The sequence below is a fragment of the Mycobacterium sp. E2989 genome (assembly GCF_001667595.1).
Taxonomy (GTDB): domain Bacteria; phylum Actinomycetota; class Actinomycetes; order Mycobacteriales; family Mycobacteriaceae; genus Mycobacterium.
The window spans coordinates 55,405-105,405 of sequence record NZ_LZJX01000072.1; the positions used below are offsets into that span (position 1 = coordinate 55,405).

Consider the following 50,001-nt stretch of genomic DNA (forward strand, 5'->3'; position numbering starts at 1 on the left):
GCCGGTCCCGGCATCCTGTACCGGTTGCACCTGGACCTGGCGTCCCTGAGCATCGCCGAGTTCTATTCCGACGGTGCGTCTTCCGTGCGCCTGGTGAACCAGACCGGATACCTCTAGGCCGGAAGGAGACGTCGATGGAGCCGTCTGATCCGACCCGTGAAGCCATTCCCGCGGACGTCCGGGAGAGGGTGATGCCGGCGGTACTCGACGAATTGTCCCGCTGGGGTGTCGAGCGGTTCAGCATCGAAGCCCTCGCCGAACGGCATCGCCTCGACGCGGCGATGGTGTACCGGTACTGGGGGGACCGGCGCCGGCTCATCGTCGACGCGGTGCTGTCCGACATCGACAGGGTGAACACGGGAACCGACACCGGGTCGTTGCGTGGCGACCTACAGGCGTTGGCCCGCAACGTGACCAATCGGATCAACACCGAGGTGGGTCGGACGCTGCTGCGCTCGCTGGTGATGGACCGCCGCAGCGGACACGACGAAGCCACCCGGTTGCGGTTCTGGTGGGCGCATTTCACCGCCGTGCGCGCGGTCGTGGACCGGGCCAGGGAGCGGGGCGAATTGCGCGAGGGCGTCAACACCCTGGCCGCGGTTCAGATCGTGCTGTCGCCGCTCAACATTCGCGTCCTGTACTCCGACGTCCCCGTCGATGACGAATACTGCGAGGCCATCGCCGACATGGCGTATCACGCCCTCGCCCGCAAGTGAGGGCGCGCGTAGCATCCCGGTATGAGAAGGACATTCGTCGCCACCCTCGCCTTCGGGTTGATCCTCGCGTTGTTCGGTTCGATCTGGGCGCTCCAGGGATTCGGGGTGCTCGGTGGTAGCCCGATGAGCAACACCACCACCTGGTCGGTCATCGGCCCCATCACGGCGGTGATCGGCGTCGTGATCGCGGTGGTCAGCTGGCGGAAGCTCTCGTCGAGATAACGCGTCATGCCCCCGCGACGGTGAAGTCCACCGTGTGCCAGCCGGTGGCGCCGTCCGGGACCGGAGGGACGCGATCCGCGGTCTGGGTGGCCCCGGTGTTGTCGGTGGCGCGCACCGTGATGGTGTGCCTCCCAGGGCTTTTCGCCTCCCAGGGAAACGTCCACAGCCGCCATGTCTCGTTGGAGTAGCTCGCGCCCTGCTCGGCGGGCTGCCACCCGCCGCCGTCGATGCGGACCTCCACGGACCGCACGCCGCGATTCTGCGCCCATGCGACGCCGCCAAACACGACCGGGCCCATCGGCACCCGCTGGCCACCTCTCGGCACGTCGATCCTCGACTGGGTCTTGACGGGTGCACGTGGCGCCCAGCCCTGCCGCGTCCAGTACGCCTCCGCCCTGTCGAAGCGGGTCAGCTCCAGGTCGACGACCCACTTGGTGGCCGACACGTACCCGTAGAGTCCCTGCACGACCAGCCGCGCCGGATAGCCGTGCTCGATCGGCAGGGGCTGGCCATTGAGGGTGACCGCCAGCAACGCGTCACGGCCGTCGGTGAGCGCATCCACCGGTGTGCCTGCGGTGAATCCGTCGATCGATGTCGAGAGCACCATGTCGGCGTCCGGATGCACCCCGGCCGCCGCCAGCAGGTCGGCAACCCGGTAACCCGTCCAGACGCCCGTCGAGATGAGTTTGCCCCCAACGGGATTCGATACGCAGGTCAGCGTCGCCACCTTTTCGACCACGTCGAAGCCGGCGAGGTCGGCGAAGCCGTACGTAACTTCGCGGTTCACCATGCCGTGGATGCGCAGCCGCCAGTCGCCGTGGCTGAGTTGGGGAACCGCGAGCGCGGTGTCCACCCGGTAGAAGTCGGCGCTGGGAGTGATGAAGCTGGGCAGCTCAACACCTTTCGGCTGCACGTCGGCGGGTATGGGTGGCGCCGCCGCGTGCGGACGGGGAAGCGCGAAGCTGTTGCGGTCCGCGGCCACCGAATGCACCAACCGCGTGATCACCGCACCGGCCACGCCGCTCACCACCCCGAACCCCAGCACCGAAAGCACGAGCAGCCTGCGCCTGCCGGCGTCCGGCTCGCCGGCATCGGAATCTTCGGGGCCGGAACCGAACCGGCGGGTGAGCAAGCGAAGGGCCGCCACGCCGCAGACCGCGCCGGCGACGGTGGGGATCGTGTCGAGCGCGCTCGCGCCCGGCCGCGACAGCACCGCGGCGCATCCGAGCGCGCCCGCCGCCGCGATCACGGCGCTGCCGAACGGCCGGCGCGGGGTCTCCAGCGTTCCGGCGATCGCGGCGATCGCCGCGATCACCACGAGCACGGCGACGGCCAGGAAGAGCTTGTCCAGGGTGCCCAGGGTTTGAATCGCCCACTCTTTGACCGGCCCCGGTGTCAGGTCGACGACGGCCGAGCCGATCGCGGCCCGGGCGTCGGCCCGCGCCCCGAACGGGATGCCCACCAGCTGGGCCACCCCCAGCGCGACGGACGCCGCCGCGACCCCGGCGATCATCCGCCCGTTCGATGTCGGCGGCGTGGTTGTCATGCCCATATCCTCGCGTAGCGGCCCGGATCCCGGCCCGCGTCAGCGAACCAGGGTGATGGCGCCCTCGGGGCAATTCTGCTCGGCGGTGACGGCCTGCGCCTCGAGGTCACCGGAGACGTCGGGGACGAGCACGACCGAGTGGCCCACCTCGTCGGCGTCGAACACATCCGGGGCCAGCGTGTAGCAGCGCCCGTGGCCGGTGCACCGGTCGGCGTCGATGAGAATGCGGGTCATCAGCGGTGCTCCTCCTGCACTCAGCCCACCAGCATGGCCAGGGCGCTGTCGTAGTTGGGCTCGTCGTCGAGTTCTGGCACCAATTCGGTGTACGCGACGTTGCCGTCGGCGTCGATCACCACGACGGCGCGGGCAAGAAGCCCCGCCATCGGGCCGTCGGTGATCGTGACGCCGTAGTCCTCGCCGAAGCTGTCCCGGAAGGCCGAGGCCGTCCTGACGTTGTCGATGCCCTCGGCGCTGCAGAATCGTTGAAACGCGAACGGCAGGTCCTTTGACACGCACACCACGGACACGCCGGTTCCCGCGGCGCGCTCGTTGAAGGTCCGCACGGTCGTCGCGCAAACCGCGATATCGACGGACGGAAAAATGTTCAGCACCAAGGGCTTGCCGAGAAACTGCTCGGCACTGATCACCCACAAGTCGGAGCCGATCAAGTTGAAGGCCGGGGCTTTGGATCCGATGGCAGGCAGCTCGCCGACGGTGTTTATCGGGTTTCCATTCAAGGTTATCTGTGCCATGCGCATAGTGTGCCAGGCCCGCCCGAGTCAGGTCCCGATGTCGCCGAATTAACCGGCACCGGGGGCCGAAAAAGGAAGCAGGCAAAATTCGAGTCCAGGGCGGCCTAATTGGGCGATAATCGCCGCATGCGCGATGCAATCAAACGCCGCTGGCGACGAGCGACTCAGCTCACGTATCTCAGCCCGTTCGAACGCACACTCAACCGATCGCTCTGGGCGCTGGCATGCATCGCCCTGGCCTATTGCCTTGCCCAGCACGTTCTCCTGGCCAACACTCCGGAAATCTTCCCGGGTGGTGAGCGACTCGGCGCCGTCGGTTTCCACCTCGCCAACGGCTACGTGGAGGCATTCATCTTCTACCTGCTGGTAGTCCGGCTGCCGCTGCGGCGCGATCGCCAAAACATCTACAAGAACCTGGAGCCGCTGATCGCTCGCGTCGTTGGCGAGGCGACCAATCTCATGGGCACCTTGCACCAAGCGGCCGGCTTCGACAGTCATCGAGAGAATTCGTTGGCGAACGTTCAGGAGACGTGCAGCAAGATCGGACCGCAAACGCCCACCAACATGCTGATTGCGTCGGCCAGCCCCGCGGCGCACACCCCGGTGTTGGATGCGATTCACTTTCACATGGACCGCGCCCGCCAAGTGAATCGGGAGATTCTCGATCTGTCGTCGTTCGTCGCCTCGGAAGTGATCTGCCTGGTGAACGACATCGAAAGCCAGGGCTATTTCCGGGCGTTCGAGTTCGTCTACCCATTGTTCAAGGCCGACCAGCTCGGCAAGTCCGACCTGTCGATTCTCAGCCGACACATTTTCGACTATTTGTTGATTGTCGACCGGCTCGACGCTTACCGCCGCGACTTCCTGCCGGAGCCGGAGCCGCGACCCGAGTACCTCATTTCGGGCTCGATGCGCGATAGCGACGAAGTTCCGCTGCGACACTTCTCGGCTTCCGGGCGGGGAAACGGAATGCCCACGATGCCGGGTCAGGAGCGCCGAGCCTCGCGGGCCGTCAAGGTCTGAGCCGCACGACCTAAGGCACCGGGAAGATCAGCGGCAGCGACTCCACCGAACGCAGCGCGGCGGTGTAGCTCAGCTGGGTGCCCGGTTTGATCTCGTAATCCGGTATGCGCCGGTGAAATTCGCGCAACGCCACCCGCAGTTCCATGCGGGCCAGATGCGAGCCGAGGCATCGGTGGGGACCGCCGCCGAACGCGCGGTGCCGGTTCGGGTTGCGGGTGAAGTCCACCAGCTCCGGATCGGGGAACTCGGCCGGGTCGGTGTTGGCCGCGCCCAGCAACGGGCTGACGCGTTCGCCCTTGCTGATGGGGCAGCCGCCCACCTCGACGTCCTGGATGGCCACCCGCGCCACGCCGGGAACCGGTGTCTCCCAACGCAACAACTCCTCGATGGCGCTGGGCAGCACGTCGGGTTGCTCGACGAGCTGGTGACGGTGCTCGGGATGGCGCGCCAGGTACACGAAGAAACAGTCGAGCGAGTCGGTCACCGTGTCCAGGCCGGCGATCAGGAACAGGAAGCAGATGTCGAGCAACTCCTCCCGCGACAGCGGTTGCCCGGCGATGTCGGCGGCGATCATGGCCGACAGCACGTCGTCGCGGGGGCTGGCGATGTGGTCGTCTATCGCGCGGTCGAAGTAGTCGTAGATCTGTTGCGCCACCCCGGCGGAGCTCTCGTGGCGGCGGTCGAAGCCCGAATCGCCCTCCGGGCGGATGACGCCGTCCTTCCATTCCAGGAACTTGTCGAGATCTTCCAGCGGCAACCCGAGCAGCTGCAGGAAGACGGTGCACGGCAGCGGCACCGCGAACTCGGCGTGGAAGTCGCATTCGCCCCGGTCGGCGAAGCGGTCGATCATCTCGTTCACCAACTCGGTGACGCGCGGCTCGCGCCGCGCCATCTCCCGCGGCGTGAACAGCGGGTCGAGGATGCGGCGGTATTTGGCGTGCTCCGGCGGGTCGATCTGTAGCGGGATCAGCGGCCGCACGTTGCCGAGATCGACGGCGTCCATGTTCGACGAGAACAGCTCGGTGTGCTTGAGCGCCATCTCGATGTCGGCCAGGCGGCTCAGCACGACCGCCTGCGGCGACCGGAACACCGGGCTCGATTCGCGCAACGCCTTGTACATCGGCTGTGGCTCCGCGAGACCCGTGACCGTTTGGTCGACGAACCCTTCGGTTTCTGTCATCTGGTCAGACTGGCACCAACGTGCGCGTTGGGCAATGGCCTAGCCTCAGGCCGCGTCGTGGAAGATCAGGCCCATCGCGTAGCGCTCGCCCGAGCGCACGACCGACACCCCGTGACGCACCGGCGCCGCGGACCAACCGCGGCGCGAGGCCACCGGCCGCTCCCGCGTGGTGAACACGAAGCCGTGCCCCTGGGGCAATTGCGTTGCCATGCCGCGGGATTGCGCGCGCAGCCGCTGTTCGACGAGCAGGAATTCGCCGCCGGTGTAGTCGGTTTCGGGCTCGCTCAGGTTGATCACCACCTGTAGCGGAAACACCAAGTCGCCGTACAGGTCTCGATGCAGGGCGTTCCAGTCGCCCGGGCCGTACCTGAGCATGAGTGCGGTGGACCTGCGCTGGCCGGCCGCGTGGCAGGTCGCCAGCCAATCGTCGAGGCTATCCGGCCAGGGTGGGTCGCGGCGCAGCTTGCCCCACCAGTCGCGGGCAATCGGCAACAGCCGGGGATACAGCGCCTGCTTGAGTTCCTCGATCGGGTCGGGGTAGGGGGCGTGGAAGTAGCGATACTGCCCCGCGCCGTACCGCTTGGGCGCCATGTCGACGGTCGAGCGGAACAGGCTGTCGTCGCTATATAGGCCGCGCAGCCGGGCCGCCTCACTGTTGGTGATCAGCCGCGGCAGCAGAGCCCCGCCGTATTCGTCGAGCGCGCCGGTGACGGTGTCCCAGTCGGCGGAGTCGACGCGCTTTTGCCATCGGTCCATCAGGTTCACGATAGGGCCGCGCCGAGCCGCCGGCCGATAGTTGCTGGCCCCGGCCTCGCGCAAGTAGTAGCGTGAATCCTCGCGGACGAGTTGGCCGGGCGGCCGCGGACCGCCGCAAGGCGGTTCGAGGAAAGTCCGGACTTCACAGAGCAGGGTGATTGCTAACGGCAATCCGAGGTGACTCGCGGGACAGTGCCACAGAAAACAGACCGCCACCCTCGCGGTGGTAAGGGTGAAACGGTGCGGTAAGAGCGCACCAGCACCCCGGGTGACCGGGGTGGCTAGGCAAACCCCACCCGAAGCAAGGCCAAGAAGGCCGCACCGAAAGGTGTGGCCGCGCAGGCGCTCGAGGGTTGCTCGCCCGAGCCTGCGGGTAGGCCGCTTGAGGCACCCGGCGACGGTGTGTCCAGATGGATGGTCGCCACCCCGCCGCCGTTGCTCATGCCGCGGCAGCGGGGAACAGAATCCGGCTTACAGGCCGACTCGTCCGCCCCGCTCAGCGCCGGGCCTTGCGCACCGCCTTGGCGAGTTTGCGCAACGCGTCGTCGAGCTGCTGAGCGCACCGCTCGGCCAGGTCGGCCTCCTGTTGGTACAGCAGGCCGTAGGTGAAGGTGTCCTCGCCGTCGGCGTGCGCGGCCTCGGACTCGTGGCGCAGGTGCTCGCGGCTGACCACGCTGTCCTGGTGGTCACCGAGCAGCGACTGGACGGCCTTCGACTGCTCGGCGACCCTGTCGGCGCCGGTGGCCGCCGCGGTGTAGCGAAGCCGCTTGGCCCGCTTGCGGATTCGGTGGAGCGCCTCGTCGCGGTGGTGTTGGTCGTCCGGCTGCTCCGGGTCCACCTCGGCGACCGCCCTGGCGGCCTTGGCCGCCTTGCGGACCTTCTTGTAGGCGGCGTCGATGGTGACCGGCGCGTGTTCCTCGCCCGAGGCGGCGCCGGGGGGTTGCGCGGCGATCGCCTCGAGGGCGTCGAGCAGCCGGAAGTAGCGCTGCGTTCGCATCGCCATCAGCGACCGGCGCAGCCCGGTCTGATACCGGCGCTGCGCGCCCCCGACCAGCCGCTCGCGCACCGGTCCGCGCACCAAATCCGGTGCCAGCCCGTCCAATTCACGCTCGTAACGCTCCGCAAGCACCTCGGCGTCGCGGGCGATGCCGAGGATGCCGGCCAGTTCGCGGAGTTCGTCGAGGACCCAGGTGTCGGGCAGTCCGAACGTTTCCTCGTAGTCGCGTAGCAGGCTGCGCAGCTTGCGAGTGGTGACCCGCATCTGGTGAATGGAATCGAACGCGTCGGCTCGCACGGCGCGATCCCACACCAACAGTTCGCGGATCTGCTCGGCCACCGCGCGCTGCAGCGGGTGCTCGGCGGTCTGATCGCCGTTGGGCCGTGGCGGGGTGCCGAGCACCCGCGCGAGCTTGGAGGCGTGACCGGCGGGTGCGGCGCCGGCGTCGAGCAGCCGGTTACCCAGGCGGTTCAACAGGTCGGTGTCGGGGGCGCCGTTGGACGCCCCGCTTGACTCGATGAGCTCCAATTCCCATTCGCGCCACTCCTGCTGGGTGGGCTCCAGGTCGGCGTCATCGGAGGTCTGGGCCGACCACGCGGTGACGTGGTCGTTGCAGAACTCCGCCAGCGGGGTGCCGTCCGCGGCGTACAACACCTGGCTTTCGCGTCGTGTGGTGATGCGCGCGACCGGCTCCAGCGGGCGGTCGCGGACGATCGCCAGCACGACGTCCACCAGTTCTTCCGGCACGGTGTCGGGGTTGTCCGGGCCGGAGGCGTCCAGCGGTGCCCGCACTTCGGTGCGGACCTCGGGTCCGGCGGGCAGCTTCAGGTGCCACCCCGCGTCGGCACCACCGGTGCGGCGGCGCAGGGTGATCTTGTTGCGGGCCAGGTCCTGTGCCGGGGTGTCGAAGTACGTCGCGTCCAACGTCTGAGTCGGCGACTTGTCGACATGCGCCACCGCTGCGATGCCTTCGAACGAAGGCGACACGGTGGACTCGCCGACGTCGAACTTGCGCTCCACCTCTAAATGGCGCGAGGTTTGCGGCGCTTTAGCAGGCATTTTCGGCTCCGTTGCGGGCGCGTCGCCGCGGCCTTGAACGTCGGGAACGGTGGTGATGGGCTCCCATAGCCTGCCACATCCCGGTTACCGCACTCCGACCTGGAGGGCATTCGCCAGCCGTTGATCGATTTCGGAGAATCGGTGCCAGTAGCTCAGCCGGGGGGCGGCGCGTCGTGCAGATGCATTGCCAGCCCGCTCAGCTCGCGAATCGTCTGAGTCTCGGGCTCGCGGAACGGCCGCCCGTCGGGGGCGAGCAGGTCGTGGAACCACTCGTCGGGCAAGGCGGGATATGGGTGCTCCCATGAGTCCCACGGGAAGAAGGTCTGGGTTTTCCCGGCGACCAGCCCCCAGTTGAACGCACCGACGTTGTAGCGCTTCGCGATGGGCAGCACGCCCTGGACGGTGCTGCCCAACGGACGGGCCATGTATTCGGTGCACAGGATGGGGCGCCCGAGGGGTGCGAGCTCGGCGATGCGCCCCTCGAACTCCGGCGGCGCGGCGTAGGAGTGGAACGTGATCACGTCGGAGTTGTCCAGCTGGATGCCGCTGATCGCGCTGCGACGACCGGGGTCGGCCCACTCGCCGTCCCAGACCGCGCTCGTCAACGGCTGGGACGGATCGACCGTGCGGGCCCAGCCGAACACCTGGGGAAGCAGGTCGACGACCAGGTCGAGCTTGTCGCCCCGCTCGACGGAGCGGTAGTACTTCGACGGATTGTCCGGCTCGTTCCACAGGTCCCAGCCCAAAACGCGGTCGTCGGTGCGGAATTGGGTCAGCACCCCGGTGACGTAGGCCCGCAGCGTGTTCAGGTAGCCGCGGTCGTCGAGGCGCTGCGCGCCCGGGCTCTGGACCCAACCGGAGTTGTGCACGCCCGGGGTGGGGGCGCGCTGCGGGCCGGCCTCGGGACTGGGATCCCAGCAGGAGTCGAACAACACGAACAGCGGCTTGATGTCGTGGCGCGCCGCGATGTCGACGAACTGGGCGAGGCGGACCTGAAACCCCCGTTGGTCCTGCGCCCACAACAGGTCGTGCAGGAAGACCCGCACCGCGTTGAGCCCGTTGGCGCGCGCCCAGCCCAGTTCGGTGTCGATGCGTCGCGGGTCGAAAGTGTCGGGCTGAAACATCTCCAGCTGGTTGATCGCGTTCGACGTGATGTAGTTCGCCCCGACCGGCCAGCCCTGAGCCTGATACCACCGGTTGGCGCGCTCGGGTGACCAGCGGCTTGCCTGCGGCGAGGTGCCAGGCGCGGGCTGCGCGGCCGCGCGAGGTGCTCGGGCCAGTGCCGTGCCTCCTGCCAGCAATAGCGGTAACTTCAGCACGCTTCGGCGGTGCACGAAGTCACCACAAATCCCCCGGTCGATGTGTTCACCTTCGCTCTTGAGAAGCTATCCAAGAGCAATCGTACGCGCCTGCCACACAACGGGTTTGGCGGTTTGGGGGATTACGTCAGAAGCAGTGCTCGTCGGCGGGGAAGGTGCCCTCGGCCACCTCTTGCGCGTATTGGGTGGCGGCCCGGCGCAGTTGGTCGCCGACGTCGGCGAACCGCTTGACGAAGCGCGCGGCCTTGCCGCTGCTGACGCCGGCCATGTCCTGCCAGACCAGGACCTGGCCGTCGCAGTTGGGGCCGGCGCCGATGCCGATGGTCGGGATGGTCAGCTTGCCGGTGATCTGCGTGGCCAGTTCGGCCGGCACCATCTCCATGACGACGGAGAACGCCCCGGCCTCGGCGACCGCGATCGCGTCGTGCACGGTCTGTTCCGCGGCGTCACCGCGCCCCTGCACCCGGAACCCGCCGAGGCTGTTGACGCTCTGCGGCGTGAAGCCGATGTGCGCCATCACCGGGATGCCGGCCGCGGTCAGGCAGGCGATCTGCTCCGCGACCCGCTCGCCGCCCTCGAGCTTGACGGCGTGTGCCCCGCCCTCCTTCATGAACCGGGTGGCCGACGCCAGGGCCGCGGCGGGTCCGGCCTCGTAGCTGCCGAACGGCAGGTCCGCGACGACCAGGGCGTGCCGGGCGCCCCGCACCACGCCGCGCACCAACGGGATCATCTCGTCGATCGAGACGGGCACCGTGGTGTCGTAGCCGTAGACGACGTTGGCGGCCGAGTCGCCGACCAGCAGGACCGGAATGCCCGCCTCGTCGAAGATGCGGGCGGTGGAGAAGTCGTAGGCCGTGAGCATGGCCCACTTGTGGCCTTCGGCCTTCATCTTCTGCAGGTGATGGGTGCGGATTTTGGGGAGCGGCTGCTCCGACGTGCCTGCACCATAAACGTTCTGCTCAGACATCATTGTCCCTAGTGGTGGTCGGGTCGATCCTCGTGGCCTCGCTGGGTCCCCGGGTTCGTCTGACGGTGCCATTCTGCCATCTCTGCTGTGCGGTTGCACCGTCGCTGTGATGTGTGCCATACATGCGGGCCCGACCGCCGTCGCCCGCCGGCGGGCCGGTGGTGCCGCTCATGAGAATCTCAGCTTGGCTCTGGCAGCATATGTGGGCATGGGTCTGTCTTCCCGCGACAAGGTTGCGCGCACGCTGCTGGTTGGGACGGCGTTTGCTGCCGTGGCGCTGCTGCTCGCGGGCTGCGTTCGCGTCGTCGGCGGGCGCGCCCTACTGGCCGAACCCAAGCTGGGGCAGGCCGTCGAATGGACACCGTGCAAGTCGTCGAACCCGAAGGCCAAGATTCCCCCCGGGGCGCTGTGCGGCAAGCTGGCGGTGCCGGTGGACTACGACCACCGCGACGGCGACGTCGCGACGCTGGCGATGATCCGGTTCCCGGCCACCGGCGACAAGATCGGCTCGCTGGTGATCAACCCGGGCGGTCCCGGGGAGTCGGGCATCGAGGCCGCGCTGGGGGTGGTGCAGTCGCTGCCCAAGCGGGTCCGCGAGCGGTTCGATCTGGTGGGCTTCGATCCACGCGGCGTGGGGTCGTCGCGGCCTGCGGTCTGGTGCAACTCCGACGCCGACAACGACCGGCTGCGCACCGAGCCCAACGTCGACTACACCCCGGCGGGCGTGGCGCACATCGAGGACGAGACCAAGCAGTTCGTCGGCCGCTGCGTCGACAAGATGGGCAAGAACTTTCTGGCCAACGTCGGCACGGTCAACGTCGCCAAGGATCTGGACTCGATCCGTGCGGCGCTGGGCGACGACAAGCTGACCTACCTCGGCTACTCCTACGGCACCCGGATCGGCTCCGCCTACGCGGAGGCCTACCCGGACAAGGTGCGGGCGATGATCCTCGACGGCGCCGTCGACCCCAACGCCGATCCGATCGAGGCAGACCTGCGCCAGGCCAAGGGTTTCCAGGACGCGTTCAACGACTTCGCCACCGACTGCGCGAAGAAACCGACCTGCCCGCTGGGCACCGACCCGGCCAAGGCCGTCGACGTCTACCACAGCCTGGTCGACCCGCTGGTCGATCCCAACAACCCGATGCTCGGCAGGCCGGCCCCCACGAACGACCCACGGGGACTGAGCTATAGCGACGCCATCGTCGGCACGATCATGGCGCTGTACTCGCCGACGTTGTGGCATCACCTGAGCGACGGGCTGGGCGAGCTGGCCGACCACCGGGGCGACACCCTGCTGGCGCTGGCCGACATGTACATGCGCCGCGACGCGCACGGCCACTACACCAACGCCACCGACGCGCGGGTCGCCATCAACTGCGTCGACCAGCCGCCGATCACCGACCGCGCCAAGGTGATTGACGAAGACCGGCGCTCGCGGGAGATCGCGCCGTTCATGAGCTACGGCCAGTTCACCGGCGACGCGCCGCTGGGCACCTGCGCCTTCTGGCCGGTGCCGCCGACGAGCAAGCCGCACCCCATCTCCGCGCCCGGCCTGGCGCCGACCGTGGTGGTCTCGACCACCCACGACCCGGCGACCCCGTACAAGGCCGGGGTGGATCTGGCCAACCAGCTGCGCAGCTCGTTGCTCACCTACGACGGGACCCAGCACACGGTCGTGTTCCAGGGCGACGGCTGCATCGACAACTACGTCACGGCATACCTGGTCGGCGGCGCCACACCGCCAAGCGGCGCAAAGTGCTAGTGCGGGTACACCTCTGACGCCGAGCGCAACGCAACGCGCCGGTGCTCCGCAGACGAGACCAAGGCGTAATCGTTTCGCGCCGCTTCGGGTACCCGCGGCTGACACGATGACAGCCATGTCGCGCCTGGGGTCCTTGAGCTCGGCGCTGCTGTCATTCGCGTTGGTGGTGGGGCAATCGGCGGTGGCCGGCGCCACCCCCGAACCCGACGCCGGGCAGACCCCGGCGCCGAAGGCGTCGGTGGCCACGCCGCAGCCATGGGGAAGCTGCGGTCAATTCGTCACGGACACAAGCGATGTCCCCACCGCGCAGTGCACCACGGTGTCCGTTCCGGTCGACTACGACAATCCCGGCGCAGGGCAGGCCAAGCTGGCGGTGATCCGCGTGCCGGCGACCGGCCAGCGAATCGGCTCGCTGTTGGTCAATCCGGGCGGCCCGGGCGGGTCCGCGGTCGACATGGTGGCCGGGATGGCGTCGGATCTGGAGAACACGCCCATCCGGCGCAACTTCGACCTCGTCGGCTTCGACCCGCGAGGGGTGGGGCATTCCACCCCGGCGCTGCGCTGCCGCACCGACGCCGAGTTCGACGCCTACCGTCGCGAGCCGATGGTCGACTACAGCCCGGCCGGCGTGGCGCACATCGAACAGCTTTATGAGCAGCTGGCCCAGCAGTGCGTGACCCGGATGGGCACCGGGTTCCTGGCCAACGTCGGCACCGCGTCGGTGGCCCGCGACATGGACATGGTCCGCCAGGCGCTGGGCGACGATCAGATCAACTACCTCGGCTACAGCTACGGCACCGAGCTGGGGACCGCCTACCTGGAGAAGTTCGGCGCCCACGTCCGGACGATGGTGCTCGACGGCGCGATCGACCCGACCGTCGGCCCGGTCGACGAGAACGTGCAGCAGATGGCGGGATTCCAAACCGCTTTCAACGACTACGCCACCGACTGCGCCCGCTCACCGGGCTGCCCGCTGGGCACCGACCCGGCCCAGTTCGTCAACCGCTATCACGCCCTCGTCGACCCGTTGGTCGCCAAGCCGGGCCACACGTCGGACTCCCGCGGCCTGAGTTACGCCGACGCGACCACCGGCACCATCAACGCGCTGTACACCCCGGCGCACTGGAAGTACCTGACCAGCGGCCTGCTCGGGCTGCAGCGCGGCACCGACGCGGGTGACCTGTTGCTGCTCGCCGACGACTATGAGGGCCGCGACCGCGGCGGGCACTACACCAACGATCAGGATGCGTTCAACGCGATCCGGTGCGTCGACGCGCCCACGCCGAAGGATTCGGCGAGCTGGGTGTCGGCGGATCGGCGCATCCGCCAGGCGGCCCCGTTCCTCAGCTACGGGCAGTTCACCGGGGACGCCCCCCGCGACCTGTGCGCGCTGTGGCCGGTGCCGGCGACGTCGACGCCGCACGCGGCCTCGCCGGCGGCGCCGGGCAAGGTCGTCGTCGTCTCCACCACGCACGATCCGGCCACCCCATATCAGGCCGGCGTCAACCTGGCCCGCCAACTGGGCGGCCCGCTGATCACCTACGACGGGACCCAACACACCGCGGTGTTCAACGGCGACCAGTGTGTGGACGGCGCTGTGACGCGTTATCTCGTCGCGGGGACGTTGCCGCCGCCGTCCTACCGGTGCCAGTCCTGACGGTACTGAGCAGCCTGTTTGCAATGTTCGCAATTGTTCCGAGCGCGCATCGGTAACACAGAATTAACAGCCGTTGCCTACTGTTTCGGTTATGGATCGCCAGAAGGAATTCGTCCTCCGCACCCTGGAGGAACGGGATATCCGTTTCGTTCGGCTGTGGTTCACCGACGTGCTCGGCACGCTCAAATCGGTGGCCATCGCCCCGGCCGAACTCGAGGGCGCCTTCGAGGAAGGCATCGGCTTCGACGGATCATCGATCGAGGGCTTCGCCCGCGTCTCGGAATCCGACACCGTGGCCAACCCCGACCCGTCGACCTTCCAGGTGTTGCCGTGGGCGTCCGCCGGCCACCACCACTCGGCGCGGATGTTCTGCGACATCACCATGCCGGACGGCTCGCCGTCATGGGCGGACCCGCGCCACGTGTTGCGGCGCCAGCTGCAGAAGGCCAACGACCTCGGCTTCTCCTGCTACGTGCACCCCGAGATTGAGTTCTTCCTGCTCAAGCCCGGCCCCGACGACGGGTCGAGGCCGATTCCCGTCGATACCGCCGGCTATTTCGATCAGGCAGTGCACGACTCGGCCTCCAACTTCCGTCGGCACGCGATCGAGGCGCTGGAGTTCATGGGCATCTCGGTGGAATTCAGCCACCACGAGGGCGCGCCCGGCCAGCAGGAGATCGATTTGCGGTTCGCCGACGCGCTGTCGATGGCCGACAACGTGATGACCTTCCGCTACGTCATCAAGGAAGTCGCGATCGAGAACGGGGCGCGGGCGTCGTTCATGCCCAAACCCTTCGCCGAGCATCCGGGCTCGGCCATGCACACCCACATGAGCCTGTTCGAGGGCGACGTCAACGCGTTCCACAGCCCGGACGACCCGCTGCAGCTCTCCGACGTGGGCAAGTCGTTCATCGCCGGGATACTCGAGCACGCCTCCGAGATCAGCGCGGTCACCAATCAATGGGTCAACTCCTACAAGCGGCTAGTGCATGGCGGCGAGGCGCCCACGGCGGCGTCGTGGGGCGCGGCGAACCGCTCGGCGCTGGTGCGGGTGCCGATGTACACCCCGCACAAAACGTCGTCGCGGCGGATCGAGGTGCGCAGCCCCGACTCGGCCTGCAACCCCTACCTGGCGTACGCCGTGCTGCTTGCCGCCGGACTGCGCGGGGTGGAGAAGGGCTACGTGCTGGGACCCCAGGCCGAGGACAACGTGTGGGACCTGACCGTCGAGGAGCGGATCGCGATGGGCTACCGCGAGCTGCCGACGAGCCTGGATGCCGCGCTGCGCGCCATGGAGTCCTCCGAGCTCGTCGCGGAAACCTTGGGGGAGCACGTCTTTGACTTCTTCCTGCGCAACAAGCGCACCGAGTGGGCCAACTACCGCAGCCACGTCACCCCCTACGAGCTGAGCACCTACCTGTCGCTGTAGGGCCCGGCGCCCGCCTTTCCCCTGCGCGCCAGGCGGGTTGCGATACCGTCGTGAGCGTGACCAAACCCGCGACGCAGCGCCCCCGGCTGCCCAGCGTGGGCCGGCTCGGCTTGGTCGATCCCCCGGCGAGCGACCGCCTGACGCAGCTGGGTTGGTACGACCACGACGACCAGGCCCACGTGGACCTGCTGTGGTCGCTGTCGCGCGCCCCCGACCCCGACGCCGCGCTGCGCGCCCTGATGCGGCTGGCGGAGAACCCCGAGGCCGACTGGGACGAGCTCAACGCGGCGCTGCTCACCGAACGCCCCCTGCGCGGGCGGCTGTTCGCCGTGCTCGGGTCGTCGCTGGCGCTGGGCGACCACCTGGCCGTGCACCCGCAGTCGTGGAAACTGTTGCGCGGCAAGGCCAAACTGCCCAGCCACGACGAGCTGTGCGCGGCGTTCACCCAGTGCGTCGACGAGGCATCGGACGCGCCGGGTTCCGTGGTGCCGCGCCTGCAGACCCTGTACCGCGATCAGCTGCTGTTGCTGGCCGCGCTCGATCTGGCCGCGACGGTCGAAGACGAACCGGTGCTGCCGTTCACGGTGGTGGGCGCCCAGCTGTCGGACCTGGCCGACGCCGCGCTGGCCGCCGCGTTGCGGGTGGCCGAGCTGAGCGCGTGCGGCGACCGGACGCCACCGCGGCTGGCGGTCATCGCGATGGGCAAATGCGGTGCCCGCGAACTGAACTACGTCAGCGACGTGGACGTCATCTTCGTCGGCGAACGCGCCGACCCGCTCACCACCCGGGTGGCAAGCGAGATGATGCGGGTCGCGTCAGAGGCCTTCTTTCAGGTCGACGCCGGGCTGCGGCCGGAGGGCCGCAGCGGTGAACTGGTCCGCACCGTCGAGTCGCACATCGCCTACTACCAGCGCTGGGCGAAAACGTGGGAGTTTCAGGCGTTGCTGAAAGCCCGCGCCGCCGTGGGCGATCGGGAGCTCGCCGAGCGCTACCTGTCCGCGTTGATGCCGATGGTGTGGGTGGCCTGCGAGCGGGAGGACTTCGTCGTCGAGGTGCAGGCGATGCGCCGCCGGGTCGAGCAGCTGGTGCCCGCCGACGTGCGCGGCCGCGAGATCAAACTCGGCAGCGGCGGGCTGCGCGACGTTGAGTTCGCGGTGCAGCTGCTGCAGCTGGTGCACGGCCGCAGCGACGAGTCGCTGCACGTGGCGTCCACGGTGGACGCGCTGGATGCGTTGGGGCAGGGCGGCTACATCGGCCGCGAGGACGCGGCGAACCTGACCGCTTCCTACGAGTTCCTCCGGCTGCTCGAGCACCGGCTGCAACTGCAGCGGCTCAAGCGCACCCACCTGTTGCCCGAAGCCGAGGACGAGGAGGCGGTGCGCTGGCTGGCCCGCGCCGCGCACATCCGCCCCGACGGGCGGCACGACGCCGCGGGCGTGCTGCGCGAGGAGCTGCGGCACCAGAACCTGCGGGTGTCGCAGCTGCACGCCAAGCTCTTCTACCAGCCGCTGCTGGAATCGATCGGCCCGGCCGGCCTGGAGATCGGGCACGGCATGACCCCGGAGGCCGCCGAACGTCAGCTGGCCGCGCTCGGCTACGAGGGCCCGCAGAGCGCGTTGAAACACATGTCGGCGCTGGTCAATCAGAGCGGCCGGCGCGGTCGCGTGCAGTCGGTGCTGTTGCCCAGGCTGCTGAACTGGATGTCGTACGCGCCGGATCCCGACGGCGGGCTGCTGGCCTACCGCCGGCTGTCCGAGGCGCTGGCCGCCGAGAACTGGTATCTGTCGACGCTGCGCGACAAGCCGGCGGTGGCCAGGCGACTGATGCACGTGCTGGGCACCTCCGCGTTCGTGCCGGACCTCTTGATGCGCGCGCCGCGAGTGATTCAGGACTACAGCGACGGTGCGGCCGGCCCCAAGCTGCTCGAGACGGACCCGGCCGCGGTGGCCCGCGCGCTGATCACCTCGGCCGGGCGCCACCCGGACGCGCCGCGCGCAATCGCGGCCGCCCGCACGCTGCGCCGCCGCGAACTGGCCCGCATCGGCTCGGCCGACCTGCTGGGCTTCCTCGAGGTCACCGACGTGTGCGGGGCGCTCACCTCGGTGTGGGTGGCCGTGCTGCAGGCCGCGCTGGACGCGATGATCCGCGCCAACCTGCCCAAGGACGGCACGGCGCCGGCCGCCATCGCGGTGATCGGCATGGGCAGGCTGGGCGGCGCCGAACTGGGCTACGGATCCGACGCGGACGTCATGTTCGTGTGCGAGCCCGCCCACGGGGCCGAGGACTCGGTGGCGATCCGGTGGTCGACGACGGTCGCCGAACAGGTGCGCACGCTGCTGGGCACGCCCAGCGTCGACCCGCCGCTGGAGGTCGACGCCAACCTGCGGCCCGAAGGCCGGCAGGGCCCGCTGGTGCGCACGCTGGGTGCCTACGCCGCCTATTACGAGCAGTGGGCGCAGCCGTGGGAGATTCAGGCGCTGCTGCGCGCGCACGCGGTCGCCGGCGACGCGGACCTGGGGCAGCGGTTCCTGTTGATGGCCGACCGGACGCGCTACCCGGCCGACGGGGTGTCCGCCGAGGCGGTGCGGGAGATCCGCCGCATCAAGGCCCGCGTCGACGCCGAGCGGCTGCCGCGCGGCGCCGACCCGAACACGCACACCAAGCTGGGCCGCGGCGGGCTGGCCGACGTCGAATGGACCGTGCAGCTGATGCAGCTGCGGCACGCGCACCGAATTCCCGCCCTGCACAACACCTCCACGCTGCAGTGCCTGGACGCGATCGCCGCGGCCGACCTGGTGCCCGCCGATGAGGTCGACCTGCTCCGGCAGGCGTGGCTGACCGCGACCCGGGCGCGCAACGCGCTGGTGCTGGTCCGCGGCAAGCCGACCGACCAGCTACCCGGGCCGGGCCGCCAGCTCAACGCGGTCGCGGTGGCCGCGGGCTGGCCGACCGATGACGGCGGGGAGTTCTTGGACAACTATCTGCGGGTCACGCGGCGGGCAAAAGCCGTGGTACGAAAGGTGTTTGGAAGTTGACTCAGGAGACCGGCGCGTTGGACGCCATATTCGAGGTGCTCGACGCGGCGGAGGCTCAGCGCGTGACCGCCCTGTATGCCCCGTTGGCCGACGCCGTGCGCGAGCTTGTCGACGCGACCATCCGGACCGAGGTCGACGACGACGTCGTCACCCAGGCGCGCGCCGCGATCGAGGCGGTCACCCGGTCGCTGCGGCAACGGACCCGGCCGATGGGCGTGAGCTACCGCGTCAACGGCCGACCGCTGCCGCTGGGCAACGCCGCGATCGGCGTGTGCAACCCGATCGCGCCGCCGATCGTCGTCCACCACGACGGCGGCGGCCGCTGCTGGAGCGAGTTCGTCCTCGGCTCGGCGTACGAAGGCCCGCCGAAACTGGTGCACGGCGGCGTCAGCGCGCTGGTGCTCGACCACATGCTCGGCGAGGCGGCCAGCGAGGGGCTGTCCAAGGCGCGCTTCACCGGCACCATCACCGTCAAGTACCGGCGCGGCACCCCGTTGGGCCCGCTGCGGTCCGAGGCGTGGGTGGACGGCAGGGAAGGCGTCAAAGTGTTTGCGCGCGGCACGATTTCAGACGCGAACGGGGTCACCGTCGAGGCCGAAGGCGTCTTCATCGAGCCGGCGTGGGCGCGGGAAGCCGAATGAAGTTCTACATCAGCAGCGCGTTTTTGAACACCCGGGAGATCATCGAGCTGGCCAAGGCCGCCGACGAACTCGGCTACGACGGCATCGGGATCCCCGACCACGTCGTCAACCTGGAGACCCTGGACACGCCGTACCCGTACACCAAGGACGGGGAGCGCCGTTGGCAGCCGTTCACCGACTGGCCCGATCCGTGGGTGCTGGTCGGCGCGCTGGCTCAGGTCACCACGCGCCTGCGGTTCGTCACGACCGTCTACATTCCCGCGATGCGCAACCCCTATTCGGCCGCGAAAGCCATTGGCACCGCGGCGGTTCTGGCGTCGGGTCGGGTGGAGCTCGGCATCGGCGTCGGCTGGTGCCGGGAAGAATTCGCGTTGATGGGGGAGCGGTTCGAGGCCCGCGGGAAACGGACCGACGAAATCATCGACCTGATGCGGGCGCTGTGGCGGCCGGGCTGGGCGGAGTTCGAGGGCGAGTTCTACCGCGCACCGCGGCTGGAGATGGAGCCGACGCCGCCGCCGATACCGGTGTATGTCGGCGGGCTCAGCGACATCGCGCTGCGCCGCGCCGCCCGCAACGACGGCTGGATCGGCGACCTGATCAAGATCGAGCGCGCCATCGAGGCCGTGGGCAAGCTGCGGGAGTTGCGCGCCGAAAACGGTTTGTCTTTCCACGATTTCACCGTTTTGACGCCGCTGACCGACGCCTTCACCACCGCCGACTACCAGCGCGCCGCCGACGCGGGCATCACCGGCATCATCACCATGCCCTGGATGTTCTACACCGGACCTGATGCGTCGCTGGAGGACAAGATCGACGGCATGCAGCGCTTCCGCAAGGACTTGGCGCTCGACGGTTAGCTCGGGCTGGTTTGCCGCGACACTGAATCCTTGGCGGCGACACGCCGTTGAAGTTCGCCGTAGTTTCAGTCTCGCGAGAGGATGACGGGCATGCCAATCGGTCGGGTTCGCCCGGCGTCCACATCGGATGCCGAGGCGTGCCTTGCGATCTATCGGCCCTATGTCACCGACACCACCATCAGCTGGGAGCTCGAAGTCCCCAGCGTTGCGGAGATGGCCGGCAGGATCGCCGACGCCCACGAATGGCTGGTGCTCGAACGGGAGGGTCGCGTAGTCGGCTTCGCGTACGGCCATGTGCTCTGGCGCCTGCCCAGCTTTCAGTGGTCGGTCGAGACGGGCATCTACGTCGACCCCGACCGTCACCGCACGGGCTGCGGCCGCCAGCTCTACACGGAACTACTGCGCCGGCTCGCCGAGCGCGGGTACCGGCAAGCGCTCGCCGGCATCACCCAGCCGAACGAGGCCAGCAACGCGTTCCACCGGTCGTTCGGATTCCGCGACGCCGGCCTATATCGGCGCGTCGCATGGAAACACGGCCGCTGGCACGACGTCGCGTGGATGCAAGTCGACCTGGCGGGGACGGCCGAGCCCGACGAGCCGCCCCGCCCGATTGCGTGAAGGGTTAGCGGCCGCCGCCGGCGCCGCCGCCGACGAAGCCCCCGCCGGCCCCGCCGCCGACAAAGCCTCCGCCAGCTCCGCCACCGACGAAGCCTCCGCCCGCTCCGCCACCGAAGAAGCGGCCTCCACCGGCTCCGCCGCCAACGCGGTCCAGGGTCATTGTCTGTGCGGTGCTGATAGTCATGGCCGTGAAGCTAACGCCGGATCCGATGCCGCCGCAAGAGTTTTAATCTGAATTTTCGGCGACGTGATTGCCAGAGCAACTACTTGCCCTGCGTGTCGATGCCGACCTCCGGGCATTCCCAGTCCGCGTCGGTATTCTTCGCTGCGGCGCTGTCGGCGATGTGCTCAATGCGCTTCAGCGAAATGACATGAGAGGCATCGGCATTGACGATGACGGCAAATCCCGCGGCCGGAGCCCATCGGGCCGGCACCAATACCCACCGGTCATTGTGGACGGCCAGCGAGCGGAAACACTCGTAGCGCAGAAAGGCCGACTTCGCCGACGGGTCAGCGCCCTGCGGGGCCCAGCTCACCTTGATCTGATTGCCCAGCAGCAGCGGCACATCCTGCTTGGCGTCCACATCCAGGACGACGACGTTCTCCCGCGACCACAAACCCGCATTGGTGTTGATAGCGAGGTCGTGACCGCGGAAGGTGGCGAAGATGTCGGCGACCCAAAACAACGCCACCACGATCGCCCCGGCCGCCACCACGAGGCTGCCCCGTTCGGCGGCCGCGAACGGTCGCGGCGCATCGCTGGTGCGGGTTCCGCCGAGCAGCCACAGCCCGACCATCAGGAGGGCGGCGCCCAGGCCGAGTGCCACCGGCGTCGCGACGTCGGCCTGAATCGGGGCCCAATCGGGCTTGGTCAGCCCGACGATCGCGATGGCCACGCCGACCACTCCGAGGGAGATGGACACCCACGCGACCCCGCGCAGCAACCGGGGCCGGCGACCGGATTGCACCAGGCGACGCAGGTAATCGGCGACCCAGAGCATGGCCACCCACGCGAACAGGCCGACCACCAGCGGCACGTACAGCGCCGGCAGGCTCTTGACGACATAGTCGGTGGTGGTGAATCCGATTGCGTCCGTGTCGATTCCGAAATACGAGAAGTAGGTTCGGGTGGCGACATAGCCGTAGAAGTAGCACAGCGAGGTGATGATGGTGGTCGGCGCGATGAACAACCCCACGACGCCGATCCACTTGGGCATGGCGGGCGAACCCTCTTCCTCGCTCACGGCGACGGAACCGGAGATGCGGTGGTCGGGCTCGGCGGAATGCCGGTTGTCACGGAGGGTGGCAGCGTGGTCGTTGGGGTGGATGGCAGCGGTGTCGTACGGTCCGTCGTCGGCGGCGTTCCCGTCGTCACCGTGGGCGGCGTGTAGACGGAAATGCTAGAGCTGGACGGCACCTTGGTGCGCGTGGTGGACGTCACCGACGACGAGGTCGTCGGGGGCGTCTTGTTGTCCGATCCGCAGGAGGCCAACGAGAGCGCCGCGGCAGCGGCGAGCGTTGCGACTATCGCCTTGCGCGCGGTCGACGGGACTGGACCGGTCTGCGTCATCGCAACCTCCACACGCGGCATCCCCGAGATGGGATACTCCCATCCCGCGGACCAGATGTGGCGACTATCGCCGAATCTCCGGCCCGGCAAAACGAAACCACCCGCGCGGCGGTCGCCACGCGGGTGGTTTCGGTTGACGGATCTAGACGTCGTAGTACAGCGCGAACTCGTACGGGTGCGGCCGGATCTGCACGGGCAGGATCTCGTTCTCCCGCTTGAAGCTGATCCACGTCTCGATCAGGTCGGGCGTGAAAACCCCACCCTCGGTGAGGTATTCGTGATCCTCTTCCAGCCGGTCGATCACCGCGGACAGCTGGGTGGGCGCCTGCGGGATGTTGGCGGCCTCCTCCGGCGGCAACTCGTAGAGGTCCTTGTCGACCGGGGCCTGCGGCTCGATCTTGTTCTTGATGCCGTCCAGCCCGGCCATCAGCATTGCCGAGAACGCCAGGTACGGGTTGCCCGACGAGTCGGGGCAACGGAACTCGAGCCGCTTGGCCTTCGGGTTGCTGCCGGTGATCGGGATGCGGACACAGGCCGATCGGTTGCGCTGGCTGTAGACCAGGTTGATCGGGGCCTCGTAGCCCGGGACCAGTCGCTTGTAGGAGTTGACGGTCGGGTTGGTGAAGGCCAGCAGCGACGGGGCGTGGTGCAGCAGGCCGCCGATGTAGTGGCGGGCCGTGTCCGACAGGCCGGCGTAGCCGGTCTCGTCGTACATCAACGGGCTGCCGTCTTTCCACAGCGACTGGTGGGTGTGCATGCCGGAGCCGTTGTCACCGAACAGTGGCTTGGGCATGAAGGTGACGGTCTTGCCGGCCTGCCAGGCGGTGTTCTTGACGATGTACTTGTACAGCTGCATGTCGTCGGCGGCGTGCAGCAGCGTGTTGAACTTGTAGTTGATCTCGGCCTGTCCGCCGCTGCCCACCTCGTGGTGGCCCTTCTCCAGGCTGAAGCCGGCCTTGATCAGGTTCGCCAGCATGTCGGCACGCAGGTCGACGTAGTGGTCGACGGGAGCGACGGGGAAGTACCCGCCCTTGGGGCGGACCTTGTAGCCGCGGTTGGGGCTGCCGTCGTTCTCGGTCGGCTCGCCGGTGTTCCACCAGCCCGAGATCGCGTCGACCTCGTAGAAGGAGCCGTTGGTGCGCGAGTCGAAGCTCACCGAGTCGAAGATGTAGAACTCCGCCTCGGCGCCGAAGTAGGCGGTGTCGGCGACCCCGGTGCTGATCAAGTAGTTCTCCGCCTTGCGGGCGATGTTGCGCGGGTCGCGCGAGTAGGGCTCGAGGGTGAACGGGTCGTGCACGAAGAAGTTCAGGTTCAGCGTCTTGTGCTCGGTGAACAGGTCGATCTGCGCCGTCGCGGGGTCCGGCAGGAGCAGCATGTCGGATTCGTGAATGGACTGGAAGCCTCGAATCGAGGAACCGTCGAATGCCAGGCCGTCCTCGAAGACGCTCTCGTCGAAGAACGAAACCGGAATCGTGAAGTGCTGCATGATGCCTGGCAAGTCACAGAACCGGACGTCGACAAACTCGACGTTCTCGTCCTTGACGAGTTTGAAGACGTCGTCGGGCGTCGTTTCCGTCACAGAAATGCTCCTTTACTTGGTGAGATCCGCGGCCTGACGCTATGGAGCAGATGTTGCCCGCCAGTCAACCCCGTGTTGCGCGCACGTTACGCGACCCATGTTGTTCACAAAAGAGGCGCCGTCACCGGCGGGTTCTATTGTGGGGCCATGGACCGCTGGATCGTATCTCTTCCGGTGCCCGGGCGCAGCGTTCAGCCGGGGTTGCGACGATGACGCCGAACTCGCCGTCCACCTATCCCGGCGAGCGGCTGGGACTGCCGCAAAGCGGGCCGGGGTCGCTGGCCCCGATGGGACGTCGGCTCGGTGCCCTGATGATCGACTGGCTGATCTCCTACGGCCTGGCCGCGCTGGCGCTGCGCTTCGGCGTCTTCTCCGAACACGCGTTGTCGACGGCGGTGCTGGGCATCTGGTTCGTGCTCGGTGTGATCTCGGTGCGGCTGTTCGGCTTCACGCCCGGGCAGTTGGTGCTGGGCCTGCAGGTCGTGACGGTCGACGACCGGGGCGCGGTCGGCATCGGCCGGGCGGTGGTGCGCGGTGTGCTGGTTGGGACCGTGGTCCCGGCGTTGTTCACCGACTGGGACGGCCGCGGCATGCAGGATCGGCTGACCGCGACGGCGGTCGTCCGGCGCTGATGGGCTACTTGCGGCGCACCGTGCGCTGCACGCCGCGCATCTTGCCGGCGTTGGGAAGCGGCCCCTTCGGCAGGACGGCGGCGCCCGCCCGCGTACCCAGCGCGGCGAGCCGGGACTCCAGCGTGTCCATCTGCTTGACGGTGATGTTGGCCGGCAGACGGTTGAGGTGGCGCTCCAGCTTGGACAGCGGCACCTCGTCGTCGCCGTTGCCGACGACGAGGTCGTAGATCGGCACCTCGCCGATCAACCGCGCGGTGCGCTTCTTCTCCTGGGCCAGCAGCGGCCGGACCCGGGCCGACGACCCTTCCGCGACCAAGATGACGCCCGGCCGGCCGATGACCCGGTGCACGGCGTCGAGGTGGCCGGTCGCGGCGACGCCCGGCGTCACCCGCCACTTGCCGCGCAGGTTGTCCAACGCCCAAGCCGCCGCGCCGGTTTGTCCCTCGGCCTTGCTGTAGACGCTCTTCTGCGCGCGGCGACCGAACACGATGAAGGCCGCCAGCGCGCCCAGCACCACGCCCAGCGGGATCAAGGTGAACGTGGTCAGGCCGCCGGCCCACACGCCGACGGCCACCGAGGCGGCCACGATCAGCACGAAGACGCCGATCATGTAGGGCAACAGCCGTTTGTCCTCGCGCCGCTGAAGGTTGAATGCCTGCCACAACTGGGCGCGACGCTCCTTCGCGGCGGCCTTACGCGCGGCCTGCGCCTGCGCCCGGGCGGCCTTGTTCTCAGCGGCGGTGCGGGGTTTAGCCATAGTCAAAGGATACGTACCGGCAAATCGGGCCGACGGCCGTCAGGCGCGGGTGCGCGCGGCTTGCTCGTAGAGCCGGCCCGCCCGGTAGGACGACCGCACCAGCGGCCCCGCCAGCACCCCGGAGAAGCCCAGCCCCTCGGCGTGCCGGGAGAATTCGACGAACTCCTCGGGCCGCACCCAGCGCTCGACCGGGTGGTGACGCGTCGAGGGACGCAGGTACTGGGTGATGGTGACGATGTCGCAGCCGGCGGCCCGCAGGTCGGCCAGCGCGGTGCGCACCTCGTCGGGGGTTTCGCCGAGCCCGAGGATGAGGTTGCTCTTGGTGACCAGCCCGAAGTCGCGCGCCGCGGTGATGACGTCCAGGCTGCGCTGGTAGCTGAAGGCCGGCCGGATCCGCTTGAAGATGCGGGGCACGGTTTCGACGTTGTGCGCCAACACTTCCGGGCGGGACTGGAAAACCTCGGCAAGCCGGGCGGGTTCGCCGTTGAAGTCGGGTATCAACAGCTCGACGCCGGTCGACGGGTTGAGCTCCTTGATCGCCCGCACCGTCTCGGCGTACAGCCAGGCCCCGCCATCGGGCAGGTCATCGCGGGCCACCCCGGTGATGGTGGCGTAGCGCAGTCCCATCGTCCGCACGCTGTCGGCGACGCGTCTCGGCTCGTCGCGGTCCAGGGCGGCGGGCTTGCCGGTGTCGATCTGGCAGAAGTCGCAGCGCCGCGTGCACTGGTCGCCGCCGATCAGGAAGGTGGCCTCCCGGTCCTCCCAGCACTCGAAGATGTTGGGGCAGCCGGCTTCTTCGCAGACCGTGTGCAGCCCCTCGCGGCGGACCAGGCCCTTCAACTGGGTGTATTCGGGTCCCATCCGGGCGCGGACCTTGATCCACGGCGGCTTGCGCTCGATCGGGGTTTGCGCGTTGCGGACCTCGAGGCGCAGCAGCTTGCGGCCTTCGGGTGCGACAGTCACGCCCTCGATGCTACGCGGGGGGTGGGCAGGTGTTCCCGCACTGGCAGGGCGCCGTCGAGGGCGTCGCAGACGGCGTCGGCGACGGCGACGCGGACGTGGTCGACCGTCACCGGGCGCCGTAGCTCGGCCGACAACGACGTCACCCCGGCGTCGCTGATGCCGCACGGGACGATGGTGCCGAACGCGCCGAGGTCGCAGTCGCAGTTGAGCGCGAACCCGTGCAGGGTGGTCGCGCGCGAGATCCGCACGCCGATGGCGCCCACCTTGCGGTCGGGCCGGTCGCCGCCCGGCACCCACACCCCGGACCGGCCCTCCACCCGGCAGGTGTCCAGGCCGAGTTCGGCGCACACCTTGATCAGGGCCTCCTCGAGGCGGCGAACGTAATTCAGCACGTCCAGCGGTTCGCGCAGGCCGATGATCGGATAGCCGACGAGTTGGCCGGGGCCGTGCCAGGTGATCTTGCCGCCCCGGTCGGTGTCGACGACCGGGGTGCCGTCCATCGGTCGTTCGTGCGGCTCGGTGCGCCGGCCCGCCGTGTAGACCGCCGGGTGCTCCAGCAGCAGCAGCGTGTCGCTGCCGCCGGCGACCCTGGCGTCGGCCAGCTCGCGCTGCAGCTGCCAGGCGGTGCGGTACTCGACGCTTCCGAGCTGTCGGACGTCGATCGCGGCCAGGCTGGACCGGATGGAATCGATCACCTTCGCGACGCTACCCCTGCGGCGGGTGCGATGCGCGTCACGCACCGGCGAAGAGCCAGGCTGCGGCGCTAGTCGTGGTCGCGGCCGGCGGTGGCGTAGGCCAGGGCCTCGCCAATTGTGTTGTGGTGGAACTGGAATCCGGCCCGCTCCAGGGCGGACGGGATGGCGCGCTGGCCGATGAGCAAGCCCTCGTCGGCGAACTCGCCGAGCGCGGCCCGCACCGCGAACCCGGGGAGCATAAACGGCGTCGGGCGGTTGACCGCCCGGCCGAACGCGGTGGTGAATTCGGCGTTGGTGACCGGCGCTGGCCCGGTCATGTTCACCGGGCCGGACAGCGTGGGATGGGAGATCGCGAACAGCAGCGCCCGCACCTCGTCCTCCAGCGTGATCCAGGACATGTACTGACGGCCACTGCCCAGCCGGGCCCCCAGGCCCGTCTTGAACAGCGGCCGCAGCCGCCCCAACGCGCCGCCCCCGGGGGCGAACACCAGGCCGGTGCGGGCCAGCACCACCCGGGCGCCGCCGTATTGCGCCGGTAGCGTGGCGGCTTCCCAGTCTTCGCACAGCTGCGCCAGGAAACCCTTTCCCGCCCGGTCGTTTTCGTCCACCACGCGGTCCTTGGTGTCCCCGTAGTAGCCCACCGCGCTGGCGTTGACCAGGGTCGCCACCCCGGCGTCGGCGACGGCGTGCGCCAGCACCTCGGTGGGGGCGATGCGGCTGTCGCGCAGGCCCTGCTTGAAGGCGCCCGACCATCGACGCTGGCCGACGTTGACACCGCACAGGTTGACGACGGCGTCGACGTCGCTCACCGCGTCGACGTCGAATTCGCCGCTCTCGGGGTTCCAGTGCAGTTCGTCGGAGTTCGACGGTGCCCGGCGCACGATGCGCAACACCCGGTGGTCGGCCGCGCGCAGCGCCGCGGTCAAGGCGGATCCGATCAGGCCGGATGAACCCGCGATGGCGATGACGGGCTTGGCCACGGTTCGGCAGTCCTCCTAAAGACCCAGGTCCGCCTCGAACGCTCCCTCTTCGAGCCGGTGCTTGATCGTGGTGAGGAAGCGTCCGGCGTCGGCGCCGTCGATGAGCCGGTGGTCATAGGTCAGCGGGAGGTAGCAGATCGAGCGGACACCGATGGACTCGTTGCCGAATTCGTCGACGATCACCCGGGGCCGCTTCACGATGGCGCCGGTGCCCAACATGGCCGCCTGCGGCGGCACCAGAATCGGGGTGTCGAACAGCGCGCCCTGGCTGCCGATGTTGGTGATGGTGAAGGTGCCGCCCGACAGCTCGTCGGGTTTGAGGTCGCCCGACCGGGCGCGTGCGGCGATGTCGGCGATGGCCCGGGCCAGGCCGGCCAGCGACAGGTCGCCGGCATTGTGGATGACCGGGGAGAGCAGGCCCTGCTCGGTGTCGACGGCGAAGCCGAGATGTTCGGCGTCGTAATAGGTGATTTCCTTGGTCTCTTCGTTGTAGCTGGCGTTGATGTTCGGGTGGATCTTCAACGCGTCGATCACCGCCCGGGCGATGAACGGCAGGAAGGTCAGGTTGACCCCCTCGCGTTCGGCGAACGCGTTCTTCGCCCGGGCCCGCAACCCGACGATCCGGGTCATGTCGACCTCGTGCGTCTGGGTGAGCTGGGCGGTGGCCTGCAGCGATTCCCGCGTCTTGTTCGCGGTGATCTGGCGGATCCGGCTGGCCTTCTGCGTGGTCCCGCGCAGGTGCGCCAGCGCCTGCGCCGGGCTCGGCGCCGGGGCCGGAGCCGCCTTGCCGTCCACGGCCGGTGCGGCGGCCGGTGCCTGCGCCGGGGCGGGCGCCTGCTGGGTCTGTTGTTTCTTCTCCGCGGCGGCGAGCACGTCCTGCTTGCGAATGCGGCCGCCGACCCCGGTGCCGGCGATCTGGGCCAGATCGATGCCGTGCTCGGTGGCCAGCTTGCGCACCAGCGGGGTCACGTAGGGGGCGCCGTCCGGGCCGGAGCCGCTGGGCTCGGCGGCCGGTTGCGCTTGCGCGGGTTGGGGTTTCGGCGGCGGCGCCGGCTCGGGCTGCGAGACCGGCTGGGGTTCGGGCTTCGCCTCCGCCTTGGGGGGTTCGGGCGCCGGCTGGGGCTTGGGTTCCGGTTTCGGAGCGGGCGGGGGAGTCGGGGCCGCCGCCGCCTGGGAACCGCTGCCGAATCCGCGCCAGTTCGCCGCCGACGGGCACGGTGGCATCCTCCTCGGCGGTGATGCTGATCAGGACGCCGGCCACCGGCGACGGGATCTCGGTGTCGACCTTGTCGGTCGACACCTCGACCAGCGCATCGTCAACCTGGACCGAGTCGCCGACCTTCTTCAGCCAGCGGGTCACCGTGCCCTCCGCGACCGACTCGCCGAGCTCGGGCATCAAGACCGGGGTCGCGTCGCCGGAGGAACCCTGCTGGGCGGGCTGCGGCTCCGGCTGGGCCGGCGCCGCGGCCTGGGGCTCGGGTTCGGGTTCGGGCTCGGGCTGGGACGGTGGCGCGGATTCGGCCTGCGGTTCGGGCTGGCTGGGCTCCTGCGGGGGCGCCGACGAACCGCCGCCCTCGGCGGAGTCGCCGATGACGGCCAGTTCGCCGCCCACCTCGACGGTGTCGTCCTCCTGGGCGATGATCTTGGTCAGCACCCCGGCCGCCGGCGACGGGATTTCGGTGTCGACCTTGTCGGTGGAGACCTCGACGAGGGGTTCGTCGAGTTCGACCGTGTCGCCTTCCTGCTTGAGCCAGCGGGTCACCGTCCCCTCGGTGACGCTCTCACCGAGTGCCGGCATCTGGACGGAGAAGGCCATCGTTTCTGACTCCTCGATCGCTCGTGGGTCGGGGCGGGTCGAACATCTCGCTAGCCGCTGAAGTAGCTACTCAAAACTATCCTGTCACTGCGTCCGCGCCGCCACACATCCAGGGCGACCGCGCGCGATTGCCGGGACGGCCCGAATGGCCTTGCTACGGTGTGGCCACTGCAGTTGAAGCGGGGAGGTCCGATGCCGGCAACACAACATTTCGTCGACAGCGCCGACGGCGCGCGAATCGCGGTCTTCGAAGAGGGCAACCCCGACGGCCCCACCGTCGTGCTGGTGCACGGCTTCCCCGACTCGCACGTGCTGTGGGACGGCGTGGTGCCGCTGCTGGCCGACCGGTTCCGCATCATTCGGTACGACAACCGCGGCGTCGGTGAGTCCTCGGCACCCAAGCCGGTCTCGGCCTACACCATGGAGCGGTTCGCCGACGACTTCGCCGCGGTGACCGGGGAGCTGAGCCCCGGCCGGCCCGTCCACGTGCTGGCCCACGACTGGGGCTCCGTCGGCATTTGGGAGTACCTGACCCGCCCCGGCGCCGGTGACCGGGTGGCGTCGTTCACGTCGGTATCGGGCCCCAGCCAGGACCAACTGGTCGACTACATCTTCAGCGGACTGCGCCAACCGTGGCGACCCCGCAGGTTCGCGCGGTCGATCACCCAGGCGCTGCGGCTCACCTACATGGTGTTCTTCTCGATCCCGGTCCTCGCGCCGCTGCTTCTTCGGCTGACGCTGTCGATCCCGGCGCTTCGGCGCAACGCGGTGGACAACATCCCCGACGAGAAGATCCACCACTCGCCGCACCTGCCCCGCGATGCCGCCCAATCGGTAAAGACCTACCCCGCCAACTACTTTCGGTCCTTCGCCCGGAAACGACCGGATCCCGTCGTCGACGTGCCGGTGCAGCTGATCGTCAACACCGAAGACAAGTACGTGCGGCCATACGGCTACGACCACACGCCGCGCTTCGTGCCGCGGCTGTGGCGGCGCGACATCAAGGCCGGTCACTTCTCCCCGATGTCCCACCCGCAGGTGATGGCCGCCGCGGTGCGCGAGTTCGCCGACCTGACCGACGGCCAGCCGGCCAGCCGGGCGCTGCTGCGCGCGCAGGTCGGACGGCCCCGCGGGTCGTTCGGCGACACCCTGGTGTCGGTCACCGGCGCGGGCAGCGGGATCGGCCGCGAAACGGCGTTCGCGTTCGCGCGGGAGGGCGCCGAGCTGGTCATCAGTGACATCGACGAGGCGGCCGTCAAGGCCACGGCCGCCGAGATCGCCACCCGCGGCGGCGTCGCGCACGCCTACGTCCTCGACGTGTCCGACGCCCAGGCGGTGGAGGCGTTCGCCGAGCGGGTCAGCGCCGAACACGGCGTGCCCGACATCGTGGTCAACAACGCCGGCATCGGGCACGCCGGCGGATTCCTGGACACCCCGGCCGAGCAGTTCGACCGGGTGCTCGACGTCAACCTGGGCGGCGTGGTGAACGGGTGCCGGTCGTTCGCGCGCCGAATGGTGGACCGCGGCACCGGTGGCTACATCGTCAACGTGTCGTCGATGGCCGCCTACGCGCCGCTGCAGTCGCTGAGCGCGTACTGCACGTCGAAGGCGGCGACCTACATGTTCTCCGATTGCCTGCGCGCCGAACTGGACGCCGCCGGGGTGGGCCTGACCACGATCTGCCCGGGCGTCATCGACACCAACATCATCAACACCACCCGCTTCGACGCGCCGGCGGGAAAGGGCGACCGGGTCGACGGGCGCCGGGGTCAGCTGGAGAAGATGTTCGCGCTGCGGCACTACGGCCCGGACAAGGTCGCCAACGCGATCCTGTCGTCGGTCCAGAAGAAGAAGCCGATTCGCCCCGTCGCGCCGGAAGCCTATGCGCTGTACGGTCTTTCGCGCGTGGCACCGCCCGGCCTGCGTAACGCCGCGCGGCTGCGGGTGATCTGACTCCTAGGGCCCCGCGCGCGTCGCGCCCTGGCGTCCCGTCAGCAGCGCGCCGCCGATCGCGAGCAGCCCGATGATCGCCAGCGGGATCGACCACGTACGCCGGCTGCCCACCGACGATTGGCATTGCGCCACATAGTCGGTGTGGGGAACGACCTGGTTGAGGATTGGGATGTTCGCCACACTGTTGTTGTTGGCGCTTCTGGCCGCGGACAGGTCCGTGGCTACGGCGTTGCCGCACCCGATCGAATGGCCGTTGCCGTCCGAAATCGACACCGGCGCCAAGAGCCCGATCACACCGGCCAGCAACAGCACGGCGCCCACAGCGAGGATCAACCGTCGCAGCGTCACGATCTCGCCTTTCTTCGTACGAGTTTTCGATCGGTGGGAGATTAGCCGCTGCACCGGACCGGTAAACCCCGATGGGGTTCGTCACCCGGTTCGTGGGTATTCCGCCGCGGTAGCCGAGAAGGGGGACTAACGGGTGGTATTGATTGCGACGCGGGACGTGGCCGCGCCCTGTGAGCGGGTGTGGGAAGTGCTGGCCCAAGGGTGGACCTACACCCAGTGGGTGGTGGGCAACAGCCGCATGCGGGCCGTCGATCCGAACTGGCCGGAGCCCGGGTCTTCGATCAGGCACTCGATCGGCATCTGGCCGCTGGTGATCGACGACGCGACGGTGGTGGAGGAGAGCGAGCCGCCGCACAAGCTGGTGCTGTGCGCCCGCCTGGGGCCGCTGGGCGCCGCGCGGATCACGATGCTGCTGCACGAGACGCCACAGGGCTGCCGGGTGGAGATGATCGAGGTGCCCGTCGAAGGCCCGATGGGGGCGGTTCCCAATTCGCTCGCGTTGGCCGCGGCCTACCCGCGCAACAAAGAATGCCTCTGGCGGCTGGCGGCTCTGGCGGAGCGCAAGGTGCCCAGCCAGGTGAAATGAGCGCACGCGACACCGCCGACGCCGTCGTCATCGGGGCGGGACACCACGGACTGGTCGCCGCCTCGATGCTCGCCGACGCGGGCTGGGACGTGCTCGTGCTCGAGGCCCAGCCCGAACCGGGCGGCGCGGTGCGCAGCGCCGAGCTGACGCCGGGCTACATCACCGACCTGTTCAGCTCCTACTATCCGATGACCGTGGCCTCGCCCGCGATTTCGGCGCTGGGGCTAGAGGACCACGGCCTGCGGTGGTCGCATGCGCCGGCGGTGGTCGGGCATCCGCGCAACGCGGCCGACGACGACCCGCCGATCGTCTATCCCGACCCGGCGCGCACGGCAACGGAATTCGCGCGGAGGGAGCCGGCGGACGGCGACAACTGGTGGCGCCTGGTGGAGTTGTGGCAGCGAATCAAGGCGCCGCTGCTGGACGGGATGCTGGCGCCCTTCCCGCCCGTGCGCCCGCTGATGCGGCTGCTGGCCAAACTCGGTACGTCGGAGGCGCTTCGGGTGGCGCGCCTGCTGGTGCAGCCCGCCACCACCATGGCCAGCGAGCTGTTCGCCGGCGAGGCGCCGCGAGTTCTGTTGCTGGGCAACGCAATGCACGCCGACGTCCCGCCGGACGCACCCATCAGCGGCGCCATGGGCTTCCTGATGACGATGTTGGCCCAGGACTGCGGCTGGCCGGTGCCCGTCGGGGGTTCGGGGCAGCTGACCGCCGCCCTGGTCAGCCGCGCCCGCTCGGCGGGCGCGCGAATCGAATGCGACCAGAACGTGTCCCGCATCCAGGTCAAGGGCGGCCGCGCGGTCGGGGTGACCACCGCCGGCGGGCGGACGGTCGAGGCGCGGCGCGCGATCGTCGCCGACGTCACCGCCCCGCGGCTGTTCTGCGACATGCTGCCCAGCGATGCGTTGCCGCCCAAGCTGTTACGCGACCTCGAGCACTTCATGTGGGACCCGCCCGTGGTGAAGGTCAACTACGCGTTGGGGAGTCCCATCCCGTGGCGGGCAAAGGGCCTGGGCGAGGTGGGCACCGTGCACCTGGGGGCCGACGGTGACGGGCTGGTCCGTTGGATGGCCGACCTGAACACCCGGGTGGTGCCCGAACACCCCTTCATGCTGCTGGGGCAGACCACCACGGCTGACCCGAGCAGGTCGCCGGTGGGTACCGAAAGTGTTTGGGCCTACACGCATTTGCCGCGCAACGTGGCCGACGACGCCTCGGCCGACCGGCTGGCCGACGGGGTGGACCGGGTCATCGAGGAGCACGCCCCGGGCTTCGGGTCGGCGGTGATCGACCGCACAGTGCAGCGGCCGTCGGACCTGGAGGCCAGCGACGCCAACCTGCACATGGGTGCGCTCAACGGCGGCACCGCGCAATTGCAGCAGATGCTGATCTTTCGCCCGGCGCCCGGCATGGGCCGTGCCGAAACCCCGGTCCAGGGACTGTATCTGGGCAGCGCGTCGGCGACCCCGGGCGGCTCGGTGCACGGCGCCTGCGGTCGCAACGCGGCCAACGCCGCGTTGGCCGCCCAGGGGATGACCGGCTGGCCGCGCCGCAATCTGCGCCGCGCCGTGTTCTCGCTGACGACCGGTAAGCGCTAGCCCTTTTCGGCGATGTCCTCGAGCACCGCGAACATGGTGCGAGTCGGCACACCGGTGCCGCCCTTCGGGGTGTACCCCCACGGGCCGCCGGTGTTGTAGGCCGGGCCGGCCACGTCGATGTGCGCCCAGCCCACGCCGTCGGCGACGAACTCGCGCAGGAACACGCCGGCCACCAGCATGCCGGCGAAGCGCTGGCCGCTGATGTTGGACAGGTCGGCAACGGTGGATTTCAGGTCGTCCTTGAGTTCGTCGGGCAGCGGCATCGGCCAGCCGTTCTCGCCCACCCGCTGCGAGATCGCGGCGACCCGGTCGCGGAACTCGTCGCTGCCCATCACCCCGGGGATCCGGGCGCCCAGCGCCACGGTCTGCGCGCCGGTCAGCGTCGACGTCTCGATCAGGTAGTCCGGGTTGTCCTCGCACGCGCGCACTATGGCGTCGGCCAGGATGAGCCGGCCCTCGGCGTCGGTGTTCTGCACCTCGACGGTGATTCCGCCGTACTGGGTCAGCACGTCGCCGGGGCGCTGCGCCGTGCCCGACGGCATGTTCTCGGCCATCGGCACCGTCGCGATCACGTCGATGGGCAACCGCAACTGCGCGGCCAGCGCCACCGTGGCGATGACCGCGGCCGCACCGCCCATGTCCGACGTCATGTGGTGCATGGATGCCGCCGGCTTGATCGAGATGCCGCCGGTGTCGAACGTGATGCCCTTGCCGACCAGGGCCACCTTCTTCGCCTGTTTGGGTTTCTTGGCCAGCTTCGAACCGCGGTGCGTCAGCCGCACCAGCCGGGGCGGGCGCGACGAGCCCTGGCCGACGCCGATCACCCCGCCGTAACCGGCCTTCTGCAGCGCCTTCTCGTCGAGCACCTCCACCTCGAGGCCCACCGATTCACCCAAAGACCTTGCCCGCCTGGCAAATTCGGCGGGGAAGAGGTGACTGGGCGGCGTGTTGACGAAGTCACGGGCGGTGGCCACCGCGGTCGCCACGGCCGCGCCGTGCGCGCTGGCCGCTTTGGCGTCCTTCGAGGCGGACAACACGGTGATCTTGCGCAGACCTTTGTCTTTCGGCGCCGTCTTGTCGCTGCGGAACTCGGTGAACCGGTAGCTGCCCAGGATCAGCCCTTCGACGGTCGCCGAGCACACGTCGGCGCTGAAGTCACCGGGCAGCGTCACGATCGCCGCCTCGGCGGTGCCCAGCGACCGCGCGGCCACCCCGGCGGCGCGGCGGATCGTGTCGGCGGCCCATTCGGGCCGCGGCTTGCCCAGCCCGATCGTCAGCACGCTGGACACCGGCAGCGACGGCACCACCAGGCGGTGCACCTGCTCGCTGCCGCCCGTGGCGTCCAGGGCCCGCAGGCCCGATTCGATCTCGGCGACCGCGTCCGCGGGCAGGAGCGACTCGCCCGGGGCAACCGCCGCGCCGGGTGAGTCCTCGTCGCCGGAGGAGACGACCGGGACGATCAATACCGAAGAGCCCGCCCCGCGTTTGGGCAGCGACGTGGCGACGTTTACGGAGGGGCTTTGATAGCTCAATTCGGTGGTCACGGGCATTTACCCTAATCGCTCCGAGCCCGCCCCGGGATCGGCGGCGCCCCCACGCTGCAGCTCGTAGGCGGTGACGGGGACGTCGAACCCCTTGAGCTGCAAGGGGCCACGGGCCGTCGCCGGCCAATCCGGCAACCGCTCGTGCAGGGCGGAATCGGCCAAGATCTGGCACGGGGCCGCGGCCCCGACCAGACGCGCCGCCAGGTTGACCGGGCTGCCGAAGTAGTCCCCGTTGATCGCCAGGACGGCGCCGTACGCGAGGCCCGCGCGGACCTGCAGCCCCTCCTCGCGGGCTCGCGGATGGTCGACGAGATCGACCGCCGCCCTGGCCAGGCGTTCGGGGGAGCCGCTCACCCACATCACCTCGTCGCCGATGAACTTCACCACCCGGCCGCCGTCGCGATGCACCACGTCGGCGACGGTTCCGGCGAACTCGTTGAGCAACGCGGAAAGCTGCGCGGGGGCCAGCGCGCGGGTGAGCACGGTGAAGCCGGACAGATCGGCAAAACCGATGCCGCACACCACGCTTGCCGACGTGTCGCGGAGCACGCCCTCGAAGTGCGTGCGGGCCCCGGTCAGGTGATGGCGGTGAACGACGTCGATCAACGCGCCGATCCGCGGGACGAACTCCGCGACCGCGCGGTACGCCTGCGCCGTGGCGAGCTCGTCGTTGGTGTAGGTCATCTGGATGTCCGGTGTCCCGGCGCGAATCGCGGTCGACTCCGCCTCCGCGAGCCGGGCCATCGCGGCGCCGAGCACCCGCAGCAGCCCGAACGCGCCCTCCTCACCCACGACCGTTCTCAACGCGACCCAGGTGGCCAGGGCGTCCACGTCGGCCTGGCTGAGCACCGGAACGTCGGGGCCGGCGACGGTAAGCCCGAGCAAGCCCCAGGCGTGGGCGACCTCCTCGGGCGACAGGCCGAGTTGTTCGGCGGCGGTCGCGATGGTGTGGGTCGGGCGTCCCGACCATTGCAGGACGTCCCCGGCGAGGCCGAACAGCCGGCCGCGCTGCTCGGCCTCCACCATCTCGTCGACGGTGAACCCGAGCTCGTCGAGGTACTTGATCAGGTCGGCCCGCTCGCGCGGGTTGGCGATTCCGGCAGCCTCAAGGGCTTCGAAGTCCCAGGAATCGACCACCCAGCCAAGTGTGCCAGCTCCCGGGATTAGGGTGAACCGTCGTGACCGATGACCTACAGCACGGCCCGCTGGAAGACCGCCACCGCGAACTGGGGGCCAGCTTCGCCGAGTTCAGCGGCTGGCTGATGCCGGTGTCGTATGCCGGCACCGTCAGCGAACACAACGCCACCCGCAACGCGGTCGGCCTGTTCGACGTCAGCCACCTCGGCAAGGCGTTGATCCGGGGGCCGGGCGCGGCCGAATTCGTCAACTCGACGCTCACCAACGACCTGAGCCGCATCGGGCCCGGCAAGGCGCAATACACGTTGTGCTGCAACGAATCCGGCGGCGTCATCGACGACCTGATCGCCTACTACGTCGCCGACGACGAGATCTTTCTGGTGCCCAACGCCGCCAACACCGCGGCGGTGGTCGAGGCGCTGCAGGCGGCCGCCGGGGCCGGCCTGACGATCACCAACGAGCATCGCTCCTATGCGGTGCTGGCGGTGCAGGGCCCGCGATCGGCCGACGTGCTCGGCGAGCTGGGCCTGCCGACCGACATGGACTACATGGGCTACGCCGACGCCTCGTATTCCGGGGTGCCGGTGCGCGTCTGCCGCACCGGATACACCGGCGAGCACGGCTACGAGTTGCTGCCGCCGTGGGACTCCGCGGGGGTGGTGTTCGACGGGCTTAGTGCGGCGGTGACGGCCGCCGGGGGCGAGCCCGCCGGCCTGGGCGCCCGCGACACGCTGCGCACCGAAATGGGCTACCCGCTGCACGGGCACGAACTGGCGCTGGACATCTCGCCGCTGCAGGCCCGCTGCGGGTGGGCGATCGGCTGGAAGAAGGACGCGTTCTTCGGCCGGGACGCGCTGCTGGCGGAGAAGGCGGCGGGACCGCGGCGCCTGCTGCGGGGCCTGCGGATGGTGGGCCGCGGCGTGCTGCGTCCCGGTTTGGCCGTGCTCGCCGGAGAGGCGCCGGTGGGGGTCACCACCTCCGGGACCTTCTCCCCGACGCTGCAAGTCGGCATCGCGCTGGCGCTGATCGACGCCCACGCCGGCGTCGAGGACGGCCAGCGCGTCATGGTCGACATCCGCGGCCGCGCCGCCGAATGCGAGGTCGTGCGGCCGCCCTTCGTCGAGGCGAAAACCCGTTAGCGCCGCAGGTTCGGGTGAAAAGCCCGATCGCAGGCGGATATACAATCAGCGCCATGGCCAGCGACTCCCCTGAGTTCACGGTTTCACGGTCGGCCAACCCCGTCTCCGACGCCGAGCGTGAATCCATCCTGGCCGAGCCCGGATTCGGTAAGTACTTCACTGACCACATGGTGTCCATCGACTACGACGACGACCAGGGCTGGCACAACGCGCGCGTCATCCCGTACGGCCCGATAGAGCTCGACCCCTCGGCGATCGTGCTGCACTACGCGCAGGAGATCTTCGAGGGGCTCAAGGCGTACCGCTGGGCCGACGGCTCGGTGGTGTCGTTTCGGGCCGAGGCCAACGCCGCGCGGATGCGGTCGTCGGCGCGGCGGCTCGCCATGCCCGAACTGCCCGACGAGCTGTTCATGGGCTCGCTGTGCCAGCTGATCGCCGTCGACAACGCCTGGGTCCCCGCCGCCGGGGGCGAAGAGGCGCTGTATCTGCGCCCGTTCATCATCGCGACCGAGCCGGGGTTGGGCGTGCGGCCGTCCAAGCGGTACCGCTACCTGCTGATCGCCTCGCCCGCCGGGGCGTACTTCAAGGGCGGCATCAACCCCGTCACCGTGTGGGTGTCGACGGACTACGTGCGGGCCAGCCCGGGCGGCACCGGCGCCGCCAAGTTCGGCGGCAACTACGCCGCCTCGCTGCTGGCGCAGGCCGAGGCCGCCGCGCACGAGTGCGACCAGGTGGTTTGGCTGGACGCCGTCGAACGCCGCTTCGTCGAGGAGATGGGGGGGATGAACATCTTCTTCGTGTTCGGCAGCGGCGGGTCGGCGCGCTTGGTCACCCCGGAACTGTCCGGGTCGCTATTGCCGGGCATCACCCGAGATTCGTTGCTGCAGTTGGCGATTGACGCCGGGTTCTCCGTCGAGGAGCGCAAGATCGACATCGACGAGTGGCAGAAGAAGGCCGCCGCCGGGGAGATAACCGAGGTGTTCGCGTGCGGCACCGCCGCCGTCATCACCCCGGTCTCGCACGTCAAGTACGGCGATACGGAGTTCACCGTCGCCGACGGTAAGCCCGGCGAAGTGACGATGGCGCTGCGGGACACGCTGACCGGCATTCAGCGGGGCACCTTCGCCGACACCCACGGCTGGATGGCCCAACTGGGTTAGGTCGCCCGCCCGGCTAGAAGCGCACGAGCCCGGCGAGCGCCACGGCGCTCACCGTCGCGGTCAGCTCGATGACGGCGCCCAGCACGTCACCCGTGATGCCGCCGAACCGGCGCACGCAGTGCCGCACCAGCACCGCGCCGCAGGCCACACCGGCCAGCACCGCCACCGGTCCCTGCCACCACCGCGGCCCGGCCGCCAGCGCGACGACGAGCAACACCGCGACCCACGCCGCCACCACGGCCACCGGCTGGCTGCCGGCGACCCGCGCCCCCAGGGAGCTGCCCGCGGCCGCCGGCACCGATCGGCGGCCGGCCAGCACCGCGGCCACCCGGCCCGCGAACACCGTCACGGCGATGCCGGCGATCCCCGGCCTGCCCGCCGCCCCGAGCGCCGCGAAGGCCAGCCCCTGCAGCGCGACCACCAACACGATCGCCGCGGCGCCGAACGGCCCGGTCGACCCGTCGCGCATCACCGCCAGGGCGCGCTCGGGCGGCCCGTAGCAACCCAGCCCGTCGGCCGTGTCGGCGACGCCGTCGAGGTGCAGGCCGCGGGTGGCCAGCAGCAGCGCCGCGACCGCGAGCAGCCCCGACAGCGGGCTGGACGCCCCGAACGCGTGGGCCCCGCCCCACGTCACTGCGGCGGCGAGCACACCAAGGACGGCGCCCACCACCGGCAGCGCCGTCAGGGCGCCGCGGCCCATCGGCCCATGCCGCGAACCCGGCACGGGCAACACCGTGCCGAACGCGAAAGCCGTTGCCAGCGAACGGATCACAGTGGGGGAGCGGCCCGCTCGGACACGCCGGCCTGGCTGAATGTGGCCATCGACGACAGCGCGCCCACCGCGGCGCGCAGCACGGGCAGCGCCGCCGCGGCGCCGCTGCCCTCGCCCAGCCGCATCCGCAGGTCCAGGATGGGCTCCAGGCCGAGCTCGGTCAGCGCCAGGGCGTGGCCGGGCTCGGTGGACCGATGACCGGCCTGCCACCACAGCCGGGCGCCGGGGGCCAGCCGTTCGGCGACCAGCGCGGCGGCGGTCACGGCCATCCCGTCGAGCAGCAGCGGGGTGCGCCGCACCGCGGCCTGCGCGCAGAAGCCCGCCAGCGCGGCCAGGTCGGCGCCGCCGGCGCAGCGCAGCAGCGCCACCGGATCGGGCAGCACGAGGCGCGCGCGGAACAGGGCGTCGCGCACCGCGGCCGTCTTGCGCGACCAGCCGGCGTCGTCGATGCCGGTGCCGAAGCCCACCACCGCGACCGGTTCGGCGTTGGTCAGCGCCGCCACCAAAACGGCGGCGGGGGTGGTGTTTCCGATCCCCATGTCCCCGGCGATCAGCAGGTCGGCGCCGGCGTCGACCTCCTCGTCGGCGATGGCTCGTCCCGCGGCGATCGCGGCGACGGTCTCCTCGGCGCTGAGCGCGTCCTCGACGGTGATGTCGCCGCTGCCGCGCCGCACCTTGTGGGCGCCGATCCGGTCGGTCAGCGCCTCGCCCGCCACCGCCAGGTCCGCGACGCGCACCGTCGCCCCGGCGATGTCGGCCAGCACGTTGATCGCCGCCCCGCCGGCGTCGATGTTGGCGACCATCTGCGCGGTCACCTCCGGCGGGTAGGCCGAGACCCCGGACCGGGCGACACGATGGTCGCCGGCGAACACCACCACCCGGGCGCGCTCGAATTGCCTTGGCGGGCAATGCCCTTGACACGACGCGGCCCACACCGAAAGGTCCTCGAGGCGGCCCAGCGCGCCCCGGGGCTTGGTCAGCGTGTTCTGGCGGGCGCGGGCGGCCGCGGCGACGCCCGCGTCTGGCGGCGATACCGGGGCGAATTCCATCAGGCCCCCGACGGCTTGATCGGGACCGCCTGCCCGGCCACCACGAGCACCACCCGGTCGCACAGGTCGGCGACGCGCTGGTTGAGGCTGCCCAGTTCGTCGGCGAACCGGCGCCCGGACGCGGTGGCGGGGACGACGGCCAACCCGACCTCCGGGCTGACCAGCACGAGCGTGGAGTTGAAGTCGCTGACCGCGGCGAGCACCTCGCCGACCGGCGCCGCCACCGACCCGCCGTCCCAGCCGTGGCGGTCCAGCGCGCCGGTCAGCCAGGCGCCCAGGTCGTCGACCAGCGTCGGGGTGTCCGGCGAGGCGCGCAATTGGCTTGCGATGTCATCGGTTTCGACCGTCGACCAATGCCCGGGCCGGCGACCGCGGTGCTCGGCAACCCTGTCCGCCCAGGCCGCATCGCCCGCGCCGGCCGGGCCGGGCGCCAGGTAACAAACCGGCTGGCCGGCCGGCAGCGCCCCGGCGATCGCGTCCTCGGCCCACCGCGACTTGCCCGACCGGATCCCGCCGAGCACCAGCGTGCGCACCGCGCTCAGGCGGCTTTCCGGCTAATCGACACGGCTGCCGCGCTGCACTTGGGGCCGCGGCGTCCGCAACCGCCGCATCTGCGACGCCCGGCTGGCGGCGTACAACCCCAGCTTCCACCGGCTTTCGGTGTTGTCCGGGAACTTGGCGTCCACCAGCTTGCTCACCTTGCGGCCCAGCAGCAGCCCGTCGGCCATCATCACGGCCATCAGCAGCAGCATCGCCGGGGAGACGTAGAGCTGCAGCTGCGGCGTGGTGAACATGGCGAACATCAAAAACAGCGTCGCCGGCATGAACAGGCCCAGCAGGTTGCGCCGGGAGTCCACCACGTCGCGCGCGTAACGCCGCACCGGGCCCTGGTCGCGCGGCAGCAGGTACGCCTCCTCGCCGGCCATCATGCGCTCCCGGCGCTCCGACATCCGGGCGCGGTTGGCCGCCCGCTCGGCCTTCTGCTCCTCGCGGCTGAGCTTGGGGCCCGACAGCGACTTGCGGCGCGCCCGCGCCTCGGCCGCGGTCATCGGTGCCGGGGCAACCGGGCCCTTGCGCCGCGTCTGGTCGCGCTTGGGGGTGGGCCGGCCCTTGGGGCTCGTCCCGCGCGACCCGCGCGCCGTCGTCTCGGGGGCACCTTCGGCGTCGAGCGCCGCCGCGCCCCCGCCGAGGTCCTCGTCTTGGCCTTTCTTACGGCCCATCAACTTCACAGGAGCCAGGTTACTTCGCTGCTGGGCCGCCCCGGAATTGGCTTGGAGTGCCTTGCTATTAGACCTGCGTCAGCACGTCTTTTGGCCCTACTCTTACACGTGATGAACGGCTGCCGCTGATGGACGACGGGTCGATGGCCTCGGATGACGGTGCCTTGGGCCTCGCTCCCGGCCGTCTGCAGCTGCCGGCCATGCTCGTCTTGGTCGCCCCCGATTGCTACGGCGACAGCATGACGGCGGTGGAGGCCTCGGCGGCCATCGCGACCGGGTGGACCCGGTCCCGCCCGGGCGACCGGTTCATCGTCGCCCCGCAGTCCGACGGCGGCCCGGGGTTCGTCGAGGTGCTCGCCAGCCGGCTGGGCAAGGCGCGCCGGCTGCGGGTGTCCGGCCCGCTGTCCACGATGGTCGAGGCCAAGTGGGTGTTCGACCCCGCCACGACGACGGCCTACCTGGAGTGCGCACAGGCGTGCGGCCTGACCCTGCTGGGCGGTCCGCCCACCCCCGAGACCGCGATGGCGGCCCACAGCAGGGGAGTGGGACAGCTGATCGCCGAGGCGCTGCGGGCGGGGGCGACGCGGATCGTGGTCGGGCTGGGCGGCAGCGCGTGCACCGACGGCGGGCAAGGCATGATCGCCGAGCTCGGCGGGCTGGATTCGGCCCGCCGCCAGCTGGCCAACGTGGAGCTCATCGCCGCCTCCGACACCGAATATCCGCTGCTGGGGCCGTGGGGGGCGGCCCGGGTGTTCGGTCCGCAGAAGGGCGCGGACACCGTCACGGTCGCGGCCCTGGAGGTCCGGCTCCAGGCGTGGGCGCTGATCCTGGAAGCGGTGGCCGGCCGCGACGTGAGTTCCGAACCGGGCGCGGCGGCGGCCGGCGGCATCGGCGCCGGGCTGCTGGCACTCGGCGGCCGGTGCGAGTCGGGCGCGGCGATCATCGCCCATCACACCCGGTTGGCCGACGACCTGGACGTCGCGGAGCTCATCGTGACCGGCGAGGGCCGGTTCGACGAGCAGTCGCTGCACGGCAAGGTGGTGGGCTATCTCGCCGACGCGGCCCGGCCGCGGGGGGTGCCGGTCATCGTGCTGGCCGGACAGGTCGGCCTGGACAACGCCACGGTGCGCTCGGCGGGCATCATGTCCGCCCTGTCCATCGCCGATCACGCCGGATCGGTGCGGCTGGCCCAGGCCGACGCGGCCAATCAGCTCATGGGTTTGGCCTCGGTGGTTGCGGCGCGACTCGGGAATAGCGGTCCTGCAAGGTACCGTTGAGCTAGTGGACTTTCTCGGGCCCAGCCTGAAGACCCAGCCAACGAGAGGCATGTAGGAGAAGCAATGACGGTGCAAAACGAGTCGAACGCCAAGACGCACGGCGTGATCCTGACCGAGGCCGCCGCCACCAAGGCCAAGTCCCTGCTCGACCAGGAGGGGCGGGACGACCTGGCGTTGCGTATCGCGGTCCAGCCGGGCGGGTGCGCGGGCCTGCGCTACAACCTCTTCTTCGACGACCGGACGCTGGACGGCGACCTGACCGCCGACTTCGGCGGGGTGAAGTTGACGGTGGACCGGATGAGCGCGCCCTACGTGGAGGGCGCGTCCATCGACTTCGTCGACACCATCGAGAAGCAGGGCTTCACGATCGACAACCCCAACGCCACCGGTTCGTGCGCCTGCGGCGACTCGTTCAACTGACCGGCTAGCGGCTCGTACTCAGTACGAGCCGCCGGTGCGCAGCACGTACGAGCACACCATGATCTGGCCCCGCTGAAACAGCAGCTGGGCGATGCCCTGCAACTCACCGCGCAGCGGGCCCCCGGTCGCGGGCGCCGCCCGCATCGTGAACAGCGCCTGGGCCTGGTACTGCGACAGGTAGACGATCTTGTCGATCGAGGTCACCTCGACCTGGGAGAACTGCTTGCGGAAGGCGTCGCTGCTCAGCTTGGCCAACGCCTGGTCGGACCGCTTGTCGCGGACGGCGTCGTACATGCCGCACAGCGCGTTGCGCTCGATCTCCTCGATGTCGCGGTGGTCGAGCGCGTCGAGGTAACCCTGGATCGCGGTCTTGGCCGCGCCCTCGGAGAACGACGTGCCGGTGTTGGCCCCGTTGGTGCGCACGCCGTAGACGATCGCCACGGTCAGGGCGGCCGCGAGCGCGATGGCCAGCAGCAGGCCGATGATCAGCCGCCGCTTGGACCGTCGCGGCGGGTAGGGCATCGGCGGCGGTGGCTGCCCGGCATAATTGGCGGGCGGCGGACCGCCGGGGCGGGGGTCATCGGGGAATTCGAGCGGCTGTGATTCGGCCGGGGATTCAGGCCCGCTGGGTCCGCTTCCGCCGACGCTGTGGTTCGGCGAGTGCGGACCTGCCATCGTGGTCTCCTACGGTGGTAGTCGGGACTTGTCAGCGGGGCTGGGTGCGGGATACCCCGACCGGGCATCGTTTCCCGCGACGCGAGCGAGTTCCCTAGGGAGGCTAGCGCACCGCTTCGCGCCGACCGTGGACACAGCGACGGTCCGAACGCGTGCGTAAGCTAGATAACCTTGCTAACGAAGGGCGGAGATATTCGTGACGATCGCGGTGACAGGTTCGATTGCGACCGACAACTTGATGCGGTTCCCCGGCAAATTTTCCGAGCACCTGCTGGCCGAGCATCTGCAGAAGGTATCCCTCAGTTTCCTCGTCGACGACCTGGTGATCCACCGCGGCGGCGTGGCGGGCAACATCGCGTACGCCATCGGCGTGCTGGGCGGTGAGGTGGCGCTGGTCGGCGCGGCCGGCGACGACTTCGACGACTACCGGCAGTGGCTGCAGTCGCACAACGTCAACTGCGACAACGTGCTCATCTCGAAGACGGCGCACACCGCGCGTTTCACCTGCACCACCGACGAGGACATGGCCCAGATCGCGTCGTTCTACCCCGGCGCCATGTCGGAGGCCCGCAACATCAAGCTCGCCGACGTGGTGTCCTCCATCGGCGAGCCGGACCTGGTGATCATCGGCGCCAACGACCCGGACGCGATGGTGGTGCACACCGAGGAGTGCCGCAAGCTCGGGCTGCCCTTCGCGGCCGACCCCTCCCAGCAGCTGCCCCGGCTGTCCGGCGACGAGATCGACAAGCTCGTCGACGGCGCCGCCTACCTGTTCACCAACGACTACGAGTGGGAACTGCTGCTCAACAAGACCGGCTGGTCGGAGGCCGACGTGCAGGGCAAGGTCGGCCTGCGGGTGACCACGCTGGGCCCCAAGGGCGTCGACATCGTCGAACCCGACGGCACGACGACGCACGTCGACGTGGTGCCCGAAACGAGCCAGACCGACCCCACCGGCGTCGGCGACGCCTTCCGCGCCGGGTTCCTCACCGGCCGCAGCGCCGGCCTGAGCCTGGAGCGCTCGGCGCAGCTGGGCTCGCTGGTCGCGGTGCTGGTGCTGGAATCCACCGGAACGCAGAACTGGGACTGGAACCGCGAGACCGCGGTGAGCCGGCTGGCCGGCGCATACGGCGACGACGCGGCCAACGAGATCGCCGCCGTACTCGCCTGACGGCGCCGCGGGTCGAGTGTGCGCCCGCGGCTTCGCGCGTGCGCTGAGGGCGCGAAATTTGAGAAATCTCCGCCCAGCGCACGCGCGAAGCCCTCATCGCACACTCGGCTTGAAGCCGACGGCGTCAGAGCTGGACGGGGTAGACCGGCTCGCTGATCTGCGGCACCACGCTGTGCTCGACGAAGATCGCGTGCCAGAGCATGAAGATCAGCAGCGTCCACAGCCGGCGGCTGTGGTCGCTGACGCCGTTGCGGTGCTCGTCGAGCATCCGCCGCACCGCGGCCAGGTCGACGAGGTGACCGGCCTGTGACGACGCCACCATCCCGTTGGCCCAGTCCAGCAGTTCGCCGGCGCGCAACCAGTGCCGGATCGGCACCGGGAACCCCAGCTTGGGCCGGTGCAGCACGTGCGCGGGAACGATCGGCTCCAGCGCCCGCCGCAGCGCGTACTTGGTGGTGGTGCGGGTGATCTTGGCCTCGACCGGCAGCCGCGAGGCGACGGCGAACACCTCGGGGTCCAGGAACGGCACCCGCAGCTCCAGCGAGTTGGCCATCGTCATCTTGTCGGCCTTGACCAGGATGTCGCCGCGCAGCCAGGTGAACAGGTCGACGTGTTGCATCCGGGCCACCGGGTCCCAGCCGACCGACTCGGCGTACACCGAGGCGGTGACGTCGGTGTGGGTCCAGTCCTCCCGGAAGCCGGGCAGCGCTTCCCGCAGCTGGGCGTCGGAGAAGCTGCGGGCGTTGCCGTAGTAGCGCTCCTCGAGCGTGAGCGAGCCGCGGTGCAGCAGGCTCTTGCCCCGCATCCCCTCGGGCAGCGGCCTGGACACCTTGCCCATCGACCGTCGCAACGGCCGCGGCAGGTAGTCGAATGGCTTGAGCGACAACGGTTCCCGATAGATTGTGTAGCCGCCGAACAACTCGTCGGCGCCCTCCCCGGACAGCACCACCTTGACGTGCTTGCGGGCCTCGCGGGCGACGAAGAACAGCGGCACCAGCGCGGGGTCGGCCACCGGTTCGTCGAGGTACCACACGATCTCGGGCAGGGCGGCCACGAACTCGTCCGGGTGCACCACCTTGGCGATATGGCGGGCGCCGATCGCCTCGGCCGAGGCCACCGCTACGTCGATCTCGGAGAACCCCTCGCGCTCGAAACCGGTGGTGAATGTGATCAGCTTGGGGTTGTGCCGGATGGCCAGCGCCGCGATGGCGGTGGAGTCGATGCCCCCGGACAGGAACGCCCCGACCGTGACGTCGGCGCGCATGTGTTTGGCCACCGAATCCTCGAGCACCGCGGTGATCTCGTCGTAGCGGGCCTGCTCGGTGTCGCGGGTGATCGGTGTGGCGGCGAAGCGGGGCACGAAGTAGCGGGTGATCTCGGGCGGCCGCCCGGGCCGGATCCGCGCGTAACAGCCCGATTCCAGCCGGCGCACCCCGCGGTGCAAGGTCTCGGGCTCGGGCACGTATTGCAGCACGGTGTAATGCTGGACGGCCCGCTCGTCGATGCGGGTGTCGAATCCGCCCAACTCGGCCAGGTCCAGCAGGCATTTCTTCTCGCTGGCCACCGCCGTGCCGCCGGCGCCGGTCGCCATGAAGAGCGGCTTGATGCCGAAAGGGTCTCGCGCACAGAACAATTCGAGCGTCGCGGTGTCCCACAGGGCGAAGGCGAACATGCCGCGCAACCGGGTGAGCACCCCGGCACCCCAATAGTGGTAGCCGGCGACGATGGCCTCGCCGTCGCCGTCGGTGGCGAAAACCGCGCCGTGCGCGTCGGAAAGCTCGGCGCGCAGCTCAAGGTAGTTGTAGATCTCCCCGTTGAACACCAGCACGTAGCGGTCGGGCGCCTCCGGCGGGCCCCAGCGCAGCGGCTGGTGCGAATGCGCGATGTCGATGATGGACAGCCGGTTGAAGCCGAAAACGACAGAGCCGTCCGCGCCGGGGTCGGTCCACGTGCCCGGCTCGTCGGGGCCGCGGTGGCGCATCAGGTGCGACGCGCGCGCGATCGCGTCGTCGGCCCGGGCGGCAGAGTCGGCACCGGCACTGTCCGGGGCAGCGACAAACGCCAGCAGACCACACACGGCGCCCCAGTATGCCGCACTTTGGACGCGCCCGTGGCGGACGCACCCGCGCCCCGCTCGGCGGCGTGGTCTACGCTGCGTAGTATTCGATATCCGAGCAGGAGGCGCCAACGTGACACCTCGCGAGCAGGCCCGTTCGCAACGTGCGTCGCAGGGCAGTTTTCGGGGCCTTTTTCGCAGCCGTTCCGGGGGCGTTGGTAAGGGCCTGCCCCGCCGCCTGCGGCCGCTGGCGCTGGCCGGCACCTTCGCCGTATTGGCGGTGACCCTGAGCGGATGCAGCTGGTCGGATGTGCTGGGCCTGGGCTGGCCGAAGGGCATCACCCCGCAGGCCCAGATCAACCGCGAGCTGTGGGTCGGAGCGACGATCGCCTCGCTGGTCGTGGGCGTGATCGTGTGGGGCCTGATCTTCTGGGCGTCCGCGTTCCACCGCAAGAAGGCCACCGACACCGAGCTGCCGCGCCAGTTCGGCTACAACATGCCGCTGGAGCTGGTGCTGACGGTGACGCCGTTCCTGATCATCTCGGTGCTGTTCTACTTCACCGTGGTCGTGCAGGAGAAGATGCTGCACGTCGACAAGGACCCCGAGGTCGTGGTCGACGTCACGGCCTTCCAATGGAACTGGAAGTTCGGCTACCAGCGGGTCGACTTCAAGGACGGCACACTGACCTACGACGGTGTCGATCAGGCGCGCAAAAACGCGATGGTGTCCAAGCCCGAGGGCAAGGACGCCCACGGCGAGGAGCTCGTCGGCCCGGTGCGCGGGCTGAACACCTCGGACCGGACCTACCTGAACTTCGACAAGGTCGAGATCCTGGGCACCAGCGACGAAATCCCGGTGCTGGTGCTGCCCACGGGCAAGCGCATCCAGTTCCGGTTGGCCTCCGCGGACGTGATCCACACCTTCTGGGTGCCGGAGTTCCTGTTCAAGCGCGACGTGATTCCCAACGCCGAGGCGAACAACTCCGTCAACGTCTTCCAGGTCGACGACATCCAGAAGCCGGGCGCCTTCGTCGGCCACTGCGCGGAGTTCTGTGGCACCTACCACTCGATGATGAACTTCGAGGTGCGGGTGGTGCCGCCCAACGACTTCAAGGCTTACCTGCAGCAGCGGATGGACGGGAAGAGCAACGCCCAGGCGTTGCAGGCGATCGGCCAGGCGCCGCTCGCGGTGACCACCCACCCGTTCGACACCCGTCGTGGCCAGTTGGCCGGAAGCCAGCAGTAGGTTAGGACACCAAATGCATATTGAAGCCAGGCTTTTCGAATTCGTCGCCGGGTTTTTCATTTTGGTTGCGGTGCTTTATGGCGTGCTGACCGCGCTTTTCGCCACCGGCGGCGAGGAGTGGGCGGGCACCACCGCGCTGGCGTTGACCGGCGGGCTCGCGTTGATCGTCGCCACCTTCTTCCGGTTCGTGGCGCGCCGCATCGACACGCGGCCCGAGGATTACGAGGGCGCCGAAATCAGCGACGGAGCAGGTGAATTGGGCTTCTTCAGCCCGCACAGCTGGTGGCCGATCCTGATCGCGCTGTCCGGCTCGGTGACCGCGGTGGGCATCGCGTTGTGGCTGCCGTGGCTGATCACCGCGGGGGTGATGTTCATCCTCGCTTCGGTCGCCGGATTGGTCTTCGAGTATTACGTCGGCCCCGAGAAGCACTGATTCGCCGGCATTAAGGTCACAATCAGATCACGTGCTCTGTGGCGGGTTCGCCAGGACTTCTTTGCCCCTGTCCGTTCGGTAATGTTTTGCCCAGGCAAATGAGAATTTCCCATGCGCGCGCAACCAGATAGCCGTGGTGCCTTGCGCGCTGGTGAGGCAGTTGGACAGGGCAGGAAACGATGAGCGGGCCGAAACCCCCGGAATGGGAACCTGAGGAACCCGATTCCGTGAACGAGGCTCCCCACGAACCGGATCCGGGTGCCGAGCCGGCGGACGTCGCCGAACCCGGTCCCGACGACGAGCTCGAACCCTTGGACGAAGCGGCCGAGCCCGCGGCCGACCAGACGGGCCAGACCGACGCCTATTCGCGGGCCTATTCGGCCCCGGAGTCGGAGCATTTCATCAGCGGCCCGTACCTGCCGGCGGATCTGCGGCTCTACGACTACGACGCCTTCGACGAGTCGGTCGACGACGAGGACACCCACGGCGCACCCCGCTGGCCGTGGGTGGTCGGGGTCGCCGCCATCGTGGCCGCCATCGCGCTCGTGGTGTCGGTGTCGCTGCTGTTCGCGCCCACCTACACCACCAAGCTGGCCAACCCCAACACCACGACCACCGTCCCGTCGACCCCGCCGCTGCAGGACGAGATAACGACCACCAAACCACCAGCGCCGCCCCCATGGCCC

46 protein-coding genes, 1 other RNA gene and 2 pseudogenes (1 of these 49 only partly in view) are annotated in these 50,001 nt (G+C 69.5%); 24 read left to right on the plus strand and 25 right to left on the minus strand.

What is annotated here, in order from left to right; genetic code table 11:
• The 3 genes in view from A5680_RS13175 to A5680_RS13185 are tightly spaced (at most 21 nt apart) and all read left to right on the plus strand, a layout consistent with a single transcriptional unit that may run on beyond the window.
• On the plus strand, positions 1-117 hold the 3' portion of the coding sequence (locus A5680_RS13175) for a bifunctional RNase H/acid phosphatase (protein WP_067819964.1). Its footprint begins 996 nt before the window's first position; 117 of the gene's 1,113 nt are visible here — the last part of the coding sequence; the start codon falls outside the window, past its left edge; its stop codon occupies positions 115-117.
• A gap of 17 nt (positions 118-134) precedes the next feature.
• The gene (locus A5680_RS13180; RefSeq protein ID WP_055404382.1) at positions 135-716 is read left to right on the plus strand and encodes a TetR-like C-terminal domain-containing protein; all 582 of its coding nucleotides are present in this window, start codon (positions 135-137) and stop codon (positions 714-716) included.
• A gap of 21 nt (positions 717-737) precedes the next feature.
• On the plus strand, positions 738-938 hold the full coding sequence (locus A5680_RS13185; RefSeq protein ID WP_055404384.1) for a hypothetical protein: 201 nt from the start codon (positions 738-740) through the stop codon (positions 936-938).
• Positions 939-942: 4 nt separating this feature from the next.
• Here A5680_RS13185 and A5680_RS13190 read toward each other — a convergent pair whose 3' ends face one another.
• From A5680_RS13190 to tpx, 3 genes are all read right to left on the minus strand, one after another.
• The gene (locus A5680_RS13190) at positions 943-2,451 is read right to left on the minus strand and encodes a molybdopterin-dependent oxidoreductase (RefSeq protein ID WP_156675100.1); all 1,509 of its coding nucleotides are present in this window, start codon (positions 2,449-2,451) and stop codon (positions 943-945) included.
• A gap of 72 nt (positions 2,452-2,523) precedes the next feature.
• Positions 2,524-2,718, minus strand: coding sequence for a ferredoxin (locus tag A5680_RS13195; RefSeq protein WP_067819966.1), 195 nt, complete (start codon positions 2,716-2,718; stop codon positions 2,524-2,526).
• Positions 2,719-2,738: 20 nt separating this feature from the next.
• A complete protein-coding gene (tpx, locus tag A5680_RS13200; protein ID WP_067820047.1) occupies positions 2,739-3,236 on the minus strand; it encodes a thiol peroxidase in 498 nt (165 codons plus the stop codon).
• Positions 3,237-3,362: 126 nt separating this feature from the next.
• On the opposite strand from tpx, the gene A5680_RS13205 reads away from it, so the two are divergent.
• Positions 3,363-4,259 carry a hypothetical protein gene (locus A5680_RS13205; protein ID WP_067819969.1) on the plus strand — a complete coding sequence of 299 codons (897 nt, stop codon included), beginning with the start codon at positions 3,363-3,365 and terminating at the stop codon, positions 4,257-4,259.
• 10 nt (positions 4,260-4,269) lie between these two features.
• On the opposite strand, the gene A5680_RS13210 is transcribed toward A5680_RS13205, so the two are convergent.
• Both A5680_RS13210 and A5680_RS13215 read right to left on the minus strand, forming a co-directional pair.
• A complete protein-coding gene (locus tag A5680_RS13210) occupies positions 4,270-5,439 on the minus strand; it encodes a cytochrome P450 (protein ID WP_067819973.1) in 1,170 nt (389 codons plus the stop codon).
• A 45-nt stretch (positions 5,440-5,484) separates the two neighbouring features.
• Complete coding sequence (locus A5680_RS13215; RefSeq protein WP_067820051.1) at positions 5,485-6,195, minus strand: 2OG-Fe(II) oxygenase; 711 nt, start codon at positions 6,193-6,195, stop codon at positions 5,485-5,487.
• Between the two features lie 86 nt (positions 6,196-6,281).
• On the opposite strand from A5680_RS13215, the gene rnpB reads away from it, so the two are divergent.
• An RNA gene (gene rnpB, locus A5680_RS13220) (RNase P RNA component class A) lies at positions 6,282-6,685 on the plus strand.
• 6 nt (positions 6,686-6,691) lie between these two features.
• On the opposite strand, the gene A5680_RS13225 is transcribed toward rnpB, so the two are convergent.
• The 3 genes from A5680_RS13225 to panB form a co-directional block, all read right to left on the minus strand.
• Positions 6,692-8,251 carry a CYTH and CHAD domain-containing protein gene (locus A5680_RS13225; protein WP_067819976.1) on the minus strand — a complete coding sequence of 520 codons (1,560 nt, stop codon included), beginning with the start codon at positions 8,249-8,251 and terminating at the stop codon, positions 6,692-6,694.
• A 152-nt stretch (positions 8,252-8,403) separates the two neighbouring features.
• Positions 8,404-9,585, minus strand: coding sequence for a 1,4-beta-xylanase (locus A5680_RS13230; protein ID WP_067819979.1), 1,182 nt, complete (start codon positions 9,583-9,585; stop codon positions 8,404-8,406).
• Positions 9,586-9,697: 112 nt separating this feature from the next.
• Entirely contained in the window at positions 9,698-10,537 is an 840-nt protein-coding gene (gene panB / locus A5680_RS13235; protein ID WP_055404019.1) for a 3-methyl-2-oxobutanoate hydroxymethyltransferase, read from the minus strand.
• A gap of 202 nt (positions 10,538-10,739) precedes the next feature.
• Between panB and A5680_RS13240 the strand changes: the two genes are divergently transcribed.
• From A5680_RS13240 to A5680_RS13270, 7 genes are all read left to right on the plus strand, one after another.
• Complete coding sequence (locus A5680_RS13240; protein WP_156349609.1) at positions 10,740-12,302, plus strand: alpha/beta hydrolase; 1,563 nt, start codon at positions 10,740-10,742, stop codon at positions 12,300-12,302.
• A 106-nt stretch (positions 12,303-12,408) separates the two neighbouring features.
• Positions 12,409-13,959, plus strand: a complete 1,551-nt coding sequence (locus A5680_RS13245; RefSeq protein ID WP_156675095.1) for an alpha/beta hydrolase — start codon at positions 12,409-12,411, stop codon at positions 13,957-13,959.
• Between the two features lie 91 nt (positions 13,960-14,050).
• Entirely contained in the window at positions 14,051-15,388 is a 1,338-nt protein-coding gene (locus tag A5680_RS13250) for a glutamine synthetase family protein (RefSeq protein ID WP_055404002.1), read from the plus strand.
• Between the two features lie 50 nt (positions 15,389-15,438).
• Positions 15,439-18,423 carry a bifunctional [glutamine synthetase] adenylyltransferase/[glutamine synthetase]-adenylyl-L-tyrosine phosphorylase gene (locus A5680_RS13255; protein ID WP_067819985.1) on the plus strand — a complete coding sequence of 995 codons (2,985 nt, stop codon included), beginning with the start codon at positions 15,439-15,441 and terminating at the stop codon, positions 18,421-18,423.
• Positions 18,420-19,064: a PaaI family thioesterase gene (locus tag A5680_RS13260; protein WP_067819988.1), complete on the plus strand. Its 645-nt coding sequence runs from the start codon at positions 18,420-18,422 to the stop codon at positions 19,062-19,064. The genes A5680_RS13255 and A5680_RS13260 overlap by 4 nt, the downstream gene beginning before the upstream one ends.
• Positions 19,061-19,921 (plus strand): TIGR03619 family F420-dependent LLM class oxidoreductase, encoded by an 861-nt coding sequence (locus A5680_RS13265; protein ID WP_067819991.1) that lies wholly within the window; start codon positions 19,061-19,063, stop codon positions 19,919-19,921. The genes A5680_RS13260 and A5680_RS13265 overlap by 4 nt, the downstream gene beginning before the upstream one ends.
• A gap of 90 nt (positions 19,922-20,011) precedes the next feature.
• Entirely contained in the window at positions 20,012-20,539 is a 528-nt protein-coding gene (locus A5680_RS13270) for a GNAT family N-acetyltransferase (protein WP_156675096.1), read from the plus strand.
• 263 nt (positions 20,540-20,802) lie between these two features.
• Here the strand turns inward: A5680_RS13270 and A5680_RS13275 are convergent, their stop codons facing one another.
• The 3 genes from A5680_RS13275 to glnA all read right to left on the minus strand — a co-directional run bounded on the left by A5680_RS13275 (position 20,803) and on the right by glnA (position 23,688).
• A complete protein-coding gene (locus A5680_RS13275; protein ID WP_067819997.1) occupies positions 20,803-21,783 on the minus strand; it encodes a hypothetical protein in 981 nt (326 codons plus the stop codon).
• Positions 21,780-22,109: a hypothetical protein gene (locus A5680_RS25745; RefSeq protein WP_156349606.1), complete on the minus strand. Its 330-nt coding sequence runs from the start codon at positions 22,107-22,109 to the stop codon at positions 21,780-21,782. The genes A5680_RS13275 and A5680_RS25745 overlap by 4 nt, the downstream gene beginning before the upstream one ends.
• 142 nt (positions 22,110-22,251) lie before the next feature.
• Positions 22,252-23,688 (minus strand): type I glutamate--ammonia ligase, encoded by a 1,437-nt coding sequence (gene glnA, locus A5680_RS13280; RefSeq protein WP_067819999.1) that lies wholly within the window; start codon positions 23,686-23,688, stop codon positions 22,252-22,254.
• A gap of 209 nt (positions 23,689-23,897) precedes the next feature.
• On the opposite strand from glnA, the gene A5680_RS13285 reads away from it, so the two are divergent.
• On the plus strand, positions 23,898-24,320 hold the full coding sequence (locus tag A5680_RS13285; RefSeq protein WP_055404010.1) for an RDD family protein: 423 nt from the start codon (positions 23,898-23,900) through the stop codon (positions 24,318-24,320).
• 4 nt (positions 24,321-24,324) lie between these two features.
• Here the strand turns inward: A5680_RS13285 and A5680_RS13290 are convergent, their stop codons facing one another.
• The 5 genes and pseudogenes from A5680_RS13290 to sucB all read right to left on the minus strand — a co-directional run bounded on the left by A5680_RS13290 (position 24,325) and on the right by sucB (position 29,531).
• Positions 24,325-25,077, minus strand: coding sequence for a DUF4191 domain-containing protein (locus tag A5680_RS13290; RefSeq protein ID WP_055404011.1), 753 nt, complete (start codon positions 25,075-25,077; stop codon positions 24,325-24,327).
• A 39-nt stretch (positions 25,078-25,116) separates the two neighbouring features.
• Positions 25,117-26,040 carry a lipoyl synthase gene (gene lipA / locus A5680_RS13295; protein ID WP_067820003.1) on the minus strand — a complete coding sequence of 308 codons (924 nt, stop codon included), beginning with the start codon at positions 26,038-26,040 and terminating at the stop codon, positions 25,117-25,119.
• Positions 26,037-26,735, minus strand: coding sequence for a lipoyl(octanoyl) transferase LipB (gene lipB, locus A5680_RS13300; protein ID WP_067820005.1), 699 nt, complete (start codon positions 26,733-26,735; stop codon positions 26,037-26,039). The genes lipA and lipB overlap by 4 nt, the downstream gene beginning before the upstream one ends.
• Before the next feature lie 68 nt (positions 26,736-26,803).
• Entirely contained in the window at positions 26,804-27,715 is a 912-nt protein-coding gene (locus A5680_RS13305; RefSeq protein WP_067820008.1) for a TIGR01777 family oxidoreductase, read from the minus strand.
• Between the two features lie 15 nt (positions 27,716-27,730).
• Positions 27,731-29,531 (minus strand): annotated as a pseudogene (gene sucB, locus A5680_RS13310) (2-oxoglutarate dehydrogenase, E2 component, dihydrolipoamide succinyltransferase).
• Positions 29,532-29,723: 192 nt separating this feature from the next.
• Here sucB and A5680_RS13315 point away from each other — a divergent pair.
• On the plus strand, positions 29,724-31,484 hold the full coding sequence (locus A5680_RS13315) for an SDR family oxidoreductase (protein WP_067820009.1): 1,761 nt from the start codon (positions 29,724-29,726) through the stop codon (positions 31,482-31,484).
• Between the two features lie 3 nt (positions 31,485-31,487).
• On the opposite strand, the gene A5680_RS13320 is transcribed toward A5680_RS13315, so the two are convergent.
• Complete coding sequence (locus tag A5680_RS13320; protein ID WP_055404017.1) at positions 31,488-31,832, minus strand: hypothetical protein; 345 nt, start codon at positions 31,830-31,832, stop codon at positions 31,488-31,490.
• A 133-nt stretch (positions 31,833-31,965) separates the two neighbouring features.
• On the opposite strand from A5680_RS13320, the gene A5680_RS13325 reads away from it, so the two are divergent.
• Both A5680_RS13325 and A5680_RS13330 read left to right on the plus strand, forming a co-directional pair.
• Entirely contained in the window at positions 31,966-32,418 is a 453-nt protein-coding gene (locus A5680_RS13325) for an SRPBCC domain-containing protein (protein ID WP_156669578.1), read from the plus strand.
• A complete protein-coding gene (locus A5680_RS13330) occupies positions 32,415-34,016 on the plus strand; it encodes an NAD(P)/FAD-dependent oxidoreductase (RefSeq protein ID WP_067820016.1) in 1,602 nt (533 codons plus the stop codon). The genes A5680_RS13325 and A5680_RS13330 overlap by 4 nt, the downstream gene beginning before the upstream one ends.
• On the opposite strand, the gene A5680_RS13335 is transcribed toward A5680_RS13330, so the two are convergent.
• The gene (locus A5680_RS13335) at positions 34,013-35,560 is read right to left on the minus strand and encodes a leucyl aminopeptidase (protein WP_156675097.1); all 1,548 of its coding nucleotides are present in this window, start codon (positions 35,558-35,560) and stop codon (positions 34,013-34,015) included. The two genes, A5680_RS13330 and A5680_RS13335, sit on opposite strands and share 4 nt — an antisense overlap.
• 6 nt (positions 35,561-35,566) lie before the next feature.
• Positions 35,567-36,697 carry an adenylate/guanylate cyclase domain-containing protein gene (locus A5680_RS13340; protein WP_055401050.1) on the minus strand — a complete coding sequence of 377 codons (1,131 nt, stop codon included), beginning with the start codon at positions 36,695-36,697 and terminating at the stop codon, positions 35,567-35,569.
• 41 nt (positions 36,698-36,738) lie between these two features.
• On the opposite strand from A5680_RS13340, the gene gcvT reads away from it, so the two are divergent.
• Both gcvT and A5680_RS13350 read left to right on the plus strand, forming a co-directional pair.
• Positions 36,739-37,836 carry a glycine cleavage system aminomethyltransferase GcvT gene (gcvT, locus tag A5680_RS13345; RefSeq protein ID WP_067820024.1) on the plus strand — a complete coding sequence of 366 codons (1,098 nt, stop codon included), beginning with the start codon at positions 36,739-36,741 and terminating at the stop codon, positions 37,834-37,836.
• Between the two features lie 53 nt (positions 37,837-37,889).
• Positions 37,890-38,996, plus strand: a complete 1,107-nt coding sequence (locus tag A5680_RS13350) for a branched-chain amino acid aminotransferase (protein WP_055401045.1) — start codon at positions 37,890-37,892, stop codon at positions 38,994-38,996.
• Between the two features lie 13 nt (positions 38,997-39,009).
• On the opposite strand, the gene A5680_RS13355 is transcribed toward A5680_RS13350, so the two are convergent.
• Genes A5680_RS13355 through A5680_RS13370 form a run of 4 tightly spaced genes read right to left on the minus strand, consistent with a single transcriptional unit; the run spans position 39,010 to position 42,046 of the window.
• Positions 39,010-39,768 (minus strand): adenosylcobinamide-GDP ribazoletransferase, encoded by a 759-nt coding sequence (locus tag A5680_RS13355; protein ID WP_067820026.1) that lies wholly within the window; start codon positions 39,766-39,768, stop codon positions 39,010-39,012.
• On the minus strand, positions 39,765-40,820 hold the full coding sequence (gene cobT, locus A5680_RS13360; RefSeq protein ID WP_156675101.1) for a nicotinate-nucleotide--dimethylbenzimidazole phosphoribosyltransferase: 1,056 nt from the start codon (positions 40,818-40,820) through the stop codon (positions 39,765-39,767). The genes A5680_RS13355 and cobT overlap by 4 nt, the downstream gene beginning before the upstream one ends.
• Positions 40,817-41,350 carry a bifunctional adenosylcobinamide kinase/adenosylcobinamide-phosphate guanylyltransferase gene (locus tag A5680_RS13365; RefSeq protein ID WP_055401039.1) on the minus strand — a complete coding sequence of 178 codons (534 nt, stop codon included), beginning with the start codon at positions 41,348-41,350 and terminating at the stop codon, positions 40,817-40,819. The genes cobT and A5680_RS13365 overlap by 4 nt, the downstream gene beginning before the upstream one ends.
• Positions 41,351-41,371: 21 nt before the next feature.
• Positions 41,372-42,046: a DUF3043 domain-containing protein gene (locus A5680_RS13370; RefSeq protein ID WP_055401037.1), complete on the minus strand. Its 675-nt coding sequence runs from the start codon at positions 42,044-42,046 to the stop codon at positions 41,372-41,374.
• Positions 42,047-42,237: 191 nt separating this feature from the next.
• Between A5680_RS13370 and A5680_RS13375 the strand changes: the two genes are divergently transcribed.
• Both A5680_RS13375 and A5680_RS13380 read left to right on the plus strand, forming a co-directional pair.
• Positions 42,238-43,314 carry a glycerate kinase gene (locus tag A5680_RS13375; protein WP_067820054.1) on the plus strand — a complete coding sequence of 359 codons (1,077 nt, stop codon included), beginning with the start codon at positions 42,238-42,240 and terminating at the stop codon, positions 43,312-43,314.
• A gap of 63 nt (positions 43,315-43,377) precedes the next feature.
• On the plus strand, positions 43,378-43,734 hold the full coding sequence (locus tag A5680_RS13380) for an iron-sulfur cluster assembly accessory protein (RefSeq protein ID WP_055401035.1): 357 nt from the start codon (positions 43,378-43,380) through the stop codon (positions 43,732-43,734).
• 18 nt (positions 43,735-43,752) lie between these two features.
• Here A5680_RS13380 and A5680_RS13385 read toward each other — a convergent pair whose 3' ends face one another.
• Positions 43,753-44,409 (minus strand): hypothetical protein, encoded by a 657-nt coding sequence (locus A5680_RS13385; RefSeq protein ID WP_055401033.1) that lies wholly within the window; start codon positions 44,407-44,409, stop codon positions 43,753-43,755.
• Positions 44,410-44,605: 196 nt separating this feature from the next.
• Between A5680_RS13385 and A5680_RS13390 the strand changes: the two genes are divergently transcribed.
• Positions 44,606-45,580: a carbohydrate kinase family protein gene (locus A5680_RS13390; RefSeq protein ID WP_055401031.1), complete on the plus strand. Its 975-nt coding sequence runs from the start codon at positions 44,606-44,608 to the stop codon at positions 45,578-45,580.
• A gap of 124 nt (positions 45,581-45,704) precedes the next feature.
• On the opposite strand, the gene asnB is transcribed toward A5680_RS13390, so the two are convergent.
• Positions 45,705-47,657 (minus strand): asparagine synthase (glutamine-hydrolyzing), encoded by a 1,953-nt coding sequence (gene asnB / locus A5680_RS13395; RefSeq protein ID WP_067820032.1) that lies wholly within the window; start codon positions 47,655-47,657, stop codon positions 45,705-45,707.
• 112 nt (positions 47,658-47,769) lie between these two features.
• Here asnB and A5680_RS13400 point away from each other — a divergent pair, with 112 nt between their 5' ends.
• The 3 genes and pseudogenes from A5680_RS13400 to A5680_RS13410 form a co-directional block, all read left to right on the plus strand.
• Positions 47,770-48,882 (plus strand): cytochrome c oxidase subunit II, encoded by a 1,113-nt coding sequence (locus A5680_RS13400; RefSeq protein WP_156675098.1) that lies wholly within the window; start codon positions 47,770-47,772, stop codon positions 48,880-48,882.
• A gap of 13 nt (positions 48,883-48,895) precedes the next feature.
• Positions 48,896-49,315, plus strand: a complete 420-nt coding sequence (locus tag A5680_RS13405; protein WP_055401027.1) for a cytochrome c oxidase subunit 4 — start codon at positions 48,896-48,898, stop codon at positions 49,313-49,315.
• A gap of 179 nt (positions 49,316-49,494) precedes the next feature.
• Positions 49,495-50,001: pseudogene (locus A5680_RS13410) on the plus strand (hypothetical protein); the annotation flags it as partial.

Excerpts from the sequence above, each read along its gene's own strand:
- A5680_RS13180 (WP_055404382.1), top strand. The coding sequence starts at position 135 with ATGGAGCCGTCTGATCCGACCCGTGAAGCCATTCCCGCGGACGTCCGG.
- A5680_RS13185 (WP_055404384.1), top strand. The coding sequence starts at position 738 with ATGAGAAGGACATTCGTCGCCACCCTCGCCTTCGGGTTGATCCTCGCG.
- A5680_RS13190 (WP_156675100.1), bottom strand. The coding sequence starts at position 2,451 with ATGATCGCCGGGGTCGCGGCGGCGTCCGTCGCGCTGGGGGTGGCCCAG.
- A5680_RS13195 (WP_067819966.1), bottom strand. The coding sequence starts at position 2,718 with ATGACCCGCATTCTCATCGACGCCGACCGGTGCACCGGCCACGGGCGC.
- tpx (WP_067820047.1), bottom strand. The coding sequence starts at position 3,236 with ATGGCACAGATAACCTTGAATGGAAACCCGATAAACACCGTCGGCGAG.
- A5680_RS13205 (WP_067819969.1), top strand. The coding sequence starts at position 3,363 with ATGCGCGATGCAATCAAACGCCGCTGGCGACGAGCGACTCAGCTCACG.
- A5680_RS13210 (WP_067819973.1), bottom strand. The coding sequence starts at position 5,439 with ATGACAGAAACCGAAGGGTTCGTCGACCAAACGGTCACGGGTCTCGCG.
- A5680_RS13215 (WP_067820051.1), bottom strand. The coding sequence starts at position 6,195 with ATGGACCGATGGCAAAAGCGCGTCGACTCCGCCGACTGGGACACCGTC.
- A5680_RS13225 (WP_067819976.1), bottom strand. The coding sequence starts at position 8,251 with ATGCCTGCTAAAGCGCCGCAAACCTCGCGCCATTTAGAGGTGGAGCGC.
- panB (WP_055404019.1), bottom strand. The coding sequence starts at position 10,537 with ATGTCTGAGCAGAACGTTTATGGTGCAGGCACGTCGGAGCAGCCGCTC.
- A5680_RS13245 (WP_156675095.1), top strand. The coding sequence starts at position 12,409 with ATGACAGCCATGTCGCGCCTGGGGTCCTTGAGCTCGGCGCTGCTGTCA.
- A5680_RS13250 (WP_055404002.1), top strand. The coding sequence starts at position 14,051 with ATGGATCGCCAGAAGGAATTCGTCCTCCGCACCCTGGAGGAACGGGAT.
- A5680_RS13265 (WP_067819991.1), top strand. The coding sequence starts at position 19,061 with ATGAAGTTCTACATCAGCAGCGCGTTTTTGAACACCCGGGAGATCATC.
- A5680_RS13270 (WP_156675096.1), top strand. The coding sequence starts at position 20,012 with ATGCCAATCGGTCGGGTTCGCCCGGCGTCCACATCGGATGCCGAGGCG.
- A5680_RS25745 (WP_156349606.1), bottom strand. The coding sequence starts at position 22,109 with ATGACGCAGACCGGTCCAGTCCCGTCGACCGCGCGCAAGGCGATAGTC.
- A5680_RS13285 (WP_055404010.1), top strand. The coding sequence starts at position 23,898 with ATGACGCCGAACTCGCCGTCCACCTATCCCGGCGAGCGGCTGGGACTG.
- A5680_RS13290 (WP_055404011.1), bottom strand. The coding sequence starts at position 25,077 with ATGGCTAAACCCCGCACCGCCGCTGAGAACAAGGCCGCCCGGGCGCAG.
- A5680_RS13315 (WP_067820009.1), top strand. The coding sequence starts at position 29,724 with ATGCCGGCAACACAACATTTCGTCGACAGCGCCGACGGCGCGCGAATC.
- A5680_RS13330 (WP_067820016.1), top strand. The coding sequence starts at position 32,415 with ATGAGCGCACGCGACACCGCCGACGCCGTCGTCATCGGGGCGGGACAC.
- A5680_RS13350 (WP_055401045.1), top strand. The coding sequence starts at position 37,890 with ATGGCCAGCGACTCCCCTGAGTTCACGGTTTCACGGTCGGCCAACCCC.
- A5680_RS13375 (WP_067820054.1), top strand. The coding sequence starts at position 42,238 with ATGCTCGTCTTGGTCGCCCCCGATTGCTACGGCGACAGCATGACGGCG.
- A5680_RS13380 (WP_055401035.1), top strand. The coding sequence starts at position 43,378 with ATGACGGTGCAAAACGAGTCGAACGCCAAGACGCACGGCGTGATCCTG.
- A5680_RS13385 (WP_055401033.1), bottom strand. The coding sequence starts at position 44,409 with ATGGCAGGTCCGCACTCGCCGAACCACAGCGTCGGCGGAAGCGGACCC.
- A5680_RS13405 (WP_055401027.1), top strand. The coding sequence starts at position 48,896 with ATGCATATTGAAGCCAGGCTTTTCGAATTCGTCGCCGGGTTTTTCATT.